Origin of the sequence: Aliidongia dinghuensis (assembly GCF_014643535.1) — a bacterium.
GTDB lineage: Bacteria > Pseudomonadota > Alphaproteobacteria > ATCC43930 > CGMCC-115725 > Aliidongia > Aliidongia dinghuensis.
In genome coordinates this window covers 1-56,189 of sequence record NZ_BMJQ01000019.1, presented here as the reverse complement: position 1 = coordinate 56,189, position 56,189 = coordinate 1, and the positions used below count along the sequence as shown (strand labels likewise).

The window sequence follows — 56,189 nt, the reverse complement described above, 5'->3', positions numbered from 1 at the left end:
AAATGACGCTGACGGCGATGCCCGGAGAAATCGACGCAGCCGCGGCGTCCGCCCATTCGAATGGCAGCCACCGGTCGTCACCGACTTCCCCGGTGACGACCGCTGCCACCTGAACGGCATGGCGTTCCACGACGGCAAGCTGCGCCATGCTACGGCGCTTGGCCAAACCAACGAGCCCGGCGGCTGGCGCCTCACCAATGGTTCGAACAGCTCGTTCAGCCGGCCGGCACGGTCGCCTTCATCGACGGGCGAGCTGAGAAGCCGGCGTACCACGCGGCAAGGCCGGGATGGCTAGCGCGCCAGTCGAGGTCGCCGAAGCGAAAATCGAGATAGCCGAGGGCACAGCCGATGGTGATCGTGCCGATGTCGACGCGGTCGGCGAATTCTCCCGTGCGACTTTCGAGCAGGTCGAGCGAGGAAAGGATCTTGTCGTACTGGCCGGCTTCCCACTCGGCGCATTTGAGCTCGGCCGGACGGGCGAGCGTCTCGTAGCGGATCAGCAGTGCCGCATCGAGAATGCCGTCGCCGATCGACTGGTCGACGAGATTCCGCCACCGATTCTCGCCGCTGCCGAACAGGGTGCCGCCCTGACCGGCATCCAGATATTCGCAAACCACGCGTGAGTCGTAGAGGGCGCCGCCATCGTCCCGCAGCGCGGTCGGAACCTTGCCGAGCGGGTTCTTGGCCACGACCGTCATGTCCCGCTTCGTCGGCCAGACGGCCGAGGGCAGCTTTTCGATACGGTCGGCGATGCCGTGCTCGTGGGCGACGACCATTACCTTGCGCACGAACGGCGATGCCGGGGAGAAGAAGATCTTCATGGGGCTTCCTCGATGACGGATGTCTTGGCCTGATGGGAAAGGCGGTGAAAGTTCTCGCGCAGGAACTCGCCGGCGAACGTCACGTGCTCCCGCATCAACTGCTCCGCCCGCGCCGCCTGACGGTGCTTGAGGGCGGCGAGGATGCGGTGGTGATCGTCGTGCGACCGCAAGATCACCGCGTAGTCGTGCCAGAGGATGATCCGGTCGGAGACGAGCGGGATCGCGTGCGTCCGCTCGACGAAGCGATCGATCCAGGGGTTGCCGGACAGCGCGATGATCGTGTCGTGGAAGGCGACGTTCATGGCCTGATAGGGCTGGAGATCGGCCGGGTCGAGCCGGCCGCTGGCCAGGATCCGGTCGCCCTCGGCGACGCAGGACTCCAACCGGTCGACCGCAGCCGTGTCGATGCCGCGTTCGGCGGCGAGCCGGCAGGCCAACCCCTCGATCGCGGCCCGCACCTCATAGGCGGCGAAAATCTCTTCCGGCGAGAAGCCATGCACCTGGTAGCCGCGCTTCGGCTGGTAGTCGATCAGCCCCTCCTGCGCCAGCAGGGTCAGTGCCGCGCGGACCGGGGTGCGCGACACGCCAAGGGCCGCGGCGAGCGGAATTTCTTCCAGGCGCTCGCCCGGCGGATACGCGCCCGAGAGCAGCTGCTGCCGCAGAAGGTCGGTGATGTCCTGGGATCGTGTTCGCATATCATGGATACATATATCGAAAAATTGGCCCGATAAAGCCTGAATCAGATTGACGATGCGAGATCATGTGTACATGCTCGGCTCAATCAGACGCAGACGGCAAGCGTCAAGGCATGGCTTGGGGAGGGACCGGCTTGAAGCGGGTGGCTTTGGTCACGGGCGGCGGGCGAGGCATCGGCGCGGAGATCGCCCGGGTGTTGGCTGATGCCGGCTGCCGTGTCGCCGTGGCGGATATCGATGTAGCGAATGCCGCTGCCACGGCAGCGGCTCTGCCGGGCGAGGGCCACCTTGGCCTCGGCGTGGACGTCTCCGACGAGCGCGCTGTCGAGGCCGGGTTCGACCGGGTGGAAGCGGAGCTTGGACCGGTCGCGGTCCTCATCTGCGCCGCCGGCAAGCTGTTGCTGCAGGACGGGCGCCGCCCGCTGATCACCGAGACCAACCTCGACAATTGGCAGGAGATGCTGGCGGTCAATACGACCGGCCCGTTTCTCTGTGCCCGAGCCTTCCTGCGCAGGCGGGCGGAAAAGGCCGTGCCGCACGGACGCATCGTCACCTTCTCGTCCTGTGCGGCCCAGCTGGGCGGCTACAACGCATCGGCCGCCTATATCGCAGCCAAGGCGGCAGTGCTGGGCCTGACCAAGGCGATCGCCCGCGAGGCGGCGCCGCTCGGCATCACCGCGAACGCCGTGGCGCCCGGCATCATCAATACCGAGATGCTCCGCCTCGCCGCCGGTGGCGCCGGCCAGACCCCGGCCAGTCCCGCCTCCGTGCCGCTCGGACGCATCGGCACGCCGCGGGAGGTGGCCGACGCGGTCGCCTTCCTCGCGTCGGAGGCGGCGTCCTACGTCACCGGAACCACGATGGATGTGAACGGCGGCTACCGGATGCAGTGATCCGGCCCGCGCAAGCGAACCAAGACGCGCAACAAACCAAGAAACGACGTCAGGGGGAAGCAATGCTGAGAGCGGTTAAGCTGTTGGGATGCCTGGCCGGCACGGCCATGCTCGGCGTGGTGGGCACGGCGGTCGCCGCCGAGCCGGGCCTCACGGACACCACCATCAAGATCGGCCTGTTCGGCCCGATGTCCGGTCCTTCCCAGGCCTACGGCCAGGACGTGATGAACGCGGCCAAGATGTACTACGACAAGATCAATGCCGAAGGTGGCATCAACGGTCGCAAGATCGAGGTCGTGGAGGAAGACGACCGGTGCTCGCCCAATGATCTGGTCGCCGCAGTCAAGAAGCTCGTCGAGCAGGATCAGGTGTTCATCCTCAACGGCGGCTCCTGCTCCGCGCCGGTGGTTGCGGCGAAGGACTATGTCGTGCGCTCGGGCGTGCCTTGGGTGATGCTGAATGCATCCGGTGACGGCGCGCTCTATCCGCCCCAGCCCAACATCTTCGGCGCGCTCTCGATCTCGCAGCGTGCCGTCGGTGGCTCGACCGTCGAGTTTGCGTCCAAGTATCTCGGCGCCAAGAAGCTCGGCTACATCAATCACGACGATGCCTATGGCGCGTGGAACCTCGAGGCCGCCGGCCCGCAGGCCAAGGAGAACGGAGCGACATTTCTTGTCGAATCGGTCGATCCGAAGATCACCGACGTCACGGCGCCCGTGCTGAAGATGAAGGCGGCGAATGTCGACGCCCTCATCCTCACGACCTATGCCGGCCCGGCGCAGCTGATCCTGAAGAAGGCGCAGGAACTGCACTTCGACAAGCCGATCATCGTGGCAGTGAACGCCATCGCGAACTTGAAGCAGATGGTCGACAACGTCGGCTCCAAGGACGCGTTCAAGAACGTCTATATCCAGGAACTGCTGATGGCGAAGCCTGGCTCCGAAAAGCTCGGCTGGGTCTATGACATGTACAAGAAGGCCTATCCGGACCTGGCCGCGCAGCCCGGTCATCCGCAGGTCTACATGCCCTACGGCATCCCGCCGGCGGAGGTCGTGGTGAAGGCGCTGCAGGCCGCCGGGCGCGACGTCACGCGGGCGAAGTTCATCGATGCGGTCGAGCATCTCAACTTCAGCTCGGTCATGGCCGGTCCGATCGTCTTCACCCATACCGAGCATGCGGCCCAGAAGGCGTCGATCTACTTCAAGTATGACGGCGAGAACCTGACCGAAGTGCCGGGTGTCTTCGCCTCGCGCTGGACGTACAAGGCGGACTGAGCATGACGCCCTGCCGTTCGGGCCGACTGTGATGGATCTGGAAGTCGTCTGGCTGTTCGTGCAGCAGGGTGTCGCCTCCGGCCTCGTGAGCGGGGCGGTCTACGCCCTGCTGGCACTCGCCATCGTGATCGTCTACCGCACGACCGACGTCGCCAATTTCGCCCAGGGCGAGATCTATATGGCGGCTTCGTATCTGGCCTTCTTCCTGATCGTGGTGTTCGCGGCCCCGATCTTGCTCGCCATTCCGCTCACCATCCTGATCGTCTGCGGTGGTGCCGCGGTCTTTCAGCGGCTGGTACTGGCGCGGGTGGCCTCGGTCCGCGGCGTGTCGGTCAACCTGGTGATCGCGACGCTGGGCTTGTCCTACTTCCTCAAGGGCATGGTGCGCTTCTCCGGCTTCGGCGACGCGCCGCGGTCGTTCCCGTCGGTCGTGCCCGACGGAGCGCTCACGATCGGCGACGCCTCGCTCTCCTACCTCGACATCGTCATCTTCGTGACCTCGCTCGTCGTCATGGCGCTGTTCTTCTGGATGTTCACCTTTACGAAGACCGGCCGGGCGATGCGGGCGGTGGGCATGAACCGCCGCGCGGCGGCACTCGTCGGCATCAGCCTCACGCGCGTGCAGATGCAGGTCTGGGCCTGCTCCGGCGGGATCTCGGCCATCGCGGCCCTGTTGATCGCGCCCAAACTGCTGCTGACGGTCGAGATGGGGCATGTCGCGACCCTGGCCTTCGCGGCTGCGATCGTCGGCGGCTTCACGTCGCTGCCGGGTGCCGTGGTCGGGGGCTTCATCATCGGCATCGCCGAGAATCTCGTGGGCCTGTTCGTCTCCTCGCGCGCCATCGTCGTCACCCCGTTCGTGGTGATCATGCTGGTGCTGATCCTGAAGCCGCAGGGCCTGTTCGGCGGCGCTGTCCGGGTGAGGAAGGTATGAAGCGCCTGCTCGCGGTTCTCGGCGTCGCTGCCGTCGTGGCCGGCGCGGTCGTGCTGGAGGCCTCGGCGACCGGCTATATCGTCTATCTGGTCAATCTGCTGCTGGTCACCCTGGTACTGTCGCTCGGGCTCCATGTCGTGATCGGCGAAAGCGGCCAGTTCTCCCTCGCGCACTCCGCCTTCTACGGCATCGGCATCTACGCGACGGCGATCGCCACCACCGCGCACTGGCCATTCATCCTTGCGCTCGGCGTCGGCGGCCTCGCCGCCGCCGTCTGCGGGCTGGTGATCGGCCTCCTGGCCTTGCGGATGCGCGACATCTATCTGGCACTCTCGACCTTCGCGTTCGGCGAGGCGATGCAGTGGGTGTTCCTCAATTGGGAAGCGGTCACCGGCGGCCCCAACGGCTACAACATCCCGCCGACGAAGCTGTTCGGTTTCGCGATCATGTCCGACCGGGAGGCGTTCCCCCTGGTCGCGGTTCTCGCGGTGCTGTTCCTCGCCGCGACGCTGGTGCTGCATCATTCGGGCTTCGGCCGGGCGCTCAGGGCCGTGCGCGAGAGCGAGATCGCCGCGGCCGCGGTTGGCGTGAACGTCAAGCTGATGAAGCTCGCCGCCTTCACGCTGTCCGCCCTGCTCGCCGGTGCGGCGGGCGGGATGTTCACCACCTTCTCGACCTTCATCCACCCGGATTCGCTGGGCTTCTCCACCACCGTCCTGGTGCTGACCGTAGTGGTCGTGGGCGGCATCGGCTCGGTCTGGGGCGTGGTGGGCGGTGCCGTCGTGTTCGGCCTGTTGAACGAGCTGCTGCGCCAGCTGCCGTCCTATCAGGAGATGATCTATGGCGCGATCCTGATGGGCTTCATGATGTTCGCGCCGCGCGGCATGTTCGCAGCCCTACGGGGGGCGCGATGAGCGCGCCGATGCTGCGGCTCGACGGCCTGGTCAAGCGCTTCGGCGGGCTGGTCGCGGTGAGCGGCCTGTCGCTCACCGTCGAGGAAGGCACGATCCATGCGCTGATCGGCCCGAACGGCGCCGGCAAGTCGACGGTGTTCAACTGCATCTCGCGCCTCTACCGCCCGTCGGAAGGCCGCATCTTCCTCGCCGGAGAGGACATTACCGAGCTGCCGGCGCATGCGATGGCCGGGCGCGGCGTGGCGCGCAGCTTCCAGAACCTGGAGCTGTTCAACGAGCTGACCGTGCTCGAGAACGTGATGCTGGGCGCGCATGCGGCGCACGACACCTCGTGGCTCGCCCGGCTCTCGCCTTTCTCCCGCCCGGCGCGCGAGCGTGCCGAGGCTCTGATCGAGCAGACCGGGCTCGCCGATCTCAGGCACGCCCGGGCCAATTCCCTCGATTTCGGCCGCCAGAAGATGCTCGAGGTCGCCCGTGCGCTCGCCGGCTCGCCGCGTCTGCTGCTGCTGGACGAACCGGCGGCGGGCTTGCGCGCCCGTGAGATCGCGCGGCTCGACCGCATGCTGACGGACCTGGCGGCGAAAGGGCTGACCATCCTGCTGGTCGAGCATGTGATGCAGCTGGTGATGGCGGTGAGCAACCATATCACCGTGCTCTCCTTCGGCCAGAAGATCGCCGAGGGCACGCCGGCCGAAATCCGCGCCAATCCGAAGGTGATTGAGGCCTATCTCGGTACGCGGGAGCATGCCCATGGCTGAGCTCCTGTCCTTCGCCAATGTCTCGGCCGGCTATGGCCGGATCGAGGCGCTTTCCGAAGTGTCGCTCTCGGTCGCGGCCGGCGGCATCACGGCGCTGCTCGGCGCCAACGGTGCCGGCAAGACGACCGTGCTCAATACGATCTGCGGTCTTGTCGCCGCCCGGAAGGGAGAGATCCGCTTCGACGGCAAACGCATCGATGGCCTGGCGTCGGAGCGCGTCGTTTCGCTCGGCATCTCTCAGGTGCCCGAAGGGCGCGAGGTGTTCCATCAGATGAGTGTGCAGGAGAACCTGCTGCTTGGCGCGCATCAGCGCAACGAGGCGGACGGCATCGCGCGCGACATCGAGGTGATGTGCGGCTATTTCCCGATCCTGAAGCAGCGCTATCGTCAGATGGCGGGCACGCTGTCGGGCGGCGAGCAGCAGATGCTGCTGATCGCCCGCGCGCTGATGGCCCGGCCGCGCCTGCTGCTGCTCGACGAACCCTCGCTCGGCCTGTCGCCGCTCCTGGTGCAGCAGGTGTTCGAGACCATCGTGCGGCTGCATCGCGAGGAAGAGCTGACCCTGCTGATCGTCGAGCAGAACGCGGCGATCGCGCTCGAGGTCGCGCAATACGCCTACATCCTGGAGAACGGCGAGGTGGCTGCGCACGGCACGCCCGACGATCTCTCCGCGAACGACGCCGTCGCGTCGGCCTATCTCGGCATGTGAGGAGACAAGCATGAGCGCCAAGCCCCTCGCTCTCGTCACCGGTGGTGCGTCCGGCATCGGCTGGGCGATCTCGAACCGACTGGCGTCGGACGGTTTCGAGGTTGCCATCGTCGACATCAATGCGGAGCTGGCCGCGAGCCGCGTCGCCGAACTCAAGGCCGCAGGGCATGAGGCGAGCGCCCATGCGGTCGACATCACCGATGAGCAGGCGGTGGCGGCACTGATCGGCTCGCTTCCACCGCTTGCCGCCCTGGTGAACAACGCCGGCATCTTCGCCGACCGGCCGTTTGCCGAGACCACGGTCGAGCAATTCCGGCGCACCTACGAGGTCAATCTCATCGCGCCGTTCCTGATCGCCCGCGCGGCACTCGCGCGCATGGCGGCGGGCGGCAAGATCGTCAACATCGCCTCGCGCGCCTATCTGGGTGCGCGCAACCAGATCGACTATGTCGCGTCCAAGGGCGCGGTCGTCAGCTTCACCCGCGCGCTCGCGATGGAGGTGATCGGCCGCGGCATTCTGGTCAATGCCGTCGCTCCCGGCCTGATCGACACGCCGATCCTGCGGGCTCTGACGCCGGAGCGCATGGCGGCGCAGCTCGCCCTGCAGCCGACGGGCAAGGCGGGGCGGCCGGAGGATATCGCCAACGCGGTCTCGTTCCTGGTCTCGCCGCGCACCGACTTCATCACCGGACAGGTGATCTTCGTCGACGGCGGCAAGTCGCTGGGTGGCACGGCAGCGTGAGGACAGAGCGATGAGTGAACAGAGAACTGCCCTCGTTACCGGTGCCGGTTCCGGCATCGGCCGCGCCATCACGTTGCGCTTCGTCCGCGAGGGCGTCGCGGTGCTGGCCGTCGACCAGAACCAGGCTGGGCTGGACGAGACGGCGGCGCTGGCGGGCGCCGATGCGAAGATCGCCGGCTTCGTCGCCGATGTACGGGGCAAGGAAGCGCCCGATGCCGCCGTCGCCGAGGCGGTGAGGCGCTTCGGCGGGCTCGATTTCCTCATCAACAACGCCGGCATCGGTGCGGCGAAGTCCGCGGCCGATACGACGGATGAGGATTGGGATCGCTACTCGGACATCAACCTGCGCGCGGTCTTCCGATTTTCCCGTGCGGCACTGCCGCATCTCAAGCCCGGCATCGGCGCCATCGTCAACATGGCCTCGGTCTTCGGCCTGTTCGGCCATCCGAACGTCGCACCCTATGCCGCCACCAAGGCCGGCGTCGTCGGGCTCACCATCCAGATGGCGGCCGATTGCGGCCCGAACGGCGTGCGCGTCAACGCCATCGCGCCGGGCGTGATCGAGACGCCGCTTACCCGCGCCCGGATCGACACGGACCAGCGCTTCAACGCGCTCAACATCGATCCCATCCCGTTCCCGCGGCTCGGCCGGCCCGAGGACGTCGCCAATGCCGCGTTCTTCCTCTGCTCCGACCAAGCCTCCTACATCAACGGCCATGTGCTGGCGGTCGACGGCGGCTGGAGCGTCACGAACTATTCCCGGCGGGGTGCGGCACTGTGAGCGAGACCGCCGTCGACGTCCTGGTGGTCGGCTCCGGCGCTGCCGGCATGGCGGCGGCACTGACCGCCTCGATCGAGGGATTGAGCGTGCTGCTGGTCGAGAAGACCGACCGGATCGGCGGCTCGACGGCGATCTCGGGCGGCGGCATCTGGATCCCGAACAACGACAAGACCGACGCAAGCGGCCATCCGGACAGCCTCGCCGAGGCCAAGACCTATCTCGACCGCATCGTCGGCAACTGGTCGTCCGACGAGATGAAGCTCGCCTTCCTGGAACAGGGGCCGGCGGCACTCGCCTATCTTGAGCGCCACACTGAGCTCGAGGTGAGCGGCCGGGTGTATTCGCCCGACTACTACCCTGATGCGGAGGGGGCAAAGCTCGGCGGGCGCGGTGTCGATCCGGTGGAATTCGACGGTCGACTGCTGGGCAAGCATTTTGCCGAGCTGCGCGAGCCGCTGCCCGGTTTCACGGTCTTGGGCGGCATGATGGTCAATCTCTATGACGTCCGGCATCTGCTCGCCATCACCAGGAACCTGGCGTCGTTCAAGCACGGCATGAAGCTTTTGATCCGCTACGCGCTCGACCGGCTGGGCCACAAGCGCGGGACCCGTCTCGTGCTGGGCAATGCGCTGGCCGGCAGGCTGTTCAAGTCGATGCTCGACCGCGGCGTTCCCTACTGGCTCAACGCGCCGGCCAAGCGGCTGATCGTGACGGATGGCAAGGTCGTGGGCGCCGTCGTGGCGCGCGACGGGAGGGAGCAGCAAGTCGCCGTTCGCAAGGGCGTCGTGCTCGCGGCCGGCGGCTTCCCGTCCGATCCCGAGCGTCGGCGAGCCTTTCTGCCGATCGAGGCCGGCATGTGGTCGATGGCGCCGGCGGGCAATAGCGGCGATGGGCTGCGGCTCGGCGAAATGGCGGGCGCCAAGGTGCGCAGTGAGAACGCGTCAAACGTGTTCTACAGCCCGATTTCGATCTTGAAACGGCCCGACGGCACGGAGGTGAAGTTCCCGCATCTGATCTGGGATCGCGCCAAGCCCGGCCTGATGGCCGTGAACGGCGCCGGGCGGCGCTTCGTCAATGAATCCACCTCCTATCACGAGTTCTGCCTGGCAATGATCGAGAGCCACAAGCAAGTGCCCTCGATCCCCTCTTTCCTGATCTGCGATGCGGACTTCCTCGGCAAATGGGGCCTCGGCCTCGTCAAGCCCGGGCGGCGCGGCCTCAGGCAGATGCGGGCGGCTGGATATGTGATCGAGGCCCCCACGATCGAGGGGATGGCCCAGAGGATCGGGGTCGACCCCAGCACCCTCAATGCCTCGGTCGCCGGCTTCAACCAAGCGGCGGCGAAGGGCGTCGATAGCGAATTCGCCAAGGGCAGCACCGCTTACAACCGGTACCTCGGCGACCCGACCTTAACGGACCACAATCCCTGCCTCGGCCCGATCGTCACGGCACCGTTCTATGCGGTGCGTGTCTATCCAGGCGACATCGGCACCGCGGGCGGATTGGTCACCGACGGCAAGGGACGCGTCCTCGATCCGGCCGGCAAGCCGATCCCGGGGCTCTATGCGGCCGGTAACGACATGAACTCGGTCATGGGCGGCACTTATCCAGGGCCCGGGATCACGCTTGGTCCAGCGCTGACGTTCGGTCACGTCGCAGGGATGGAACTGGCGCGGGGATAGATATCCGGCCTACGGCTACCGGCGGGATTTTCTCGGTAGCACGGAGCGGAGAATGGTCTTGAGTGGAAGTCGGCATCGGCCGTTCCGCCTCATGCAACTGCCCTCGGCACTTCCTGCTCGACCGGCCGCAAGAATCGTTGGCTGCGGGGCCCCGTAGCCATATCAAGCCCTTGAAAGAAATCCGCTTTCAGGGGTTTTTCTGTTTTGGCCCCAAAGCGCGCCTCAGAAAAATCAAGCACTTAACCCCGCAGGTGCAAATCACCCCAAGACCATCCGATGGCTGCCCTGCCGCACACCGTCCGGGCGCGGCCTGGGCAGGTCACAATTCCAGCGGCGACGAGGTGTCCATGGCGCGTCGTCCGAACCGGCGCGGGGGGATGTTCGGCGGGCGCCGGCAAGGACGTATGGCTACCGGCCCTCCGAAGGAGCAAAATCACTGCCGGACAAGGGCTTCGACCCTCCATCCCGGAATGCCGAATGACCGCGGGGAGATTGCCGACCGGCTGGGCATTCGGACCGGGCTCCGGCCGCTGGGCCGCGAGGAGGGCGAGGAAGGGACGGAGGCCGGGCATGCGGCGCAGACCCCTTGCAGTGGCAAGTATCGTCATCCTGGTGTGCCTGGTCACATTGGGACGGGTGGGCGACTTCCTGGTCGATTGGATCTGGTTTTCTTCGATCGGCTATCCCGATGTCTTTTGGACGGTCTTCAAAGCCAAGGCTGCCCTCGGCGCCGCGACCTTCCTCGGATCGGGTCTCTCCCTTTGGGCGTCCGGCGTCCTCGCCTTGCGCTTCGCCCGGCGGCCGGCCCCGCTCCCCCCGGCCTTCGGCGTGGGGTCCGCGGCCGTTCCGCTGTTGCCCGGCCTGTTCAGGCGCGCGGACCCTCGCTTTGCCTGGCGGTTTCTCATTGCCGCCGCCGCGGTCATTCCCGGCGCGTTCATCGCCGCCGGCGAGACCGGCAACTGGGACCTGGCCCTGCGGTTCATCGCGCAGGCGCCCTACGGCCAGAGCGATCCCCTCTTCAACACGGACATCGGCTTCTATCTCTTTTCGCTGCCCGCCTATGTGGCGCTCAGGAACTGGATGCTGATAACGCTCTTCGCGAGCACCCTTGTCGCCGGCCTTGTCTATTGGGCCCATGGCGACGTCGTTATTGCCGCGCAAAGCCGCTGGATCTCGCCGGCCGCGATCGCCCACGGTTCCGTGTTGCTGGGCCTGTTCTTCGTGGTGAAGGCCTGGTCGTACGTCCTCGACCGGTTCTTGCTGCTCTACGGCGACAATGGCGTGGTCGTGGGGGCGGGCTACACCGACATCCATGTCGGCCTGCCCGTTCTCTGGGCGCTCGTCGCGGTGGCCTCCGTCGCAGCACTCCTCTCATGGGCGAACTTACGCAGACGCACGTTCAGGCTTCCGCTGACGGCGGTGGTCCTGGTCTTCGGCAGTTCATTCGTGCTGTCGCTCGTCTGCCCCGCGCTGTTCCAACGCATCTACGTGAAGCCGAACGAACTGCAGCTCGAGGCGCCGTATATCGGGCAGAACATCGCCCTCACCCAAGAAGCCTACAATTTACGCCAGATCGCGGTGAAGCCATTCCCGGCGGAACTGGGCCTCTCGTACCAGTCGATCCAGGACAATGGCGCAACGATCGACAATATCCGGCTGTGGGACTGGCAGCCGCTGGTGGATACCTATGCCCAGCTGCAGGAAATCCGGACCTATTACAAATTCCGCGACATGGAGGTCGATCGCTACGAGATCGGCGGCTCGTATCAGCAGGTGATGCTGTCGGCGCGCGAGCTCGAACCGGCGCTCCTGCCGCCCAATGCCCACACCTGGGTCAACCTGCACCTGCTGTTCACCCACGGCATCGGCGTGGTCATGTCGCCGGTCACCCAGAAATCGGCCGAGGGGCTGCCGACCTTATATCTGAAGGACATCCCGCCGGTCGCCTCGCTCGGGCCCGCCATCCGGCAGCCGCGTATCTATTTCGGCCAGGCCAGCGACTCCTACGTGATCGTCAAGGCGAGCACGCCGGAGTTCGACTATCCGAAGGGCGTCGACAACGCCTACACGACCTATGACGGCAGCGACGGGATCACCCTCGCAGGCGCCGCCCGAAGGACTCTGTTCGCGTGGTATTTCGGCGATACCAACATCCTGCTCAGCAACTATGTCACCGACGAGAGCCGGATCCTGTTCCGGCGCAATATCCAGGATAGGGTGCGCGTGATCGCGCCGTTCCTCCGGCTGGACCGCGATCCCTATGTGGTGGTGAGCGGCGGGCGGCTCTTCTGGATCCAGGACACCTACACGACGAGCGACTGGTTCCCCTACGCCCGGCCGGCGCCGGAGGAGACGGCGAACTATATCCGCAACTCGGTCAAGGTCGTCATCGATGCCTATAATGGCAGCGTGGCGTTTTACGTGGCGGATCCCTCGGACCCGATCGTCGCGACGTACCGGCGCATCTTCCCCGGCCTGTTCAAGCCGTTGGAGGCGATGCCGCCGGATCTGCAAAGGCACATCCGCTATCCGGAGGATCTTTTCCTCATGCAGGCTCGGATGTACCGGGCCTACCACATGGATGCCCCGGAGGTTTTCTACAACCGCGAAGACCTCTGGCAATTTCCCCGCGAGCCCAACATCAGCGAGCACGCCACGATGGCGCCCTATTACGCCATCATGCGGCTGCCTGGGGAGGCCCGCGCCCAGTTCTTCCTCATGCTGCCCATGGTGCCGAACCAGCGGCAGAACATGATCGCGTGGCTCGCCGCGCGCTGCGACCCGCCAGACTATGGCAAGCTGATCGTCTACGAGTTTCCGAAGGACAAGCTCGTCTACGGGCCGTTCCAGATCGAGGCGCGCATCAACCAGAACACGGAGATCTCCCAGCAGATCACACTGTGGAATCAATCGGGGTCGAGGGTCATCCGCGGCAATCTTCTCGTCATTCCCATCGCGAACTCGGTCCTCTATGTCACGCCCCTCTATCTGCGCGCGGAGACCGGGCAATTGCCGGAGCTGAAGCGCGTGATTGCGGCCTATGGCGAGCGCGTGGTCATGGAGGAGACGCTGTCGGCGGCCCTCGCGTCCCTGTTCAAGGAATCCGCCATTGGCGAGCTGAGCCCCGTGAGGCCGGGCCCCATGACGCCAGGCCCCATGACGCCAAGCCCCATGACGCGGGGGCCTATAACGCCGGGCTCCATGACACCAGGCAGGCCGTCGCCGGCAGGCCCGGGGGACGATCGTGCCCGCGCAGCGCTCCGCCACTATGACCTTGCCATCGAGCGTCTGAAGGCCGGAGACTGGAGCGGCTTCGGCGCGGAACTGGAGGCGCTGCGCGCGCTCCTCGAGGCGCTGAGCCAGCCCGCGCCGCTCGTGAGCAAGGAACGAACGCAGCCTCCAACGGCGACGGATGACGGCCTGCGGCCGCAGCCCTGACCCTGGCGCCCCCATCGCCCTGCACGAAGGGGTCAACTCGGCCATCGGTACCGCGCTCGATCCGTCCGGCGTATGATTGCGTGGGGTGCGCGTCGGGCCAACATGGGATGAACGCATTGGCCCGGCGGGCAGCAGCAACTGGGTCGAAGACCATGGCCAAGGACGATCGCCAACTGCAGGCGGAACCGAAGCGAACCGAAGTTGACGCATTCCTGCGCCAAATTGCGGCAGCACCCGTGGCGGCTCGGTCAGGAACCATGGGGCACCTCATCTTCGCACTCGACGCGACGGCGAGCCGGCAGCCGACCTGGGACCGGGCCAGCCACATCCAGGCGGAGATGTTTACCGAAACCGCGGCGCTCGGCGGCCTCGCCATTCAAATGTGCTATTTCCGGGGCTTCGCCGAATTCCATGCCGCGCCATGGCTCACCGACGGGCGGGAGCTGGTGCGACGGATGACGGCCGTGACCTGCCTCAGCGGCACGACACAGATCGTGCGCGTCCTGCGTCATGCCGTCGCCGAGGCGGCCAAGACGCGGATCAATGCGTTGGTCTATGTCGGCGACGCCATGGAGGAGAATGCGGAGACGCTGGCGGAACTCGCCGGCCAGCTCGGCCTGCTCGGTGTTCCTGCCTTCGTGTTTCAGGAGGGGGACGAGCCCGTCGCGCGGCGCGCCTTTCAGCAGATCGCGCGGCTCACCAATGGCGCTTATGTGAGTTTCGATTCGGCGAGCGCCAAGGCCTTGCGCGACCTGCTCAAGGCGGTCGCGATCTATGCGGCCGGCGGTCGAGCGGCGCTGGTCGACTATGCGAGGCACGCGGGTGGCGAAGTGCTCCGTCTGACCCAGCAGCTCCGCCAGCAACCCTGATAGCCGAGACGGGCGCGGATGCCGTACCTTGTGATTGCACTCGTGATCGTCGCAGTCTTCGGGTCGGGATGGCTCCTGCTGGTCTTGGATCCCAAGGTCCTCGCGCGGGCGCTTCGCCATGCCTTCGTCGCGGCGCTCGTGCTGCTCGGGCTGTTTCTCGCGGCCAGGGGACTTGCGCTGCTCGACCTGCCGCTGGGTGCCCTGACCCTGATCCTGCTGCGCGGCTGGTCGGCGCGCGGTTTCCCCGGGTTCGACCGCGTGCGCGACTGGCTGAAAGGCGCGCCGCACAATCCGGATATCTCGACCATCGAGATGGCCTGGCTCAGCATGACGCTCGACCGGTCGACCGGTGCGATCGACGGCGAGGTGCATTCGGGCCAGTTTTCGGGGGCGCGGCTCGGCGAGCTTGGCCTCGACCAGTTATGTGCGCTGCTCGCCGAGTGCGAGGTCGCCGATCCTCAGTCGGCGCGCCTGGTCGAGACCTATCTCGACCGCACGCATCCGCGCTGGCGCGATCGGCCCGGCGGGGCTGAGCAAAGTCAGACGGGGCAAAGCGACCGGGCGGGGGGTGCCACCGGTGGCGACATGACCCGCGAGGAGGCGTGGCAGGTGCTCGGGCTCGAGTCCGGTGCTGACGCGGAGCAGATCCACGAGGCGCACCGCCGCCTGATGGCGAAGCTGCACCCCGATCGTGGCGGCACCAACTACCTGGCGAGCAAGATTAACATGGCGCGCGACGTGCTGCTGCGGGATGTGTGAGCCGTCTCGACCTCCCCGCCCTGCTCAAGGCGGGGAAGCCGATGAACCTGGACCCTGGACGAGGAGCGGGCACTGCTCGGTCTCGCCGCCGGAGGACAAGCCTCTTGCGCTGACGCGCGCGTCCTGGCCGACACGGTGCGCGCATGCGACGCCGGCAACGACGCAGGCTGTCCGCTCATTGCCGCGACGACCAGGATGATCGTGTTGCGTGACCGGTCGCGCCCTCTTGACCTTCCCATGACGGAACCCCCTACATAGCCATCATGGTCCGTGTGCTGCGCCATATCCTGCTCGCGCTCGTCGCCTTCGCCCTCGTCGGCGGGACGACGACCGACTTCGCGCGCGCGGCGGCCTACGGGCCGGTCGTGGCGGCCATGGACGTGCCCTGCGACATGGCAATGCCGATGTCGGCGTCGGGCGACGACGCCAAGCCGATGCCGCCCTGCAAGGGGCTGACCGCCGACTGCATCAAGCAGATGGGCTGCGTCACAGCCGTCGGTTTGCCCGTGCCGTTCACGCCCCCTGAGACGACCGTCGAGTACGCTGCGGTCGCCTATTGGGCATCCCTCTCCAGGCTCGTGAGCCTGGACCGCCAACCCGAACCCCAGCCACCCCGAGCGGCCTGATCCGGTCCGCGCACGCCCGAAGTGCGCTTATTCGACAATCAGGTTTGTTCCGCCCGCCCGCGTGCCGCGGCGCCGGTCGGGCTATCAAGGGGTACACTTATGATTCGCAACCGTTTCGTTGCGGGCGCGCTCGCGTTCGCCAGCGGCTTCGCTTTCGCAGCACTTCCGGCGCTCGCCGCCTCGGCTGACTATCGCTTCGAGCTGGTCGGCAAGCCGCAGCTCAGCGGGCAGAAAGACATCGTCCAGGTTCGGCTGATCCATGTCGCCGACGGCAAGCCCATGGCCGACGCTGTGATCTTCGAGAGCAAGGCCGACATGGGGCCGGAGGGCATGGCGACCATGAGCGCACCCGTGAAGGCGCTGGCGCCCAAGGACGGCACCTACAGCTTCGAGGTCGAGCCGGGCATGGCGGGAACCTGGGCGCTGCATCTCGCGGCCAAGGTCCAGGGTGAGTCCGAGACCGTCCGGGGCACCATCACCGCCGCCCTGGTGAAGTGACATGGGCGCCCAGTGGATGCGGCTCGGCGCCAGCGGGATGCTGGTGGCCAGCCTGATCGCGTGGGAGCCAGCCTTCGCTCAAGCTGCCGCCCACCCCGCCACCGACGGTCCGCTGGGCGCCACCGTCGACGGGCTGCGTGCGGCCGGTGAGCAACTGAGCCCCGCCTTGCGTGCGGCGGCGCTCGACACCGCGGCGACGGCGGCCAAGGCGGAAGGTGCCGACGCGCTCGACGACCCGACCATCACGGACAGCTACCAGTACTACAAGGACCCGGGCGTCTTCAGTGCTCACACGATCACGGTCTCCCAGGCGTTCCCGCTCTGGGGCAAGCGCGACCTGCGCAAGACCGCGGCGCTCGCCGATCTCGACGAGGCACGCGGCCAGGAGCGCGCCGCCACCGATGCGCTCGACGAGCAGATCAAGGTCGCCTTCGCGCAATATTTCCTGACCGGGCGCGAGCTGGCGGTGAACCGGGAGATCGGCGAGCTCGACCGGCGCATGCGTGCGGCTGCCACTGCCCGTTACGGCCAGGGCGGCGGCGATCAGACCGCCGTCATCCAGGCACAGGCCGAGGAGACCGCGGTCAAGACCGAGGCCGTACGGCTCCAGGGCGAGATGGACGCAGCCCGGGTGCGGCTGAACGCGCTCGTCGGCCGCAGCGGGGATGCGCCACTGGCCGAGCCGAAGCGATTGCGGCCGCTGCCCGCGGTCGAGCCCGCGCTTGCGGCCCTGGTCGAGCGCGCCAGCGCGAGCAACCCGACCTTGGCCGCGAACGACGCCGCGGTCTCGGCCGCGCGGTCGCGGCGGACGCTCGCTGACAAGGCCTGGTACCCGGACATCACGGTCGGCGCGGGACCGCTGATCCAGACCAACAACCGGCCGGTGGGATTCGCCGCGACGGTCGGCCTCAACATCCCGCTCGCCTGGGGCCGCGAGGCATCGGGCCAGCACGAGGCGGCAGCGCGGCTCGGCGCCGCCCAGCAGAAGTACGAGGCCGCGGCGCGCGAGATCGAGGGAACGCTTGGCGAGGCGCTCGCCAAGCTCCGCGCCGCGCGTGCGACCGAAGCCCTGCTCCATGACGAGGCGATGCCGCAGGCGCACGCCACCTTCGAGACGGTGCTGGCGAACTACAGCCAAGGCAAGGGCGAGCTGGCCGCGGCCATCGCCGCCGAGCACCAGATGCACGATGTCGATCTGCGCCTGCTCCAGACCCAGCTCGACGAGCAGATGGCGCTCGCCGTCATCGAACGGCTGATCGGAGGAGACCTCTGATGCGCGCGCTGCTTTTCGCCAGTGCCGCCCTCGGCCTTGCCCTGTCGAGCGTGGCGCTCGCCGATGAGGCCGCCCGGCAGCCGCTCTATTACCAGGACCCGGACGGCAAGCCGTTCTATTCGGCTGGGCCAAAGAAGACGGCCGACGGCCGAGACTTCAAGCCTGTGCTCGAGGATGGCGCCCCGAGTGCTGCGACCTCGGCGGCTGCGCCACCCGCTGCATCGGCCAAGGCCGACCACCGCATTCTCTACTATCGCAACCCGATGGGCCTGCCGGACACGTCGCCCAAGCCCAAGAAGGATTCGATGGGCATGGACTATCTGCCGGTCTATGCCGACGAGGGGACAACGGGCGATCCGCCTGGCACGGTCAAGATCAGCCCGGGCCGCTTGCAGACGCTCGGCGTCAAGACCGAGGCCGTCGCGACCCGGACGGCCTCGGGCCCAACGATCCGCGCGACCGGCATCCTGCAGTTCGACGAGCGCCGCCTCGCGACGGTCACGACCAAGGTGCCAGGCTGGATCGAGCATCTGGCGGTCGCCGCGACCGGCGATCCGGTCAGGCGCGGCCAGGTGCTGGCCGAGATCTACGCGCCCGATCTCGTCGCGTCGGAGAACGAATATCTGATCGCCGCCCGCATGGGCGGCGCCATCGGTGCCGCGTCCGACGAACGGCTACGCGCGCTCGACGTGCCCGCGGACGAGATCGCCCGGTTGCGCAAGACCGGCAAGGCGGTCCGGCGCATCGCGGTCATGGCTCCCGCGGACGGTGTCGTGATCGACAAACCGATCCAGGAGGGCATGAAGGTCGAGGCGGGCGAGGCACTCTACAAGACCGCGGACCTTTCCTCGCTCTGGCTGATCGCCGAGGTGCAGGAACGGGACCTCGGCATGATCCGGCCGGGCGAGCGGGCGCAGGCCAGCTTCGTGGCGTTCCCCGGCCGCAGCTTCGAGGGCACGGTCGATTTCGTCTATCCGTCGCTCTCGGCCGAGACGCGCACCGCACGCGTGCGGATCGTGCTGCCCAACCCGGACGGCGCCTTGCGCGCCCAGATGTTCGCGACCGTCGACATCGAGGGCGCCGCAAGCGGCGCGCCTATCCTCTCGGTGCCGAACTCGGCCGTGCTCGACAGCGGCACGCGCCAGGTCGTGCTGGTGGCCAAGGACGAGGGCCGCTTCGAGCCGCGGCCGGTCAAGCTCGGCATGCACGGCGACGACTGGGTCCAGGTTCTGGACGGGCTGAAGCCCGGCGAGCGCGTCGTCACCGGCGCCAACTTCCTCATCGATGCCGAGAGCAACCTGCGCGCGGCGCTGCAAGGCTTCGCCGACGCCAGCAACAAGGAAGCCCAGCCATGATCGGCCGCCTCATCGATCTCTGCGCGCGCAACCGGATGCTGGTGCTGCTCGCCACCTTGATCCTGGTCGGGATCGGCGTCTGGTCGGTCGCCAACACGCCGCTCGACGCGCTGCCGGACCTGTCGGATACCCAGGTCATCGTCTACACCGACTACCCGGGCCAGGCGCCCCAGGTCGTCGAGGACCAGGTGACATATCCGCTGACCACGGCGCTCTTGGCCGTGCCCCATGCCAAGGTCGTGCGCGGCTTCTCGGATTTCGGCGCGAGCTTCGTCTATGTCGTGTTCGATGACGGCACCGACCTCTACTGGGCGCGCTCGCGCGTGCTCGAATATCTCAACTTCGCGGCCAAGCGGCTGCCGGACGGCGTGACACCGACGCTCGGGCCGGACGCGAGCGGCGTCGGCTGGGTCTACCAGTATGTCGTGGTCGGCGCCGAGCGCACGCTCGCCGAGCTCAGGAGCATCCAGGACTGGCTCGTGCGCTACAACCTGGTGACGGCGAAGGGCGTTGCCGAGGTCGCGAGCGTCGGCGGCTTCGAGAAGCAGTACCAGGTCGTCGTCGATCCACGGAAGCTGCAGGCCTACGGCATCCCGCTCGACCGGGTCGCCGACGCGATCCGTGCCAGCAACCGCGATGTCGGCGGGCGCACGATCGAGATGAGCGAGACCGAGTACATGATCCGCGGCCGCGGCTATGTCCAGGACATGCAGGACCTGGGCAAGATCGTGCTGAAGGCCGCGCCCGACGGCACGCCGGTCATGATCCGCGACGTGGCGCACATCGAGCTCGGGCCGGACGAGCGGCGCGGCATCGCCGAGATGAACGGGACCGGCGAGGTGGTCGGCGGCATCGCCCTGAAGCGCGACGGCGCCGACGCGCTGACCACGATCGACAACGTCAAAGCCAAGATCGCGGAACTGAAGCCGGGCCTGCCCAAGGGCGTCTCGATCGAGCCGGTCTATGATCGCTCCCAGCTCATCGATGCCGCCATCCATACGCTAAAGCACACGCTGGTCGAGGAGAGCCTGATTGTCGCTCTCGTCTGTATCGTCTTCCTGCTGCACGTCCGCAGCGCACTGGTCGCGATCCTGACCTTGCCGATCGGCGTGCTGATCGCGTTCACGGGCATGCACGCGCTCGGCATCGGCTCGAACATCATGAGCCTGGGCGGCATCGCCATCGCGCTCGGCGCCATGGTCGATGCGGCGATCGTGATGATCGAGAACGCACACAAGCATGTCGAGCGGCTCCAGCCCGGCGAGCCGCGTGGGCCCGCACTGATCGCGGCCGCCAAGGAGGTCGGGCCGTCGCTGTTCTTCAGCCTGTTGGTGATCGTTGCCTCGTTCCTGCCGGTGTTCGCGCTAGAGGACCAGGAGGGTCGGCTGTTCAAGCCGCTCGCCTATACCAAGACCTTCGCCATGGCGGGCGGGGCACTCCTGTCGGTGACCCTGGTGCCGGTGCTGATGCTGTTCTTCGTGCGCGGCCGCATCGTCCCCGAGGGCAGGAACCCGATCAACCGCGCGCTGATCTGGCTCTACCGGCCGGTGATCCGCCTCGTGCTGCGCATGCCGCTGCCGATGGTCCTGCTGGCGGCCCTGGTCTTAGGCGCTACCCTCTGGCCCGTGGCACGGCTCGGCAGCGAGTTCATGCCGAGCCTGAACGAGGGCACCTTGCTGTTCATGCCGGTGACCCTGCCGGGCCTGTCGGTCACCAAGGCGGGCGAGCTGCTGCAGACCCAGGACCGCATCATCACGTCCTTCCCGGAGGTCGCCTCGGTGTTCGGCAAGGCGGGCCGGGCGATGACGGCGACCGACCCGGCGCCGGTCGAGATGAGCGAGACCGTGGTCAACCTCAAGCCCGAAAGCGAGTGGCCCGCGGGCGAGACGGTCGACCAACTCATCGCCAAGATGAATGCCGCCTTGCAGCTGCCCGGCGTCAGCAACGCCTGGACCATGCCGATCAAGGCGCGCATCGACATGCTGTCGACCGGCATCCGCACGCCGGTCGGTGTCAAGGTGTTCGGGCCCGATCTGCACGAGCTCGAGCGGCTCGCGACCGAGGTCGAGCGGGTCGTCCATGACGTGCCCGGCACGACGAGCGCCTTCGCCGAGCGGCTCGAAGGCGGCCACTACGTCGAGATCGTGCCGGACCGCGCGGCCATCGCGCGCTACGGCCTCGTGGTCGACGACGTGCAGAAGGTCGTGGCCGCGGCCTTGGGCGGCGAGACGGTGACGACCACGGTCGAGGGCCGCGAGCGCTATGGCGTCAATGTGCGCTACCCGCGCGACCTGCGCGACGACCCGCAGGCGATCGCCGCCCAGGTCCTGATCCCGACCGCAAGTGGCGCGATGGTGCCGCTGGGCCAGGTCGCCAAGGTGCAGGTGACGCTCGGCCCGCCCAGCATCCGCACCGAGAATGCGCAGCCGGTTGCCTACATCTACGTCGACCTGCAAGGCCGCGACCTCGGCGGTTATGTCGAAGAGGCGGCCAAGAAGGTGGCGGCACAGGTCGCCATGCCGCCCGGCTATCACATCGAGTGGAGCGGCCAGTTCGAATACCTGCAGCGGGCCGCGGCCAAGCTCAGGGTGGTCGTGCCTGCGACGCTCATCGTCATCTTCGTGCTGCTGTTCCTCAACTTCGGGCGCCTGACCGAGACGGTGATCGTCATGCTCTCGGTGCCGTTCGCGCTGGTCGGCGGCATCTGGTTGATGTGGTGGCTGGGCTACAACATGAGCGTCGCCGTGGCGGTGGGATTCATCGCACTGGCCGGGGTGGCGGCCGAGACGGGCGTCGTCATGCTGATCTACCTCGACCATGCGCTCGCCGAGATCCGCGCCGAGCGGGAACGCGAAGGGCGGTCACTCAGTCGGGAGGATCTGCAACGGGCGATCATGACCGGCGCCGTCGAGCGTGTCCGGCCGAAGATGATGACGGTGGTCGCCATCATGGCCGGGCTGCTGCCGATCCTGTGGAGCACGGGGACAGGCTCCGAGGTGATGCGCCGCATCGCCGTGCCGATGGTCGGTGGCATGGTCTCGTCCACCGTGCTCACCCTGCTCGTCATCCCGGCGATCTACGCGATCGTCAAGGGATGGCGGCTTGCCAGCGAAAATTATGCTCCGGCCGCCGTCGGCAAGGGGGTGGCATCACCAGCGGAGTGATCACGGAAACACGGCGCGCCGTCGGCATCGGGCCCTTGCGAATGTCCGCTTGTTCAACTCCATTGCCGACGGCTGCCGTTCCGCTTCGGTCTTTCCGCTATGCGCCCATCCCGGTTGCCGGCGCCAGCGCATGGGCGTGCAACTCGAGTGCGCCGGGTCCGACTCAAGCGGCCTTTACCTCCATGTCGATGAGGGAGTGCTCGACCAACTCGCCGACGTGCGAGCTGCCGTCGACATGTGGTGGTTTGAAATGGCGCTCTGCGACTCCCCGTGGTTATGATGACAGTTGTCGGTCAGTAGCCGTGATCGCCGTCTTGAAGCGAGGCAATCCTGACCCGCGGCGGCGACAATCGAAGTGTCGGCCGGTCGATGCAAAGGCCGGTCTCGAAGAGCACCTCAGATCGCCACGATCCCTCCCGGGAAGGCTCTGCTAGAACACCCCCTGGAGCGCCGGACGATGGCCAGCATATGGGAGGGCGGCACCGCTGCGCGATCGGGCTGATATCGTCGATATCGATGTCGATCCCCTGGCCGAGCGGTCCCGCCGGCGCCGGACCATGCTGCGCATCGGCCTGCCGATCGGCGGCGTCGGCCTGATCATCGGCTTCCTGCTCGGCATCGCCGTCTATGCCGACAGCGCCAACCGTGCCGGCGTGCTCGGCCTGTCGGACACGTTGCTGCACAGCACGCAGGAACGGATCTCGCTGCAGGTCTCCGCCTACCTGGAGCCGGCGGCCCATGCAGCCCTGCTCGCCCACAGCATGCTCGGCCGCGGCGGGGCTTCGAGCCGCGCGGACGAGGCCCGTGCTTTCGCCGCCTCCGTCCTGGGCGAGACGCCGCAGATCGCCAATGTCCTGTTCGCCGACCCGGCCGGCAACTTCATGCTGGTCACCCGCGCGGCGAACGGCCCGCCCGGCGCCCTCGACACCAAGCGCATCCTGATGGCGCCCGCAGGACGCAGCGTCGAATGGACCACAACCGACGCCGCCGGCAAGCTGCTGGCCGAGCGGCAGGACCCGGGCGACGACTATGATGCCCGCACGCGCTCCTGGTTCACCGGCGCGCGCGCCACCGACGACGTGTTCTGGAGCGGCGTCTACATCTTCTATTCCGCGCGTGCGCCCGGCGTCACCGCGGCGGTGCATGGCCCGGACGTCGATCCCGACGTCGTCGGCATCGACATCCGGCTCGATGAGATCTCGCGCTTCCTCGCCACCCTGTCGATCGGGCGCACGGGCCGGGCCTATATCGCGACGAAGACCGGCGAGATGATCGCGGGGCCCGATCCGGCGCGCATCCTGGCGATGAAGGACGGCACGCTGTCACCGGCGCGGATCGACGCGATCGGGGACGACCAGCTGGCGGCGAGCTGGGACCATTTCCGCGCCGAAGGTCCTGGCGACCGCATCATCGAGGCGGGCGGGAGACGGCTCATCTCCATCGTGACGCCGCTCGCCGCCACCAATCAGGGCTGGTTGCTGTTCATTACCGTGCCGCAAGACGAGTTCAGCGGCTTCGTCACCGCCAATTCGCGTCGGGCGGCTCTGCTGTCGCTGGTCGTGGTGGCACTCGCCATCGGCCTCGCAGCGCTGCTGGTGCGCCAGGGGCTGCGCGCCGACCGGGCGGCGCGGGCCGTGGCCGAACGCTCGACCGCGGTCCGGCAGCAGAGCGCCGCGTTCGCGCGTCTCGCGGCTGAGGCCGGCCTGTTCGATGCCGCCGGCCGGCCGCCCGCGGCGCTCACCGAGACCTTGGCCGAGGCGACCGGCGCCCGGCGGACCAGCATCTGGCGCCTGTCGCAAGGCGGCCAGTCCCTCCGGTGCGACGACAGTTTCGAGCCCGCGACCGGCGGCCATGTCGCAGGGCTGGAGCTGTCGCGCCAGGAGGTGCCGGCGCTGATCGGGGCGCTGGCATCCGGCGAGGTGATCGACGCGCCCGATGCGCGGCGCGACCGGCGCACCGCGGCACTCCATGCGTCGCTGATGGCGCCGATCGGCAGCGACGCGTTGTTCGCCGTGCCGGTGCTGCAGCGGGCACGGCCGATTGGCCTGGTGATCCTGGAGGATGCGCGGCGGGACCCTGCCACCACGGACTTCGCCCGAGCCTGCGCCACGCTGGTCGGTCTCGCGACGCCCGTCGGCGCCGAGGAACCGGCGATCGCCCCGCTGACCGCGCCGCCGCCTGCCGCGGTCGAGTCTGTTGCGGACGCGCCCGGTGCAGACGAACGGGGGCTTGATCCCGCCCTCGCCGCGAGCGGGACCGTCGACCAAACGGCACCACGGGCGGTGGTGCTGGTGCTGAACCTGCCCGATGCCGCGGAGACGCTCGCGCACCGGATCGCCTGCGCCGCCGGGGAAATCGCCACCGCCCACGGCGTCCCCTACGTCAAGATGATGGGCACGACGATCGTCGCCGCGACCGGCTACGGCACCGGGTCATGCCCCGGATCAGGCCCCGGGGCAGGTACAGGGGCAGGTACAGGGCTGACCGAGGCCGCGGCTCGCCTGGCCGATGCCGCGATCGCGCTGCGCGAACGCTGCGGCGACTTGTTCGAGGACACCGACGGGCTCGCCCCCTTCGGGCTCGGCCTCGATGTCGGCATCATCTTCGGCGCCACGCTCGGATCGCCGCCAGGCCTGTTCAACCTGTGGGGCGAAGCGGTGCAGGGTGCCACAGCACTCGCGGCTTCCGCCCCGACCGATGCCATTCAGGCGAGCGAGCAGGCCTATATGCTGCTCCGGCAGCGCTTCCTGTTCCGGCCCCGCGGGCTGTTCCACCGCCCGCGCACCGGCGAGGCGCGCAGCTATGTGCTGGCAGGTCGCGCATGAGAGCGCTCGCCGCCATCGGCCGCGCGACCAGGGCCCGCTCGGCCTTCATGCTGCAGCTCGCAGCCTTGCTCTGGGGTGTGCTGCGCGAGGGCGCCTGGCCCTCGACTTGGCGGCGTACGGTGCGGGCCGGGTTCCAGCGGACGCTCAGCCGCGCGATCGGCGGTTCGCTTGGCACCATCGCCGTGACCGCCGTCATCGTCGGCCTCGGCCTGGTGTTCGAAGCGATCTACTGGCTGCGCACGGCGGGCCAGGAGGAACAGGTCGGCCATATCCTGGTGGTCGTGCTGTTCCGCGAGATCGCGCCGCTGCTGGTCGGCATCATCCTGCTCGGCCGCAGCGGCACGGCGAGCGTCGCCGAGCTCGGCATGTTGAAGGCCGAGGGCGAGATCGCCATCCTGCGCGCCGAAGGCATCGACATCTTCCAGTTCCTGGTGCTGCCCCGCGCCGCAGCCTTCGCGCTTGCCACCTTCACGCTCGGCGTGATGTTCGTCGCGATCAGCCTGTTGAGCGGCTTCGTCACCGGTCGGCTCGCCGGCGTGGTGAACACCTCGATCTTCGGCTTTCTCGACAATGTGCTGCGGGCGATGAGCTTCGACGATCTCTGGGTGTTCCCGGCGAAGCTGCTGCTGATCGGGCTGGTCGTGGCGCTCGTGTGCTGTATCACGGGCCTCGCCGCGGAGGAAACCGACACGCCGTCGAGCCTCCTGCCGCGCGGCTTCACCCGCGGGGTCACCGGAATATTGACGGTGACGCTGCTGCTGAGTGCCATCCTATGACCGCCCCGCCCGTGCTCTCGATCGAGGCGGCGCGCGGCACTGGCGAGCACCTGCCCTACGCCCCGCTCGATCTGGTGCTGCACGAGGGCGATTTCGCGCTGATCGAAAGCCTGGGCCCCCGGCGCGGCGCCAGCTTCGCCGATCTCTGCTGCGGGCTCATGACGCCGGCATCTGGGCGCGTGCGCTTCGTCGGCCGCGACTGGCAGACCATGCCGCACGAGCATGCCGGTGCGTTGCGCGGTCGTATCGGCCGGCTGTTCCACCTGCCGCTCCGGCCCGACACGCCCGATGTCGCGTCCCGGATCCTGCTGGCGCGGCTGCATCACACCCGTCTGCCCGAGGCCGAGGTCCGCGCGGAGGCCGCGGCTCTGGCCCTGCGCTTCGGCCTGCCCGGCCTGCCCGCGGGGCCGGCCCGACTGCTGTCGGCGCCTGACCTGCTGCGGGCCGCCTGCGTTCGCGCTTTCCTCGGCCGCCCGCGCCTGGTGATCCTGGAACTGCCGCTGGCGGCCCAGCATGACGATTTGCTTTTGGCCCTGCTGGCCGTCGGTGCCGAGGCGCGGGGCCACGGGGCCGCCGTGATCTGGCTGGCGAACGCGAGCCCGGCGCTCCGCAGCCGGACGATCCGACCGACCCAGCGCTTGCGGCTCGGCGACGCTGGTCTGGTGCCGGTGCGGCTGCCGGCAGCCGTCGCATGAAGATCTTGCGCAATACGGACGAGTGGGTCGGCCTCCTGGTCGTGGCGAGTATCGTGCTGTTCATTGCGGCAGCCCTGCACGCCGGGCTGTTGAGCGACTGGTTCCGCCAGACCGTCGAGCTCAGGATCATCCTGCCGCAGACCGGCAGCCTCGGCCTCTCGGCCGGCGCCGACGTCCAGCTGCTGGGCACGCGCGTCGGCACGGTGCGCCGCGTCGTGGTCGACCCCGACCGCATGTATGCCGAGGCACAACTGGACGCGCAGGCGACGGCCTTCATCAAGCGCGACAGCACGGCGTCGATCCGCAAGCAATTCGGCGTGGCCGGCGCCGCCTTCCTCGACATCTCGCGCGGCAGCGGCGCGCCGCTGGACTGGCGCTTCGCGGTGATCGACGCGGTCGCCGAGCGCGACCCGACGGCGAATATCGGCGCCATGGTGGATGACGTGAAGCAGAAGGTCTTCCCCATCCTCGACGATGTCGGCCGCGCCATGCATGCGCTCGCCGACACGGCCGAGGGCGTCGCCGAGGGCCATGGGAACGTTGGAAGGCTGATGAAGGACGAGGCGCTTGTCGACCAGCTGACCGAGACGGTCGCCAATCTCAAGACCGCGACTGAGCGGCTGGACGCGACGCTCGCCCAGGTCCAGGGCCTGGTGGCCACGACCGCGGCCCCAGCCGGCGTGCCGGCCCTGCTGCATCGCGCCGATGACGCGCTCGCATCGCTGCAGAAGGTGACCCGGGATCTGGCGGGTGCCACGCCGCAGTTGCCCTCGATCAGCCGGAACGTCGCCGGCAGCACGGCCAATCTTCCGGCGCTCTTGACCCAGACCCAGGCGAGCATGGCGGAGCTCGAGAAGACGCTGAACCAGCTGCGCCACACCTGGCCGCTGTCCGGCTCGGCCGGACCTGAGGCGCGACGCCTGCCGCCGGGCGACGTCTCGCCATGAGATGTCTCGCCATGAGAGGGGGGCTCATCGCGCTCACGCTGCTGGCGGCCTGCTCGTCGGCGCCCAAGGGACCGCCGGACGATGCGACCCTGTCCCGTCTCGGCCATGCCGGCGACACCGCTTTCAAGCTGGAGCAGCCGGACCAGGCGGCGGAGCAATATCGCGCGGCGCTCGCCCGGGCGCGCGTCCGGGACGATGCCGCGGCGATCGCCGACGCCGGCTTCAACCTGGCTGCGGCAGAACTGCGCGCCGGACGAGCGGAAGACGCGATGCACACATCTCGGGAACTGCAGGCGGAACTGGCACGGCGCGGCATCGCTGACCCGGATTTCGACCTGGTCACGGCAACGGCGCTGTTCAGGCTGGGGCAGCTCCCAGCCGCCGACCGGATCGCGGCCGGGCTCACCGCCGACAAGGATCCGGCGCTTGCCGACGCCGGCTGGTTCCTGCGCGGCCTCATCGCCGACAAGGTCGGCAACCGGGCCGGGCTGGAACAAGCCGCAGCCGCCCTGTCACCGACGGCCAATGCCGCGGATGTGGCCGAGCTACGGGCGCGGCTGACGGATGACCAAGCGCTGGCGCTCCAAGCCGCCGACCTCAGGCGGGACCAGCTCGATTATCGCGGGATGGCCCGGGCGCTGGCGCTCGCGGCGCAATTCGCCCCCGCGCCGGGGGGCGCGGCGGATCTCTATCTGCGTGCCGCGCGCAGTGCTGCGGGGCAAGGCGATACGGCGCAAGCGCGGCTCTGGCTGAACCGGGCCCGCGAGCTCGCACCCGACGCCGGCCTGCGCACGGAAGCGGACAACGCGCTGCACGAGCTGCCCGCGCCCTGACCGGCCGCCGATTCGACAAGCGGCTCATAGCCCAGCTCTCATGAATTCGTTCTTCGGCCAGAGCCGGCGCGCCTGGAAATGTACAGACCGACTGCACAGATGAACTTTACAGTTATCCTGCATATATGCCATGCTCATGGGCATGGACGATGCAAATGAGTCCCGATCCGTGCGCGCCGCCGCTCTTGCGACCGAGCTCCGGGCCACGGTCGGCAAGCTGAAGCGGCGTCTGCGCGAACAGGCGTCCGTCGGGGATCTGACACCGTCGCAAGTGTCCGTGCTTCTGCGCCTCGAAAAGGGCGGCGCCGCCACGGCGTCGAGCCTCGCGCGGGCGGAGGGCATGCGCCCGCAGTCGATGGCCTCGGTCGTCGCCGTGCTGGAGACTGCCGGTCTTGTGAGCGGTGCACCGGACCCGAATGACGGGCGCCAGACCCTCCTTTCGCTGACGGACGCGTGTCGCAAATGGGCACAGGAGGGCCGTGCGGCGCGACAGGACTGGCTTTCCCGAACCATCGCGGCGCGGCTCACCGCACAGGAGCAGGACGATCTCGCCGCGGCCGTCGAACTGCTCAAGCGGCTCGTCGACGATTGACGAACCCGAAACGCTATCGAGGACATCCATGGCGCTGACCGCACTCGACCCGAACACCGGCCTCCTCGCCAAGCGGAGCGCCTGAATGGTCTGGCCCCATCTCCTGTCCTACTTTTTCGGCGGCGCCTTCCTGGCGAACGCCGTCCCCCACCTCGTCTCCGGCATGATGGGCCGGCCGTTCCAGAGCCCGTTTGCCAAACCGCCGGGACAGGGCCTCTCCTCCTCAACCGTCAATGTCCTCTGGGGCTTCTTCAATCTCGTGGTCGGCTACCTCCTGGTCTGCCGGGTCGGGGATTTCGACCTGAAGCACACGCCCGACGTCGCTGCGCTCGGCCTCGGCACGCTCGTGCTGAGCCTGGTGGGGGCGCGACAGTTCGGGCGCTTCAACGGAGGCAATGCGCCGGAACAGTCGTGAGGGTCCCGGGAGCGGGCAGGTTCCGGTCGCTCCGGAACCACAACGACCGGCTCTGGGCCGCGGGCCCGACCATGGCGCTCCAGTTCGGGCCGCAGCTCCGGCTCCTGCCCTGGACGGGTTCCGCCGCCGACCGCTTCAAGCAGCGCGAATCCCAGACAGGAATCCGTCAACTCTCTGCCGAAGGGTCGCGGCCCGCGCGGCCAGGTCATCTGCCGTTCGACGCACGTCGGTCGAGACCACCCTCGTCCGCTCGGTCTCTTGCGTCACTTCTCCGATCGCTTGCGAGACAGCGCCGGCACCGGCCGCTGCCGACTGGACGTTACGCGCAATATCCTTCGTCGCCGCCCCTTGCTGGTCGACCGCCTCGGCGATGGCCGTGCTCGACTGGTTGATGCGCCCAATGATGTTGCCGATATCCGCGATGATTGCCACCGCCTCGCCGGTGGCATCCCGGATCGTGGTGATCTGCCGGGTAATGTCCTGTGTCGCCCGCCCGGTCTGGCTCGCGAGCGATTTCACCTCGTTCGCGACGACGGCGAAGCCTTTGCCGCTCTCTCCGGCGCGGGCGGCCTCAATCGTCGCATTCAGTGCCAGCAGGTTCGTCTTGGCTGCGATTTCGTCGATAAGCGCCACGATCTCGCCGATCGACCCCGCGGCCGCGGAAAGACCCTCGACGACGCCGCTGCCGCGCGCGGCCTCCCGCACCGCAAGCTGGGAGATCTCGGTCGACACGGCCACCTGACGGCCAATCTCGCCGACTGAGGCGGTGAGCTTCTCCGCCGCCGCTGCGACCGCCTCGACATTGCCGCTCGCCGCACGCGCCGAGGTCGTGACGATGCCGGCTTGCCGGGCGGTCGCTTCCGCCCTTGCCTCGAGGCCGCCGGCCGCCTCGCGGAGGGCATCAGCACTCTCCGACAGATGGTGAAACACACCGGCGATCTCGCCGTCGAACGCCGTGATTTCAGCGTCGACCTGGATCTGACGCTGTTCGCGGCTCGCTCGTTCGGCCGCCTGCGCAGCCTCGAGCTCGTTGCGCTCGACGGCCGCCGCGCGCAGGACCTCGACGGCGCGCGCGATCCGACCGGTCTCGTCGGTGCGGTCAACCTCGGGTACGACGATGGTGAGATCGCCGATGGCCATGCGGTTGAGCGCGTTAGTGAGGGTCCCGATCGGACGAGTGATCGACCGTTGCGTCAGAAACGAGATCGCGCCTGCCAACGCGAGTGCCGCGACGAGCAGCGCCTCTTGCGCCCTGACGAGCCAGCCCAGTCCTGCCGTAATGTCGTCGCCGTCGGCATCGATTTGATGGCCAGCCATGTCCGCAATGCCGCCGGACCGGAACCCATTGCCGTCGGCCCGACCGATCAGCGTATCGAGAATGTGCTCGACGCGCCCTTGAGTGTCTTTGATGCCGTCCGCCAACCGGGAGGTCTCGGCGTTCGGGGCTTCGACGGCGCCGACCAAGCTGTGCTCTGCTTTGTAGATCGCGTCGAATTCGCCCATGAGCGCTTTCCATCGCGGCCGCTCCGCCGGTGCAAGGGCGCCGACGACAGTGTCGAGCGCGGTGCCGGCTTCGACGATCTTGGACCATTGGGCATCCAGCACATGCTTCGAAGCCGGATCTCTCGTCAGGAGGTAGCGATAAAGCGTCGCGAGCGACCCGTTGAACTCCATTGCCATGGCGAGGCTTTGCTGGGCGGCCGGCAAGTCCTGCCGAATGATCGTGCGGGACCTGTGATCGATCGCCTCGAGGCGGAACGTGGAGAAGATGACGGAGACGGCGAGCAAGCCACAGATCGCGCCGAAGCCAACGAAGAGGCGGCTGCGGATGGAGAGACCGGGCATTGAAACCTCTGAACGGAGAAAGCACGGCTGACGGGCCTGAGACGGCACGTCCGGCGACCTGGATCGCGCGTGGCGATCGCCGGACTCTTGTCGAGTTATTAGAACGATCGATTTAAAATGAATTAAGGCCCGGCGGACGCCGCATCAATCGGCCGAACACGGCGCTGTGAGCGGCGCGCCGATCCTGAATCGAGCGCCCGCCCGGAGCACGACATAGGGCGTTCCGCAGGTCATCGTGCCATCGTGCAGGATGACCCGGCCCGCACCGACTACGGACGCTACGCCATGGGCGACGAAGAGCCCGGTTGCCTCGTCGAGGCCGATGCCAAGGATCCCGGGATGGGCGCGGATGATGGGAGCGATATCGTTCTCCCGGTGGTACCGATCGACATGCTGATCGACGGCCGCCTTGGGCAGCAGGGCGAACCCCTGCTCGTGTCCGGGAGCGTCGATGATCCAGTTTCCTTCCGGTGCACCGCGGACGAGAAAGGATGCCAGAATGCTGGCACCTGCCGAGGTGCCGCCGACCACCCCGCCTCGCTCCAAGAGACCGCGCAGCGCCGCCTCGGTCCGTGTGCCGAGATAGGCATCGGCGATGCGCCACTGACGACCGCCGCCGAACCAGACGGCGTCGGCCTGGTCGATCGTCCTCGCGAAATCTGCGCTGTCGGCAATACGCCGGTCACGCGTGTGCAGAATCGTGACGCGGTCGACCCCGAAGGTCGTGCGGAACGCGTGCTCGAGCGCGGCAGGGTCGATCTCCTTGTCCGGCGCCGCTGTCGGAATATAGACAAATCGTCGATCCCGTCCGCCGGCCAGGCGAACGAAGCGGGCGGCGATGCTCGCCGGAAGATCGCCGCCCCCGACCAGCAGAAGCGTCCCCGGCCAGGGCGGCATCGTTCGCCCGGGCGCCGGCCCGGTGGCCAACAGCGCCGCGATCGCGAGCAAGCCCAGTGCGCAACGTTGGGCGGCAGGTCGAGACGCGAAGATCATCGCTTGGATGAAAGAGCGCCGCACCACGGGACCGATCACGCCGGCGGCCGATCGGGGAGGGCGGAAAGGAAGCGATCGACCGCCGACCAGATCTCGGCTGCCCCCGCCGGATTGGCGTCGGTACGCAGGGTCGCACTCCCGTGCACGCCGTGAGCGGGCACGAAATCGACTTTGCCCGCGGCAGGTACCGCATCATAGAGGTCGCGCGCAGCGGCGACTTCCTCGGCCGACGGCGCCGAGGTGACGAAGACCGGGCAATGGACGCCGGCGGCTTGTTTGCGAACCGATTGGCCTCGGAAATACTCGCCCGGAGAAAAGCTGAGGACCCCGATGATCTCGCTCGGATGCTGCGCGGCCAAGAAGAACACCAGCGACGCCGAATAGGAGCTGCCCCACACGATCGCCGGTTTGCCGGGCCATGTCTGGGTCGCATAGGTGAGCGCCCCTTCGAGGTCCCATAGCGCATCGGCGTAGCTTGCGGTGCCGGAATGGGCTGCCGCGGTTTCGTTGGTCTTGCCCCAGAGATTGCCGCCGGCGCGCTGATCGATCGCCAGCACATTGTAGCCGAGAGCCGTGAGCTTCGGTGCAATCGGCGCATATTCCGCCCGATTGGAGCCAGCCTGATGGAAGAGCAGGATCGTCGCCTTGGCCGGTCCCTCGGGGCGGTAGACATCGCCGAAGACCTTGCCGCCATCGGCGGCCGAGAAGGCTGTCGTCTCGGCCGCGGCCGCCCCCTGAGACACGGCGACCACCATCAGCACGGCACCAAGCAGGCGTTTCATGACTTGTTCCCCCTCGTAAGCGCAGGCTTCCAGTCGCTGCAGCAGCTCGCTTCGCTGCTGTGGCCGCGTGACAAGCTGAGGTGCTGCCCTGTCGCAGCTTGCTAGGCGCGGGACCTGCGGCCGAGCTCGAAGATCGCCCAGTCGAGCGATAGGCGGCCGGGGCCCCACGCCATGATGCCCAGGGCCATGGCGGCCCAGGTCAGATGAACCGGCCAGCCATCAGGCACCGTGAGCTCGACAACGCACGTCATGGCCAGCAGCACCAGCCCCGCTACGCGCGTCGCCAGGCCGGAAACCAGAAGGATCGGGGCGACAATCTCGACCGATCCTGAGAGAAACGCCATGACCTCCGGCGCCGGGAAAGAATAGGGTCCACCCGGCAGATGCAGCTTGAACTCATCGCTGAAGAGCAGCACCGCCGTATCGTTCAGCTGCAGGAAGCCCGACCATTTGAGCATGCCGGATCGCCAAAATGGCACGGCCAAAGCGATCCGCAAGACCAGCTGCACAACGGTGGGCCGGGCGATCGCGCGGATGAGGGCCACCACCTCCTCGACCAGAACATGGGGGCTGAACTTGGCGTCGCCTTTGGCGGAATCGGGCTCGATCATCATGTTCATGCGGGATCTCCAACCTTCACCGCCGTGAAGGCGCCGGCCTCGATCATGCCCGCGATGTTGAGTGGCAGATCGAAAGCTGGCGTGTCGTCGATCGCTACCGCAGCCGCTTCGCCGAGGCTGCGGCCCGCCAGCAGTTCCAGGAGAAACGCCGCGCCCCCGGGCGGAAGGCGGCGGATGGCAACCTCCTGGTCTGGCCGGGTCACCAGCGCGTCCTCCGGCGTGACGCTCTCGATGCGCTTTATGGGCCCGTCGGCGCGGTTGGCGGCGAAGATCGACACGGCCGCGAAGGGCGAGCGAATGATGCGTGTTGCCGGGTGCGGGACGAAGACGACATTCGGCAACAGATCCGGCGCGATCGCCGCCAGCGCCCCTGGCAGCAGGGGCGGCAGATCGGCGGCATGGTAGGCGTCGAGCCAGGCGCGCTCGATGCGCGCCGTGTCTGCCAGGTAGGGCATTGCTGCCGCGTATTGGTACTGCGCGATAAAGTCGGGGAAATCGCGGCCATACTCGAACAGCAGCGGCGAGGTCGGCGGCGTCGCCCGGACGTGGAACCGGGCCATTGCGCGGAAGAATTCGATGCCTGTGATCCGCTGCGTCGCCGGAAAGATTGCGGCGAGCGCATCGATGAGACTGACCGTGACATTGTTCCGGTACACGTTGTAGCGCCCGATCGCGCCCTTGCCGCCCGGGCCACACACGCTGCAAGGCGTCTCGCGGTCCGGATCGATGAGTCCAGAAGAGAAGAGCGCCGCATAGGAGGGCGCGCTGCCGATGCTACCGACTGGCACGGACCGCCCTCCCAACCTCGGGTGCAAACCGGTCGAGAATAGCCCGGGCCGCGTCGGCTTCGGCCTGCAGCACGAGCCAGTCTGGGAGGCGGCTATCCCATTCGATCAGGGTCGGCACCGGGCCACATCGAGCGATCACATCTTCGAAGAGCGCCCACACCGGAGGCGCGACCGGTTGATCATGGCTGTCGATCAGGAGCGGGCCGCCTTCGTCGTCGGCTTGCACGGCATGCCCGGCCAGGTGAATCTCCCTAACATGGCCCAAGGGAAAATCATCCAGATAGTGCTCGACCGAGAAAGCGTGGTTCGTTGCCGAGACGAAGGCGTTGTTGATGTCCAGGAGTAGGCTGCAGCCAGTGCGTTGCACGAGGCCGCGCAGAAAATCCACCTCCGACATCGTCGATTCTCTGAATGCGACATAGGTCGACGGATTCTCCAGGAGAATGGGCCGGCCGATGGCGTTCTGGACCTGATCGATATGGTCCGCGACGCGCTCCAATGTCGAGGACGTGTAGGGGAGCGGCAGCAGGTCGTTGAAAAAGGTCGTGCCATGGGTCGACCAGGCGAGATGCTCCGACACCAGGGCCGGCTCGTAGCGCTGGACCAGCGACCGGAAGCGGGCGAGATGGGCGAGGTCAAGCGGCTGCGCGCCACCGATCGACATACAGACGCCATGGAGCGATAGCGGATAATCGGCGCGGATCCGCTCGAGCGCACGATGCGGCGGACCGCCTGCGCCCATGTAATTCTCCGCATGCACCTCGAAGAAGCCTTCGTGCGTCTGCTCGTCGTTGATGGCGTCCAGGTGTTCATGCTTGAAGCTCGTCCCGGCCCGTCCGGCTAGAGGCGAGGCCGGAAAGCGGATCCGTGTCTTCGAGGCTGACGTCTCGATGCTGGTGACGATGTTCACAGGGATTGGCTCCGCTTTCCGGGTGAAGTCGGGGGGGTTAGGACAGCGGCGTCAGAGAGCCGTGCTTGCCGCCGGGCACCGCGATGCTGGTGCAGGTGCCGCCCTGGACGAACTTCCAGGAATTGCCCTGAAAGTCGACGGTCGACGTCCCTTGGCAGGTCGTGCCGGGGCCGGCGGCGCAGTCGTTCTGTCCCTTGAGCGCAACGCCGTAGCACTTGTCCTTGTGCGCGGCGACGGCGGCCTTCTCTTCAGCCTGCGTCAGCGGAGCTGCGAGCGCAGATGTAGCCATCGCAGCGGTAACCGCGCTGAACAGCATTGCGGTGGAAACCTTGGTTCTTGCAGACATATCTCTATACTTCCCGTTGTGATCAGTCCGTGCGCGTCGCGGCGCACGGATGGTTTTCGGGCCGACATCCCGGCGGGTTACAACGGGTGAAAATTTATTGTGCCGGGCTTCGGGTTTCTGGACCGGAGGTCACCACCGGGTGAGGGGCGGCAGCGCCAGTCGGGCAAGCAGCGTCACGGCGCCACAGCCGAGCGAATACCAAACCGCAACGTAGAGCGGGTCGTCGACGGGACAGGCGAACACGAACACGAACGCACCCCAGGCAGCGGCTGCCAAGCCCGCCGCCAGTGCCGTGCCATCCCGATCGGTCGGGGCACCACGATGCATCAGCAGGCCGAGCGTAATGACGGCCGGCACGGACAGTCCGACCATCTTGTAGAGGCATTGCACGCCGTCCTGCCAATCGAGGCGCATCAGCAGCATGGCAGCCCCGTCGCGCGAGGCGTCAAGGATCCACCCGATCGAGAGGCAGGCGGCTATTAGGGCGATGATCCAGCGCAGACCTCTTCGCGGGGAGTTCATCGGGTCGAACGACACGACGGCTACGATGCCGCTGACCAGGGCGATCAATCCGAGGCTGGCAAGCTTCCACCAGAATGACGGCAGGTGCATCGCCATCGGCATGTCCGAACGGCTGAACCCCATCGCGAGGAACAAGCCGAGCTCGATCCCACCCAGCCCTGCAAGAATGCCGGCATCGGTCAGCGTCGTCCGTCGCCGGACCGGCTTCAGGTCATGCGTCAGACGGTCAATCAGCGGGTCAGTCCGCATCGAGCTCACCCCGTAACAGAGATGCCAGGCGCTTCAGGCCGCGATGAATGTTCACTTTGACAAGCGGAGCCGACTGGCCCGTCGCGGCCGATGCCTCGGCGATGCTCAGGCCCTGGAGCTTGACCAGTCGGATTACTTCGGATTGTGCCGGCTTGATCTGCTCCAAGAGACGTTCGAGCGACCATGCGCTTGTGACGGCCTCCTCGTGGTCGGGCACGGCCACGTCGGCATGCAGCGTCTCGGTGTGCCTTGCCTTCATGGTACGCAGCGCATCGATCCACTTGTATCGGGCGATGACCGAGAGCCAGGCCGAGAACGGACGAGCCGGATCGTATGTCTGGCGCTTCTCGTGAATCGCAATGAGCGTTTCCTGGATGACGTCGTCGATCATTGCCGGCGGCAGCCGACCGGCATAGTAGCGCCGCAGCCAGGTCCTCACCTCGGAAAGGAGCCGGCGATAGGCGACGGCATCGCCGCGCTGCGCGGACGCCATCAGCCCGCTCCAGGCATGCTTCTCCTCGTCGGCGTTGCGAACCCTCAGCCGTAGGCCCAAGGCATTCAACTCCTGTGGCTGCATCAGCGCCCACGCCATACACGTTCCGCTCCTTCCGCTTCCCGAATTGCGTTTCGGATAGCGGCGCGGTTTGGTTACGGCGTGGGCCCGATTTTCTGATTGAGCGAAATCGCCGACACGCCGCGGGGGCAGTACCCTTTGGGGCGAGTGCCGGACCAAGTTCGCCTAGCCTGCATCCTTGCTCCGATGGTGACGCGGACCGGTCTCGGCCGGCTCGCCACGACCGGCCTTGCGCACCGCGCTCGCGTTCGCGAGGAGCGTTTTGGTACGCTCGTACTAAAATGTTCGGCCGCAGCAAGGGTGGCAACGACAGTCCGATCACGGCCTATCACCTCGTCGTGATGGGCTCGGGCGCGCAGTCTCAAGCGGGCTCGCCCGCGCGCCGTTTTCTCACATGGATTCCAGTATCGTGGGTTTGCTGCTATTGGTGGCGGAGCACATTTTGCGTTGCCGTGTCCGCGTGAGAGGAAATCAATGCCACGACCGAGAGAGTTCGATGAGTCGACGGTGCTGGAGGCGGCGATGCGCCGCTTCTGGCATCGTGGCTACGAGCAGACCTCCATGCGGGATCTGGCGGACGAGATGGGCATCAACAGCGCCAGCGTGTACAACGCGTTCGGCGACAAGCGCTCGCTCTACCGGCGCGCGCTTGACTATTATCTCGAGCACAGCGTCCGCGATCGGGTCGCGCGTTTCGCACCGCTGCCTCCGCTTTCGGCCATCCGCGCCTTCTTCGATGAGATCGTGGAGCGTTCCATTACCGACAAGCAGCAGCGCGGCTGCATGCTCGTCAATGCCGCGCTCGAGGTTGCGCCCCATGACGCCGCCTTCCAGAAGCTCGTCGCTGACGAAATGATGTTCATCGAGGAATTCTTTCGCCGGTGTATCGCCGAAGGGCAGCAGGACGGCACGATCACGTCCAAGCGGTCGGCCGAGGAACTCGCGACGACCCTGCTGAGCGTCCTGCTCGGCATTCGTGTTCTGGCGCGCACGCGCCCGCAACGGCAGGTGCTGGAACGCGCAGCCGGCGGCGCGTTCGCCCTCCTGAGATCGGACGACTAAGACCTAGAGGGCGACCGGCTCGATCGACCCGGGCGTCGGCGCCGCTCATGGAGCGGCTGCGTGGCATCGCCGAGAGCCTGCTCTATGGCCGGCATGCCGCCTGGCCGGATTCCTATGACATCAGCACGCTGATCGGCTTTATCCGTGGCGAGGCCCAGGTGCGGGGGTTCTCGTACTGGAGAGGCCTGCCGAAGACTTATTGCGAAGCCCTCACCGTCAGTGCGGCGACCTTTCCCAAGCTCAAACTCTGGCGGCGGCCCTGCGGCGAGGTGAGCCAGAGGCGACAAGTAGAAGAGGGGCGTTCAAGGTCGTGTCTAGGACGGCGTTTCACTGCGCTTTCACTACGAAGTGACATTGGCCGATACGAGCGTGATTTGCGCCGGTCGCTCTCAAATCCCAGTTTGCCACGGCATGCGGGTGACGGCGCGGAGGCGTCGCCACAGGGACCGTACCTTTGGCTGCAGCGTTGCGAAAGTTTCGACCGCGGCCCGCAGGGGACCCGCCGCGGCCACCGAGGCCAGATCACATCGGTCACGGTGCGCGAAAGCAGGCACTTCTGGAGGGGAATCATGAAGAAGTTACTGTTGGGGACTTCCGCGCTCGTCGCGGCGGGCCTTTTCTCGAATGGCGCGCTCGCGCAGACCGCGACCACGGATCAGCCGATCCAGCTGAAGTTCGGTGGCCAGTACTACACCGGTGCTGCGGCGTTAGTCTCGCAGGACGATCAGCCGGGCGAGGCCGCCTACAAGCGCCAGCCGGTCGGCTTCCAGGACTATTTCCTGATCCGCTTCCTGGGCTCGACCACGTTCTCGAACGGCATCACCGCCGGTGTCTGGACCCGTCTCAATGCCTTCTCGGCGCCGAATGGCACGGTCAACACGTCGAACGGCTTCCAGAGCTCGAACAACACGACGATCAAGGACAGCTACGTCTACCTGAAGAACGCCTCCTGGGGCGAATTCCGCATCGGTGACGACAGCGACGTCCGCCGCAACGACGCGGTTGGCAACAACGCCGGTGTCACGGGCGACGGCAACATCGGTGCCAACTCGTCTTCGATCTATTTCTCGGGCTCGCCGGCGGGTTATAACTTCACGACCCTCAACCTCGACGGTCGTGGCACCAAGATCGTCTACTACAGCCCGACGATCTACGGCTTCCACTTCGGCGCCAGCTACACGCCGGACCGCCAGGGGGGCCACACCAACGGCCCGGGCAACATCGGCGACAACAACGGCCCGACCGACAACCAGACGACCGGCCTGACGCCGAGCTACCTGAACAGCGCCTCGGCCTATAACTACTGGTCGCTCACGACCGGCTACAACGGCACGATCGGCCCGGTGAAGGCGGCCTGGACGGCCGGCTACTCGACCGCGAGCCGCAAGGGCGCGTGCAGCACGAGAGTGGCGCTCGGCAACGACGCGGCCATTCTCGCTAATGGTACCGTCGACTGCGCCCTGACCTCGACCAACAATGCGGATCCGCACGTCTACAATACCGGCTTCCAGGTCAACTACGGCCCGTGGGAACTGGGATTCGACTACGAGCTGTCGCAGGCCTTCCCGGGCGGCCTCCTCAGCGGCTATAATTCGGCGATCTCCGCGAAGTCGAACGAGCTGATCAACAAGCAGTCCGACCTCAACCTGTCCTACACCGTGGGGGCCATCCGCCTCGGTGCGGAATGGTCGCGTGGCGAGTTCGAAGGCATCACCGGCGATCTCACCAACATCAAGCGCGCCGCGATCAATGACGTGATCCAGGTCGGTGCGACCTATACGGTCGGACCGGGTGTCAACATCGCCGGCCTGATCCAGCAGACGCTGTACGATCCGAGCGGCGCCTATGTGCCGAACGGCTCGAACTTCACGCCGGGCCCCGGCGGTGTGCCGGCCAACAACAACGTCTACGCCAAGAGCTACAACTCGACGGCGCTCATCATGGAGACGTCGTTCCGCTGGTGAGCGGCGTGGCAGCTTCATGAGACCGAGGGGTAGAGCGGTTCGCCGCTCTCCCATTTTCCTTCGCCTGGGACTGAGGCGGGCGCGCCGGCCCTCGGTCTGAACGAGAGCCCCCACCGTCAGAGCGGCTCCTTTTGCCACGCTCAAACCCTGTCGGCGGCCCCACGGCCAGGCCAGTTACCTAAGTCATGGTCTTGGCGGATATTGTCTCCAACCATTGCCGTGTAATGTTCACTGATCGAGGGGCGGTTGGAAAACGTCGATGATGGAAAAAATCATCAGATAGCGCCATGATTTTCTCTCTCTCGAACACTGACTTCGGCCAGTTGCGCGCGTTTGTTGCTGTTGCCGAGGCGCTAAATTATACACGGGCGGCCGAAGGGTTGGGGATCACGAACTCCGCGTTGAGCCGGACGGTCCGCCTCTTGGAAGAGAGCGTTGGCGTTAGGTTGATTAGCCGAACGACTCGCCGTGTCGCGCTGACGACTGCGGGCGATCAGTTGCTTCAGCGTGTCAGGCCCGCAATCGCGGAGCTCGAAAGTGCAATGGGCCAAGCCAGGCGCTATAGCGAGCGTGCAGTCGACGTCGTCAGGATTCACACCGTCGCGGTTGGGGCAGAATTGCTCGTCCGCCCAATCCTCCGCTCGTTTTCGGATACCTATCCCGAGGTCGTCCTGGATGTGACCCTGGGAGATGAACCAATAGACATGGCTGCCGCCGATTACGACCTGTCCATCCGAGCTGCCGAGGGGGGCGAGCGTGAGATGGTAACCATTAGGTTAGGCGGCGAATTCCGACAAATTGCCGTCGCGGCGCCGGACTACATTGCGCGATACGGAACCCCTGGGAGTCCCCACGACCTGCTGGCGCATCGCTGTCTCGCCTGGAGATTGCCTGGCCAAGATCGGCCGGCCAGATGGGAATTCTGCGAGAATGGCCGATGGTTCAATATCGTCGTCGATGGCCCGATGATCGCGAACTCTCGAGAGCTTGCGGTCCAAGCTGCGATCGACGGGCTGGGTATCGCGTATGCAATCGAGAAGAGCGTGTCAGGTCACCTCAATGAGGGTCGACTGGTCCGAATCCTCGAACCATGGTCCACCCCAGCTTCAGGCTTTTATCTGTGTTACCCGGTAGACCGCCCGATGACGCCAACCCTTCGGGTGTTGATCGATGCTATCTGCTCGAGTGGGGCGAGCTCGACCGACGCGAGAATTTAATCATAACGATCGATCTTCCCTCGCCGTCCAAACACAGATGGTGGCACTGTAAGTAAAATGTGAGAAACGGTTCGTCGTTTCTCTAAAGGAATGAAGTGGAAGATGGCGAATGTTCCGCGCGACCTGCATTCGCGGGGGAGAGCCGTCGATCAGGTCGAGAGCGCACGTCCATTTGCAAGCCGACTAATCGACCAGCAACGCCATCCACGCGGCTTCCATCCACCTCCGGCGCCCCCTTCACCATTTCGTGTCACCTACCGCCTCTTGCCACCCTCATGTCGACCATGCATTTTAGAACGATCGTACCAATAGGAATCTCGCAAGGGACGCGGACGGCATCCTTGGCCTCCGCGATCAGCAGTTGGGAAGGAAACCCTGATGGGATTGCAGCAAGAGCTTGACGCCTTCAAAGCCGAGTTCACGCGTACTGCGCCCGCCGGCAGGCCGGCGCTCTATGAGACCAAGATCGCCGAACTGCGCGCCAGCTTCGCCCAACGACAGGCGATCGGGCTCGACGACCAGGCGCCGAACTTCACGCTGGCGAATCATCGGGGCGAGCCCGTGGCCTTGAAGGACCTGCTCGGGTACGGGCCAGTCGTCGTGACGTTCTATCGCGGCGGCTGGTGCCCCTATTGCAACATCCAGCTCCGCGCCTATCAGGCCGCCTTGCCGGAGATGGCCGAGCTCGGTGCGGCGCTGGTCGCGATCTCGCCGCAACTGCCGGATGGCTCGCTCTCGACTGCGGAAGCGAACGAACTCACGTTCAATGTGCTGAGCGACGTCGGCAACGAGGTCGCCCGCAGCTACGGCCTTGTCTGGGCCTTGCCCGAGGAACTGCAGGTGGCGCTCCGCTCGAGCAACAAGGCCTTGCCGCCCATCAATGGCGACGAGAGCTGGGAACTGCCGGTGCCGGCGACCTATGTCGTCGCGCCCGACGGCCGCGTGACGCTCGCCGCCGTAGACGTCGATTACCGCAAGCGTCTCGAACCCGACGAGATCCTCGCCGCCCTCAGGTCCATGCGGTCGGCCTGATCCGAGCCCGGCCTACGCCCTGGTCGACGCCAACCTTGCCAAGCCGAAAGAGAGCCATGATCCGCTTCTATTTCCACCCGACGCCGAACCCCGCCAAGATCGCGCTCTTTCTAGAAGAAACGGGGTTGTCCTACGAAGTCGTCCCCGTCGATACCAGCAAGGGTGAGCAGCACGCGCCCGCTTTCCGTGCCATCAATCCCAACGGCAAGGTACCGGCGATCGTCGATACGGACGGACCGGGTGGCAGAGAGGCGCGCGTCTTCGACTCGACGGCGATCCTGCTCTATCTCGCCCGGAAGACCGGCAAGCTCCTGGGCGAGCCGGAGGACCGGCCGGAGCTGCTGTCCTGGCTGCTGTTCATCGCCTCCGGCCTCGGGCCGTTCTCCGGCCAGTCCGTGCATTTCCAGTTCGCGGCACCGGAAGGCAACGACTATGCCGTGAACCGCTACCGCCGAGAGGCGGAACGCCACTACCAGGTGCTGAACGACCATCTCGAGGGCCGGAACTTCATCGCCGGCGACAGCTACACGATCGCCGACATCTCCGCTTGGGGCTGGCTCGATCGTGCTTCGCGTGTGCGTAAGAGCGTTGACGATCCCCTGGCGCCATTCCCCCATCTGAAGCGGTTGTTCGAGACCGTCGACGCGCGGCCGGCGGTCGCCCGGGCGCGGGCCGTCGCCAAGGACCATTCCTTCAAGAAGGTGAATGACGAGGAGACCAAGCGCGCGCTCTTCCCGTCCAACTATCCACCGGCGGCCTGAGGAGCGGCCTGAAGGACCGTCCGGCGCTCTGACGCGGTGCGAAGCAAGGAAAACGAGGGAAATGATCCAGCTCTATTACTGGCCGACGCCAAACGGCCACAAGATTACGATGTTTCTGGAGGAGGCGGGGCTCGACTACACTATCCATCCCGTCAACATCAGTGCCGGCGACCAGTTCAGGGCGGAATTCCTGGCGTTCTCGCCGAACAATCGAATGCCTGCCATCATCGACCGCGCGCCGGCCGACGGGGGCGAGGCGGTCACGGTGTTCGAATCCGGCGCGATCCTGCTCTATCTCGCCGAGAAGACCGGTCGCTTCCTTCCGACCGACCTGCGCGGGCGCAAGACCGTGACGGAATGGCTGTTCTGGCAGATGGGCGGTCTCGGGCCCATGGCCGGGCAGAACCATCATTTCGGCGTCTACGCGCCGGAGACGATCCCCTACGCCATCAATCGCTACGTCAACGAGACCAACCGGCTCTACGGCGTCATGGATCGCCGGCTGGCTGGCCGGCCGTTCCTTGCGGGCGATGACTACAGCATCGCCGATATGGCGGCCTATCCGTGGGTCGTGCCCTGGAAGCGGCAACAGCAGAACCTTGACGATTTCGCCAACCTGCGCCGCTGGTTCGACAGCATCCGCGAGCGCCCCGCCACGCTGCGCGCCTACGCCAAGGGCGAGCCTTTCTCGGCCCAGCCGGCCGTAACGGATGAGGGCAAGAAGATCCTGTTCGGCCAGACGGCGGCGAGTGTTGCGAGAGCCTGACCGCGGCGCGCCGCTCTTCTGGTCCAGGAGACAGCCGGTGCACCGCCGGCAACAACAATCCGGCCGCTCATAAGGCCGGTGTTCGAATAACGAAGCAGGGAGGCGGAGATGGTCGAAGACGTGGTGACCTATGGGGAGGTCCGGCCGATAGCGCTTGACCACCCAAGTGCCGTGGCCGAGCTCGTGGCGAAGAAGTTGCGCTTCGTCGGCCTCATGACGCTCATCTACATGGTGAGCTATGTCGGCCTGACGGTCCTCGCCGGCTTCGCGCGGGCGCTTCTGTCGGCGCCGGCGATCGGGCCGGTCAATCTGGGCTTCGTGCTGATCGGCGCCAATTACCTGATCGCCTGGGGCCTGGCGCTCATCTATGTGCGTGTCGCCAACCGGCATTTCGATCCCCTGGCCGACCGGATCCTCGGGAGGCAGGCGCCATGAGCCTGACGCTCGCGATCTTCGCGATCATCCTGGCGGTTACGCTCGCCATCACCTACTGGGCCGCCAAGCGGACACGCACGACCAGCGATTTCTATGCGGCCGGCAGCAGCCTGACCGCCGCGCAGAACGGCTTCGCGCTTGCCGGCGACTGGTGCAGCGCCGCCGCCTTCCTGGGCTTCACCGGTCTGACCGCGCTCTATGGCATGGATGGCGCGTTCTACGCGCTCGGGCCGCTCGTCGCCTTCTGCACCGTGCTGTTCATGATCGCCGAGCCGCTGCGCAACGCCGGCAAATACACGCTCGGCGACATCATTCTCTATCGGATGCAGACGCGGCCCTCGCTGCTTGCCGCCATCACCGGCACGATCGTCGTCAACTTCGCCTATCTGACGCCGCAGATGGCGGGCGCAGGCGTGCTGATCAGGCTCTTGACCGGCATCCCCTATGATGTCGCCGTCGTGCTGGTCGGGATCGCCATGATCCTCTATGTCGCCTTCGGCGGCATGCTGGCCACGACCTGGGTGCAGATCGTCAAGGCCGGGCTGATGCTGGCGGCGGCGGTCATCGTTTTGGCGCTGGCGCTCGGTGCCGTCGGTTTCGATCCGACGGCGCTCTTTGGCCGGGCTGAGGCGGCTTACGGGGCGAAGTTCCTGGCGCCCGGCAACTACCTGAAGAATCCGTTCGATGAAGTGTCGCTGGGCCTGGGCTATGTGCTGGGCCTGGCGGGCCTGCCCCATGTGATGACACGCTTCTACACCGTTCCGGACGCCAAGACGGCGCGGCGGTCGGTCATCTGGGTCATGTTCCTGGCCGGCGGCTTCTTCCTGGCGACCACGCTGCTCGGGCTCGCGGCCACCGACCTGGTCGGGCAGGACGCCCTCCGCGCGGCCGACAAGGGCGGCAACCTGACCTTGCCGCTGCTCGCGCAATATCTGGGCGGCGGCGCCGGCTCGTTCGGCGGCGAGCTCATGCTGGGCTTCGTCTCAGCCGTGGCGGTCGCCACCATCCTGGCCGTGGTCTCGGCCCTGACGCTCTCGACCTCCGGTGCCATCTGCCATGATTTCTACGTGAACTGGGTGCGGCGTGGGCAGGTCGACGAGCGCCGGCAGATCCAGATCGCCCGCGTCTCGTCGGTTGCAATCGGCGTTCTGGCGATCGCCCTCGGCATCCTGGCGCAAGGGATCAACGTTGCGGTGCTCGTGATCCTGGCGATCTGCGTCGCCGCCAGCGCCAACTTCCCGGTCCTGGTGCTGTCGCTGTTCTGGCGCCGCTTCAACACCGGTGGCGTCGTGGGCGGCATCCTGTTCGGGCTGGTCTCATCGGTGGTGCTGGCGCTCCTCGGCCCGGCCATGCGTGGCGCGGACGCGATCTGGCCCTTGGTCAATCCGACGGTGGTATCGCTGCCGCTGGGCTTCCTCGGCGCCGTGCTGGGCACGCTCCTCGCCGGGCGCGATCCGGCCAACGAGGCGCGCTTCGACGACGTGCTGCTCCGCGTCCATACCGGGCTCGCGGCCGACTCCTGAGGCAACGAGATCAGAAGGGAAAATCGAGATGACCATCCGCGCGATTGTCTTCGACGCCTACGGCACGCTCTACGACGTTCAGTCGGTCAGGTCGCTTGCGACCGAGCTCTGTGGCGGCAAGGGCGAACTCGTGACCCAGCTCTGGCGGCTGAAGCAGCTCGAGTACAGCTGGCTCAGGAGCTTGATGGGGGATTACGAGGATTTCTGGCCGGTGACCCGCGCTGCGCTCGAATTCTCGCTCCGGAGCGTCGGCGTCGAGCCTGATCCATCGATCTGCGACCCGCTCATGCACAAGTATCTCAGCCTCGATCTCCATGACGAGGCGCGCCAGGCGCTCGATCAGATGAGTGAGCACAAACTCGCCATCCTGTCGAACGGTAGCCCGATGATGCTGGACGCTCTCGTTGTCTCGAGCGGCGTTGCCGACCTCTTCACCGATATTATCAGCGTCGACCGGGCCAAGGCGTTCAAGCCGGATCCTGCGTGCTATGCCCTGGTCGAGGTGGCACTGGGCGTGCGGCCGGAGGAAGTGCTGTTCGTCTCGTCCAACGGCTTCGATGTCGCCGGTGCCAAGCGCTTTGGCTTCCGTGTCGCCTGGATCGAGCGCGCCCAGGGCATGCTGGCGCCCGCGAACTCGGACGTCGGGCCGGCCGAGTTTTACCGATTGATGCGTGGCGGTGAGGAGCAACTTGGCCACCAGGCCGACCACCGCGTTGCCCGGCTAACGGAACTGGCACCGCTGCTCGCCCGGTTGGGCGCTTCCAGTTAGGTGCCGCGGACCTCGGTTGCATCGTAAAATAGTGCGCAGGTGATCACCAATAAGTGAGCCCGCTTGAGAAATGTTGAAGCGGCATTGCGCGTCGCGCCCTGGCACTATCTGGCGCGACAACTAAGCATGCTTCTTGATCGGTCGGCAACTTTGTTTGTCTGGCTGGAAGTGCTTGTCGGCTGCCTGTCGAGAACCGCGCGCGGATCGGGAATACACGTTGAAGCTGCTTTATCGGGATGGCTCCGGCCGTTTACGGGAGGACGAAGTTGATGACCTCGCTCACGCGCTTTGATCTCATCGGCGCCTTTCTGATCGGCGCTGCGATCGCCACCGGGAATCCGGCCCTGCAGGACCTGGGGCTGGTCTCGATTGTGCTGCCGGTTCTCCTTGTGATCATTTTGGCGGCAACCTCTGTCCAAAGCGGCGAAGCCCTACAACGCGGCTTTCGCTGGCTGGGCGCTGCCTATATCGCGTTCATTCTCCTCTGGTACGAGCAGTACAAGCTGTTCGGTCACCCGGGCAGCGTCGATCTCTTCACGACCCTCACCGATTGGCTGGGGTTTCACGGCCATGAGAAATTCATGCGCATCGGCGTCGCAAGCTGCGAGATCATCGCCTCGATCGTCATACTGACGCCGCCGGTCCAGGGCCTCGGCGCGATCGGGGCTCTCATGCTGATGTCCGGAGCCATGTTCTTTCATCTCGTCTCGCCGCTCGGGACCGATCCTTATGGCGACGGCGGCATCCTGTTCAAGGAAGCCTGCTCGGTGTGGACGACGGCCTGGGTCGTGCTGTTCTGGCAGCGTGAGCAGGTAGCCGCGATCGCTCGGCGATTTGGCGTCCCGGTTCCCGCCTGGATCTGAGGGATCGGGGGTACCGCCGGTTGGGGCGGTCGCTTTTTCCGTTCAAACCATTCCGACTTGGCCGGGCCGACGAAGCGTGGTGCCTTGGCGCTCACGACAATATGAGCCGATGCGATTTCCGAGTTTTAGGACGGCCGTTTATTTATGGGATGGCGCCGGTCGGTCGCCATTCCCCAGGTCTCGAAAGGAAGTCTCCGAAAATGTCGAGATTGATAAAAATTGCGGCTACGACGGCCCTGGTCATCATGGTGTGGGCGAACGGCGCCCATGCGGAATCGGTCAATGAAACGAATGGGGTGGCCATCAAGGGCTATGATCCGGTCGCTTACTTCACCGACAACAAGCCGGTGAAGGGCTCGAAGGCACACGCCTTCGTCTATGAAGGTGTCACCTATCAGTTCGCGTCGGAAGCGCACCAGAAGGCCTTCGCCGCGGACCCCTCGAAATATGCGCCGCAATTCGGCGGGTTCTGTGCCTACGGCGTTGCCACCGGCCATAAGGCAGATATCGATCCGACGGCCTTTTCCATCGAAGATGGCAAACTGTACCTAAACTACAACGACAAGGTCCGGGACGTGTGGCGGAAGGACAAGGCCGGCTACATTCCCAAGGCCAAAGAGACTTGGCCTAGCGTGTCGCAGCAAACTGAAGTGTTGCACTGATGCCGTTGGCCGCAGCTTGAGGAGGACTCCAATGCGCTACGGCTATTGGTTGCCGGTGTTTGGAGGCTGGCTGCGCAATGTGGCTGATGAAGGGATGGAGGCGAGCTGGGATTATGCTCGGCGCTTGGCGAAGCGCAGCGAGGAAATCGGCTACGATCTCACGCTGATCGCCGAGCTGACGATGAACGATATCAAGGCGGCGGATGCGCCCACCTTGGATGCCTGGTCGACGGCAGCCGCATTGGCGGCCGTCACCACCCGCCTCGAGCTCATGGTCGCTGTTCGCCCGACCTTCCATCACCCGGCCGCGCTCGCGAAGCAGGCCGCGAATATCGACCAGATCAGCAAGGGCAGGCTGTCGTTGAACGTCGTGTCCGCCTGGTGGGCCGACGAAGCGCGGCGCTACGGTCTCGCGTTCGATACCCACGACGATCGGTATGCGCGCACGCGCGACTGGCTCGCCGTCGTCGATGGTCTCTGGCGTGAGCCGATGTTCACTCACCGCGGTAGTCATTACACGGTCGAAGACGCGATCGTTGCCCCTAAACCGGTGTCGAAGCCGCGTCCCACGCTCTACGCCGGCGGCGAATCAGAGGCGGCGAAAGAGATGATCGCCTCGCTCTGCGACGCCTATGTCATGCACGGCGACCCCGTCGACCGTATCCGGACCCGCATCGAAGACATGCGCGTCCGACGCGATCGGCTGGGCCTGCCGGCGATGCGCTTCGGCATGGCGGCCTATGCCATCGTCCGTGACAGCCGGCGCGAGGCGGAAGCCGAACTCGCCCGCGTCACGGATGTTCATGCCAGCGCCGCCGGATACGAGAATTATCGGCAATGGTTGGGAAATACCCAACAGGATGTGGCACCGTCGCTTGCGGAATATTCCGTCAGCAATCGCGGCCTCAGACCGAACTTCGTCGGCACCCCGGAAGAGGTTCGGGAACGGCTCGAGGAATATGAGGCCGCCGGGCTGGATCTGGTGCTGCTGCAATGCAGCCCGCAAGCCGAGGAAATGGAGCGTTTCGCAGCACAGGTCATCCGCCGCACCTGAGGCTACCCTCGCCCATCCTTGAGCCGTCGCACCGGCCGCAATGGCGAGGTCGGTGCTGCCAGCGATCATCGACGCTCTCCGCTTGAAGATGCTGCCTTCGGCGTTTTGTCGAAACGCCGGCGCGTGCCAGGAACAGCGCACCCGTCGGATCTCCGATGAAATTCCGGCGTTATTTTGTATAGACATATTCCCTGAACCGGCTAAATTGTCCGGACTAGGTCGACGGAAGAGGCCTGCCGGGCTGGTTTCGCGATCGGCCGAGGCCCAGGGAGATGTTCGTTGCAGCCCATCTATCTCGCCTATCTGAACCGGCTCGATATCGAAGAGCTCAAGATCACCGACGACGAAATCCTCGCCGCGATCGAGGCGAGCCTGGCGAGCCAGGGGCGCGGCGAGACGGTAATCGAGCCGCGCGTGCATCTGGAGCCGGGTGTCGCCAACGGGCATTTCAACGTGCTGCGCGGCGCCATCAGGGAGCCGATCGATGCCGCCGGCGTGAAGGTCGTCGGCGACTTCGTCGACAATTACAAGCAGGGCCTGCCGTCGGAGCTGGCGGTCCTACTGCTGTTCGACCCGCGCACCGGTATCCCGAAGGCGATCCTCGATGCGAGCGGCATCACCGACATGCGCACGGGCGCCGTCACCGCGATCGGCGCCAAGTATCTGGCGCGCAAGAACTCCAAGATCCTGGGGCACATCGGCGCGCGCGGCACGGCCTATTGGAACGTCCGCCTGCTCGATCGCCTGTTCGACTTCGACGAGATCCGCGTCCATTCCCGCCGCCCCGAAAGCCGCAATGCCTTCGCCGACCGGCTGGCGCACGACCTCGGCAAGCCGGTCGTCGCGACCGAGGATTGGCAGAGCTGCGTCGAGGGCGCCGACATCGTGGTCGAGGCGTCGCGCCTCAACGAACCGACGCCGCTGCTCAAGACCGACTGGATCAAGCCCGGCGCCTTCGTTGTGCCCTACGGCACGATGAGCGCCGTCGAGCTGTCGCTGACCGACATCATGGCGAAGCTCGTGGTCGACGACTGGGGCCAGTGCAAGGGCGGCAAGTTCGGCAGCCTGCGCGCCCATGTCGAGACCGGCCGGCTCTCCGAGGCGACGCTCCATGCCGAGCTCGGCCAGATCGTCGCCGGCCTGAAGCCGGGGCGCGAGAGCGACGACGAAACCAACCTGTTCTGGCACCGCGGCCTGTCGCTGTCCGACATCGCGCTCGGCCACGCCATGCTGGCCAAGGCCGAGCGTCTCGGCATCGGCCAGCGGCTGCGCTTCGCCTGACCAAGAGAGAACGCCCGCCCCGCCAGCCCCTCGGTATCGTTGCCGAGCGGGCCGGCGCAGGGCCGGGCAATCAGGGACTTCACTTCGCAAGCACCGGGCGTGCCCGGAAGGAGACCAGATCCGTGGGCAGACTCTCTGTTGTTTCGCTGATCGCCGGCGCGCTGCTGGCGCTGGCCGCAGCTCCCGCCGAGGCACAGACCGTCAAGGTCGGCAGCAAGAACTTCACCGAGCAATACGTCCTGGCCGAGATCTATGCGGCCGCGCTCGAGAACGACGGCGTCAAGGTCGAGCGCAAGATCAACCTCGGCGGCACGCTGATCGCGCATCAGGCGCTCGTGACCGGCGAGATCGACCTTTATCCCGAATACACCGGCACCGCGCTCGTCGCGGTGCTCAAGGGCGAGGTGTCCAGCGACCCGCAGAAGGTCTATGGCCAGGTCAAGGACTTCTACGAGAAGCAATTCAAGGTCACCTGGCTGAAGCCGACCGCGATCAACAACGGCTATGTGCTGATCGTGCGCCAGGACACGGCCGACAAGTACAAGCTCAAGACCATGTCGGACCTCGGCAAGGTCGCAGGCGAGCTGACGCTCGGCGCCGGCCCCGAATTCGCCGACCGCAAGGACGGCATCCCCGGCCTCAAGGCGGTCTACGGCGTCGACTTCAAGGAATTCAAGCAGTTCGCGAAGCTTGGCCTGCGCTATGACGCGCTCGCAGGCAAGCAGATCGAGGTGGCGAACGGCTTTGCCACCGACTGGCAGATCGCCCAGCAGAAGCTTGTGACGCTCGAGGACGACAAGCACCTGTTCCCGCCCTATTTCGTGGCGCCGGTGATCCGCCAGGACGTCCTGGCGCAGAACCCTAAGATCGCCGACATCCTGAACAAGGCCAGCGCGCTGCTCGACAACAAGACGATGCAGGTGCTGAACGCCAAGGTCGAGCAGGACCATGAGGAGGCAGCCGACGTCGCGCACGACTTCCTCAAAGAGAAAGGCGTCATCAAGTAGGCGGCGGGCGGGACCGATCATGGGCAGGACCATCAAGCTCGGCACGGAGCACCTTTCGGCCCAGGACGTGGCCGAGATCGCGCGCGGCGATGCCGCCATGGCGCTCGGCGTCGAGGCGCGGGCGGCGATCGCGGCCTCCCATGCGGCGCTTGACCGCCTGGCCGGCAGCGGCATGGCGATCTACGGCGTCAGCACCGGCCTCGGTGCCGCGGCAGACACGCGGGTCAGTCCCGGCGACGCGGTGATCCAGCAGCGCATCCCGCTCGCGCGCTCGGTTGGGGTCGGACGCCACGCGCGCCGGGACGAGGTGCGGGCGATCATGGCGGTCCGCCTCGCCCGTCTCGCCGTCGGCCGCTCCGGCGCCAGCCTCGGCACGGTCGAGGCGCTGGTGCGGATGCTCGAGCACCGCGTCCACCCGGTCGTGCCGATGACCGGCTCGGTCGGCGAGGCCGACCTGGCGCCGCTCGCCCATATCGCCTCCGTGCTGATCGGTTACGGCGAAGCCGAGCTCGATGGTACGCTCCTCTCCGGTGCCGAGGCGCTCCGCCGTGCCGGCCTGACGCCGCCGGCGCTCGGCGCCAAGGATGGGCTGGCGCTCGTGTCGTCCAACGCCGCCTCCGTCGGCGTCGGCGCGCTCGCGGTCGTCGATGCGCGGCGCGCACTCGGCGGGCTGCTCGCCGCCGCCGCCCTGTCGTTCGAGGGCTATCGCGCGAACCTGTCGCCGCTGTGGCCGAACGCGGTCGCGCTGCGGCCGGTCCCGGGCCTGGCCGCGGTGGCCGAGGCAATGCTGGGCGCCTGCGCCGGCGGCGACCTCGCCCGTCCGAACGGTGTGCGGTCGAACGGCGCGCGGCGCCTGCAGGACCCGTTGAGCTTCCGCTGCCTCGGCCAGGTGCATGGTGCTGCGGTCAGCGCGCTTGCCGCCGCGCTCGACGCGATCGAGCTGGAGCTCAATTCGTCCGACGATAATCCGGCGATCCTGGCGGACGACGCGCTGTCGCTGCCGAACGCCAATTTCGACGCCACCCATCTGGCGCTCGCATTCGAAGGCCTGGGCCAGGCGCTCGCCCGCGTGGCCGCGGCGGCGGGCGAGCGCATCATGAAGCTGATGTCGCCGGCCGCGAGCGAGCTGCCGCGCTTCCTCGCCCCGGTCCAGGACGGCCGCAACGGCTTCGCCACCGTGCAGAAGACCGTGTCGGCACTGGTCGCGGAGATTCAGCACAAGGCCCTGCCGATGCCTGTGGCGCTGCTGCCGGTTGCCGACCGTGTCGAGGACTACGGCACCATGGCGCTCGGCATCGTCGAGAAGACGGCGGAGATCGTCGAGCGGGTCCGGCTGCTGGCGGCCATCGAGCTGATGGTGGCCGCCCAAGCCTGCGACCTGCGCGGCGGCGTCACGCTGGGCCAGGGCACGCGCACGGTGCATGCGGCGGTGCGCGCCGTCGTGGCGCCGCTCGGCGATGACCGGCAGCTCTCGCCCGACATCGCGGCGCTCGATGGCCTCGTCGCGTCCGGGGCCTTCGACGTGCCGTTCGCCTTGCCGGCGGGACGGCCGTAATGCGCTGGTTGCCGCGGCATTGGCCGGAGGTCCTGACGGCGCTCGGCCAGCACCTGCTGCTCGTCGTGGTCTCGGTCGCCATCGCCTTCGCGATCGCGCTCGTCCTCGGCATCTGGGGCGCCCGGCGTCCGGCGGTCTATCGGCTCGTCATGATCGCCACCGGTGCCATCTTCGTCGTGCCGAGCCTGGCGCTCTTCGCGCTCCTGATCCCGTTCCTCGGCCTGGGCGCCAAGCCGGCGATCGTCGGGCTCGTGTCCTACTGCCTGCTGACACTGGTCCGCAACGTCGCGACCGGCCTGCGCGCCGTGCCGGCCGACGTGCTGGATGCGGCGGAGGGCCTGGGTTTCGGACCGTGGCAGCGCCTCGTCAAGATCGAGCTGCCGCTGGCGCTGCCGTTCATCGTCTCGGGCATCCGCATCGCGACCATCACCGTGATCGGCATCGCGACCGTCGCCGCCTACATCAACGCCGGCGGCCTCGGCCGGATCATCTTCGACGGCATCGACCAGCGCTTTCCGGAAAAGATCATCATCGGCGGGCTCCTGACGTCGGCGCTTGCCATCGGCGCCGACTTCCTGCTGTCACGCCTCGAGCGGCGCCTGCGCGCCGATCGGGCGGGCTAGGGGCGGCCGATGCTCTTCGATGCCCTCTCCTGGCTTGCCGGCCACGGGCCGGTCGTCCGCACGGCGCTCGGCCAGCACCTGCTGATGAGCTCGGTGTCGCTCGCGCTCGCGCTTGCGATCGGCATCCCGCTCGCGATCGCCATCCTGCCCAGCCGCACCATGGCGGCGGTCGCGATCAACGGCGTGAATGCGCTGCGCACGATCCCCAGCATCGCCATCCTGGCGGCGGCGCTGCCGATCCTCGGCATCGGCCTGATGCCGTCGATCGTGGCGCTCGTCGTGCTGGCGCTGCCACCGATCCTGCTCAACACCTATGTCGGTCTCAAGGAGGTCGATGCCGAGCTGGTCGATGCGGCACTCGGCATGGGCATGACCCGCGGCCAGACCCTGCGGCAGGTGCAGATCCCGCTCGCCGCTCCGGCCATCTTCGCCGGCATCCGCACGGCGACCATCCAGGTGATCTCCGGCGCCACGCTCGCCTCGTTCATCGGGGGCGGCGGGCTCGGCGACTTCGTCACGGCCGGCATCGCCATCATGGACATGCCGCGGCTGATTGCCGGCGCCCTGCCGATCGCGGTACTGGCGCTCGGCCTCGAGACCGGCCTCGGCTTCTTGGAACGCCGCCTATTCGGCAAGGGCAATGAGGGAAACGCGCGATGATCCGGCTCGAGCACATCACGAAGCGCTTCGGTCCCGTGGCGCCGCCCTCGGTCGACGACCTCTGCCTAGACATGCCTGAAGGCACCACGACGGCGCTGATCGGCCCATCCGGCTGCGGCAAGACCACGACCATGCGCATGATCAACCGCATGATCGAGCCGACGTCGGGCCGCATCGTCGTCGCGGGCGAGGACGTCACCCGCATCGACCCGGTCGAGCTGCGCCGCCGCATCGGCTACGTGATCCAGCAGATCGGCCTGTTTCCGCACATGACGATCGCCGCGAACATCGCGACCGTGCCACGGCTCCTGGGCTGGGCTGAGGCGCGCATCGCCGACCGTGCCGATGAGCTGCTGCAGCTGGTCGGCCTCGAGCCCGCCAAGTTTCGCGCGCGATACCCAAGGGAACTGTCCGGCGGCCAGCGCCAGCGCGTCGGCGTCGCCCGCGCGCTCGCGGCCGACCCGCCGGTGATGCTGATGGACGAGCCGTTCGGCGCGATCGACCCGATCGCGCGCGGCCGCTTGCAGGACGAGTTCAAGGAGATCCTGAAGCGCGTGCGCAAGACCGTCGTGATCGTAACCCACGATCTCGACGAAGCGATCAAGATGGGCGACTTCATCGCCCTGCTGCGCGACGGGCGGCTGGTCCAGCACGACACGCCGGACGCGATCCTTGCCCGGCCGGCGAACGAGTTCGTCGAGGCCTTCATCGGCCCCGACCGGGCGCTGCGCCGCCTGGGCCTGCTCACGCTCGGCGATGTCATGGCACCGGCGACGGCGGGCGAGGAGGGGCCACGCGCGCCCTCGACCACCAGCCTGCGCGATGCGCTTTCCCTGCTGCTGGCCGAAGGAACGGCAAGCCTGGTCGTGACCTCCACCGAGGGCCGGCCGGTCGGTCGTGCCAGCCGCGACGACATCCTGAACGCCCATGCCGGCGCCCTCGACGCCGTCCGTCGCGCCGGTGCGGAACAGACCGCGTGACGCTGGTTTGTGTCGGTGATGGTCGCGCGTCAGTCGACGATGTGGCCCCGTAACCTCTGCCCGACGGAAGCGGATTAGCCGCCGCCGCGTCTCCGCGAAGCCATGGGCCGGCCTATCGATCGGCCCGCAGCACGATCAGATACGCCACGGCCTCGGCCCGCGGCACGAAGCGGACGGCACCGGCCGCCGGGCGGTGCAGGATCGCCGCGTCGCCCGCACCCAGCGCTGCCGACGCATCTTCCGCCTCGACCATCGCCTCGCCGTGGACGGCCAGGACGATTACGACGTCGATGCCGTCCTCCCCGGGCAGCGCCTCGGCCCCGGCGAGGCGGGTGAGGCGGTGGCCGTAGCGTCCGCGCCGGCTCATCACGTTGAGGTCGGTGATGGGACCGGCGGCGAGCGTGGCCGCCGTCGGTTTGTCGCCCGGAAAGGAGAGCGGCGGCGCATCGCGCGTCAGCGCAACCGGCGGCCCGCCGTCGATCGTGAGCTCGATGCCCTCGCCCTCGACGACGGCCAGGGTCCGGTCGATCCCGGCGAAATGGGAGAACGGGCCGTTGGAAGCGACCCGCGCCATGCTGACGCGCCAGTCGAACGCGTCGAGCGACGCGCCCGGCGGATCGGCGGCGATCTCGGTGGTCGAGCCGCCGCCGTTCTTCCACGGCATCGTCCGGCATTGGGCGGCGCGGATGACCTCCATCGTCCGATCCCTCAGCCGAGGCTCGGCAACTTCAGCCCGTGCTCCCTGGCGCAGGCGATCGCGATGTCGTAGCCGGCGTCGGCATGGCGCATGACGCCGGTCGCCGGGTCGTTCCACAGCACGCGCCCGATGCGCGCCGCTGCGGCGTCGGTGCCGTCGCACACGATGACCATGCCGGAGTGCTGCGAGAAGCCCATGCCGACGCCGCCGCCGTGGTGCAGCGAGACCCAGGTGGCGCCGGAGGCACAGTTCAAGAGCGCGTTCAGCAGCGGCCAGTCGGAGACCGCATCGGACCCGTCGCGCATCGCCTCGGTCTCGCGGTTGGGCGAGGCGACCGAGCCGGAATCGAGGTGGTCGCGGCCGATGACGATGGGCGCCTTG

The 56,189-nt window shown here is 67.0% G+C and carries 55 protein-coding genes and 2 pseudogenes (1 of these 57 running past the window's edge); 44 read left to right on the top strand and 13 right to left on the bottom strand.

Annotation, left to right across the window (positions count from 1 at the left end):
* A protein-coding gene (locus tag IEY58_RS28430) for a filamentous haemagglutinin family protein (RefSeq protein WP_189051545.1) crosses the window boundary here: on the top strand, positions 1 to 6 show its final stretch. It extends 12,870 nt beyond the left edge of the window; only the last 6 of its 12,876 coding nucleotides appear in the window; its start codon lies beyond the left edge, outside the window; it ends in the stop codon at positions 4 to 6.
* Positions 7 to 70: 64 nt separating this feature from the next.
* A pseudogene (locus tag IEY58_RS34835) lies at positions 71 to 295 on the top strand (DUF4915 domain-containing protein); the annotation flags it as partial.
* Here the strand turns inward: IEY58_RS34835 and IEY58_RS28420 are convergent.
* Both IEY58_RS28420 and IEY58_RS28415 read right to left on the bottom strand, forming a co-directional pair.
* The gene (locus IEY58_RS28420) at positions 216 to 821 is read right to left on the bottom strand and encodes a glutathione S-transferase (RefSeq protein WP_189051544.1); all 606 of its coding nucleotides are present in this window, start codon (positions 819 to 821) and stop codon (positions 216 to 218) included. The pseudogene IEY58_RS34835 and the gene IEY58_RS28420 sit on opposite strands and share 80 nt — an antisense overlap.
* A complete protein-coding gene (locus IEY58_RS28415; RefSeq protein WP_189051543.1) occupies positions 818 to 1,516 on the bottom strand; it encodes a GntR family transcriptional regulator in 699 nt (232 codons plus the stop codon). The genes IEY58_RS28420 and IEY58_RS28415 overlap by 4 nt, the downstream gene beginning before the upstream one ends.
* A 143-nt stretch (positions 1,517 to 1,659) precedes the next feature.
* Here IEY58_RS28415 and IEY58_RS28410 point away from each other — a divergent pair, with 143 nt between their 5' ends.
* From IEY58_RS28410 to IEY58_RS28295, 24 genes are all read left to right on the top strand, one after another.
* Positions 1,660 to 2,409, top strand: coding sequence for an SDR family NAD(P)-dependent oxidoreductase (locus IEY58_RS28410; RefSeq protein ID WP_229744023.1), 750 nt, complete (start codon positions 1,660 to 1,662; stop codon positions 2,407 to 2,409).
* 62 nt (positions 2,410 to 2,471) lie between these two features.
* On the top strand, positions 2,472 to 3,683 hold the full coding sequence (locus tag IEY58_RS28405) for an ABC transporter substrate-binding protein (protein WP_229744013.1): 1,212 nt from the start codon (positions 2,472 to 2,474) through the stop codon (positions 3,681 to 3,683).
* Positions 3,684 to 3,714: 31 nt separating this feature from the next.
* Entirely contained in the window at positions 3,715 to 4,617 is a 903-nt protein-coding gene (locus IEY58_RS28400; protein ID WP_189051541.1) for a branched-chain amino acid ABC transporter permease, read from the top strand.
* Entirely contained in the window at positions 4,614 to 5,531 is a 918-nt protein-coding gene (locus IEY58_RS28395; protein WP_189051540.1) for a branched-chain amino acid ABC transporter permease, read from the top strand. Before IEY58_RS28400 ends, IEY58_RS28395 begins: the two co-directional genes overlap by 4 nt.
* The gene (locus tag IEY58_RS28390; RefSeq protein WP_189051539.1) at positions 5,528 to 6,289 is read left to right on the top strand and encodes an ABC transporter ATP-binding protein; all 762 of its coding nucleotides are present in this window, start codon (positions 5,528 to 5,530) and stop codon (positions 6,287 to 6,289) included. Before IEY58_RS28395 ends, IEY58_RS28390 begins: the two co-directional genes overlap by 4 nt.
* The gene (locus tag IEY58_RS28385; RefSeq protein ID WP_189051538.1) at positions 6,282 to 6,998 is read left to right on the top strand and encodes an ABC transporter ATP-binding protein; all 717 of its coding nucleotides are present in this window, start codon (positions 6,282 to 6,284) and stop codon (positions 6,996 to 6,998) included. The genes IEY58_RS28390 and IEY58_RS28385 overlap by 8 nt, the downstream gene beginning before the upstream one ends.
* A gap of 10 nt (positions 6,999 to 7,008) precedes the next feature.
* Positions 7,009 to 7,740, top strand: a complete 732-nt coding sequence (locus IEY58_RS28380; RefSeq protein WP_189051537.1) for an SDR family NAD(P)-dependent oxidoreductase — start codon at positions 7,009 to 7,011, stop codon at positions 7,738 to 7,740.
* A gap of 10 nt (positions 7,741 to 7,750) precedes the next feature.
* Entirely contained in the window at positions 7,751 to 8,521 is a 771-nt protein-coding gene (locus tag IEY58_RS28375) for an SDR family NAD(P)-dependent oxidoreductase (RefSeq protein ID WP_189051536.1), read from the top strand.
* The gene (locus IEY58_RS28370; protein WP_229744012.1) at positions 8,518 to 10,203 is read left to right on the top strand and encodes an FAD-dependent oxidoreductase; all 1,686 of its coding nucleotides are present in this window, start codon (positions 8,518 to 8,520) and stop codon (positions 10,201 to 10,203) included. The genes IEY58_RS28375 and IEY58_RS28370 overlap by 4 nt, the downstream gene beginning before the upstream one ends.
* Before the next feature lie 570 nt (positions 10,204 to 10,773).
* On the top strand, positions 10,774 to 13,641 hold the full coding sequence (locus tag IEY58_RS28365) for a UPF0182 family membrane protein (protein ID WP_189051535.1): 2,868 nt from the start codon (positions 10,774 to 10,776) through the stop codon (positions 13,639 to 13,641).
* A 257-nt stretch (positions 13,642 to 13,898) separates the two neighbouring features.
* Positions 13,899 to 14,510, top strand: coding sequence for a vWA domain-containing protein (locus IEY58_RS28360; RefSeq protein WP_229744011.1), 612 nt, complete (start codon positions 13,899 to 13,901; stop codon positions 14,508 to 14,510).
* Positions 14,511 to 14,528: 18 nt separating this feature from the next.
* Entirely contained in the window at positions 14,529 to 15,269 is a 741-nt protein-coding gene (locus IEY58_RS28355) for a DnaJ domain-containing protein (protein ID WP_189051533.1), read from the top strand.
* A gap of 263 nt (positions 15,270 to 15,532) precedes the next feature.
* The gene (locus tag IEY58_RS28350) at positions 15,533 to 15,895 is read left to right on the top strand and encodes a hypothetical protein (RefSeq protein ID WP_189051532.1); all 363 of its coding nucleotides are present in this window, start codon (positions 15,533 to 15,535) and stop codon (positions 15,893 to 15,895) included.
* Positions 15,896 to 15,994: 99 nt separating this feature from the next.
* Entirely contained in the window at positions 15,995 to 16,393 is a 399-nt protein-coding gene (locus tag IEY58_RS28345; RefSeq protein ID WP_229744010.1) for a FixH family protein, read from the top strand.
* 1 nt (position 16,394) lies between these two features.
* Entirely contained in the window at positions 16,395 to 17,666 is a 1,272-nt protein-coding gene (locus IEY58_RS28340; protein WP_229744009.1) for a TolC family protein, read from the top strand.
* On the top strand, positions 17,666 to 19,021 hold the full coding sequence (locus IEY58_RS28335; RefSeq protein WP_189051531.1) for an efflux RND transporter periplasmic adaptor subunit: 1,356 nt from the start codon (positions 17,666 to 17,668) through the stop codon (positions 19,019 to 19,021). The genes IEY58_RS28340 and IEY58_RS28335 overlap by 1 nt, the downstream gene beginning before the upstream one ends.
* Complete coding sequence (locus tag IEY58_RS28330) at positions 19,018 to 22,185, top strand: efflux RND transporter permease subunit (protein ID WP_189051530.1); 3,168 nt, start codon at positions 19,018 to 19,020, stop codon at positions 22,183 to 22,185. The genes IEY58_RS28335 and IEY58_RS28330 overlap by 4 nt, the downstream gene beginning before the upstream one ends.
* A gap of 557 nt (positions 22,186 to 22,742) precedes the next feature.
* A complete protein-coding gene (locus IEY58_RS28325; RefSeq protein ID WP_189051529.1) occupies positions 22,743 to 25,010 on the top strand; it encodes a GAF domain-containing protein in 2,268 nt (755 codons plus the stop codon).
* Positions 25,007 to 25,786, top strand: coding sequence for an MlaE family ABC transporter permease (locus tag IEY58_RS28320; protein WP_189051528.1), 780 nt, complete (start codon positions 25,007 to 25,009; stop codon positions 25,784 to 25,786). Before IEY58_RS28325 ends, IEY58_RS28320 begins: the two co-directional genes overlap by 4 nt.
* Complete coding sequence (locus IEY58_RS28315) at positions 25,783 to 26,481, top strand: P-loop NTPase family protein (RefSeq protein ID WP_189051527.1); 699 nt, start codon at positions 25,783 to 25,785, stop codon at positions 26,479 to 26,481. The genes IEY58_RS28320 and IEY58_RS28315 overlap by 4 nt, the downstream gene beginning before the upstream one ends.
* Positions 26,478 to 27,428, top strand: coding sequence for an MlaD family protein (locus tag IEY58_RS28310; protein WP_189051526.1), 951 nt, complete (start codon positions 26,478 to 26,480; stop codon positions 27,426 to 27,428). The genes IEY58_RS28315 and IEY58_RS28310 overlap by 4 nt, the downstream gene beginning before the upstream one ends.
* Positions 27,429 to 27,439: 11 nt before the next feature.
* A complete protein-coding gene (locus IEY58_RS28305) occupies positions 27,440 to 28,261 on the top strand; it encodes a hypothetical protein (protein ID WP_189051525.1) in 822 nt (273 codons plus the stop codon).
* 130 nt (positions 28,262 to 28,391) lie between these two features.
* On the top strand, positions 28,392 to 28,853 hold the full coding sequence (locus IEY58_RS28300) for a MarR family winged helix-turn-helix transcriptional regulator (protein WP_229744008.1): 462 nt from the start codon (positions 28,392 to 28,394) through the stop codon (positions 28,851 to 28,853).
* Positions 28,854 to 28,938: 85 nt separating this feature from the next.
* Complete coding sequence (locus IEY58_RS28295; RefSeq protein ID WP_189051524.1) at positions 28,939 to 29,268, top strand: hypothetical protein; 330 nt, start codon at positions 28,939 to 28,941, stop codon at positions 29,266 to 29,268.
* Between the two features lie 135 nt (positions 29,269 to 29,403).
* Here IEY58_RS28295 and IEY58_RS28290 read toward each other — a convergent pair whose 3' ends face one another.
* The 9 genes from IEY58_RS28290 to IEY58_RS28250 all read right to left on the bottom strand — a co-directional run bounded on the left by IEY58_RS28290 (position 29,404) and on the right by IEY58_RS28250 (position 36,915).
* Positions 29,404 to 30,975: a methyl-accepting chemotaxis protein gene (locus IEY58_RS28290; RefSeq protein ID WP_189051523.1), complete on the bottom strand. Its 1,572-nt coding sequence runs from the start codon at positions 30,973 to 30,975 to the stop codon at positions 29,404 to 29,406.
* 282 nt (positions 30,976 to 31,257) lie between these two features.
* A complete protein-coding gene (locus IEY58_RS28285) occupies positions 31,258 to 32,145 on the bottom strand; it encodes a cyanophycinase (protein WP_189051522.1) in 888 nt (295 codons plus the stop codon).
* Positions 32,142 to 32,888 carry an alpha/beta hydrolase gene (locus tag IEY58_RS28280; RefSeq protein WP_229744007.1) on the bottom strand — a complete coding sequence of 249 codons (747 nt, stop codon included), beginning with the start codon at positions 32,886 to 32,888 and terminating at the stop codon, positions 32,142 to 32,144. The genes IEY58_RS28285 and IEY58_RS28280 overlap by 4 nt, the downstream gene beginning before the upstream one ends.
* Positions 32,889 to 32,989: 101 nt before the next feature.
* The gene (locus tag IEY58_RS28275; protein ID WP_229744006.1) at positions 32,990 to 33,508 is read right to left on the bottom strand and encodes a DoxX family protein; all 519 of its coding nucleotides are present in this window, start codon (positions 33,506 to 33,508) and stop codon (positions 32,990 to 32,992) included.
* A complete protein-coding gene (locus IEY58_RS28270) occupies positions 33,505 to 34,296 on the bottom strand; it encodes an HvfC/BufC N-terminal domain-containing protein (protein ID WP_229744005.1) in 792 nt (263 codons plus the stop codon). The genes IEY58_RS28275 and IEY58_RS28270 overlap by 4 nt, the downstream gene beginning before the upstream one ends.
* Complete coding sequence (gene bufB / locus IEY58_RS28265; protein WP_189051521.1) at positions 34,283 to 35,206, bottom strand: MNIO family bufferin maturase; 924 nt, start codon at positions 35,204 to 35,206, stop codon at positions 34,283 to 34,285. The genes IEY58_RS28270 and bufB overlap by 14 nt, the downstream gene beginning before the upstream one ends.
* Positions 35,207 to 35,243: 37 nt before the next feature.
* Positions 35,244 to 35,495, bottom strand: coding sequence for a BufA1 family periplasmic bufferin-type metallophore (locus IEY58_RS28260; RefSeq protein WP_229744004.1), 252 nt, complete (start codon positions 35,493 to 35,495; stop codon positions 35,244 to 35,246).
* 186 nt (positions 35,496 to 35,681) lie between these two features.
* Positions 35,682 to 36,323, bottom strand: coding sequence for an NrsF family protein (locus IEY58_RS28255; protein WP_189051519.1), 642 nt, complete (start codon positions 36,321 to 36,323; stop codon positions 35,682 to 35,684).
* Entirely contained in the window at positions 36,313 to 36,915 is a 603-nt protein-coding gene (locus IEY58_RS28250; RefSeq protein ID WP_229744003.1) for a sigma-70 family RNA polymerase sigma factor, read from the bottom strand. Before IEY58_RS28250 ends, IEY58_RS28255 begins: the two co-directional genes overlap by 11 nt.
* 456 nt (positions 36,916 to 37,371) lie before the next feature.
* Between IEY58_RS28250 and IEY58_RS28245 the strand changes: the two genes are divergently transcribed.
* The 18 genes from IEY58_RS28245 (at position 37,372) to IEY58_RS28160 (ending at position 55,111) form a co-directional block, all read left to right on the top strand.
* Positions 37,372 to 37,959: a TetR/AcrR family transcriptional regulator gene (locus IEY58_RS28245; RefSeq protein WP_189051518.1), complete on the top strand. Its 588-nt coding sequence runs from the start codon at positions 37,372 to 37,374 to the stop codon at positions 37,957 to 37,959.
* A gap of 569 nt (positions 37,960 to 38,528) precedes the next feature.
* Positions 38,529 to 39,923: a porin gene (locus IEY58_RS28240; RefSeq protein WP_189051517.1), complete on the top strand. Its 1,395-nt coding sequence runs from the start codon at positions 38,529 to 38,531 to the stop codon at positions 39,921 to 39,923.
* A gap of 287 nt (positions 39,924 to 40,210) precedes the next feature.
* A complete protein-coding gene (locus tag IEY58_RS28235) occupies positions 40,211 to 41,140 on the top strand; it encodes a LysR substrate-binding domain-containing protein (RefSeq protein WP_189051516.1) in 930 nt (309 codons plus the stop codon).
* A gap of 378 nt (positions 41,141 to 41,518) precedes the next feature.
* Entirely contained in the window at positions 41,519 to 42,172 is a 654-nt protein-coding gene (locus tag IEY58_RS28230; RefSeq protein WP_189051515.1) for a peroxiredoxin-like family protein, read from the top strand.
* Positions 42,173 to 42,228: 56 nt separating this feature from the next.
* A complete protein-coding gene (locus tag IEY58_RS28225) occupies positions 42,229 to 42,933 on the top strand; it encodes a glutathione S-transferase family protein (RefSeq protein ID WP_189051514.1) in 705 nt (234 codons plus the stop codon).
* A gap of 61 nt (positions 42,934 to 42,994) precedes the next feature.
* Complete coding sequence (locus IEY58_RS28220) at positions 42,995 to 43,699, top strand: glutathione binding-like protein (protein WP_189051513.1); 705 nt, start codon at positions 42,995 to 42,997, stop codon at positions 43,697 to 43,699.
* 108 nt (positions 43,700 to 43,807) lie between these two features.
* Complete coding sequence (locus IEY58_RS28215) at positions 43,808 to 44,134, top strand: DUF485 domain-containing protein (RefSeq protein WP_189051512.1); 327 nt, start codon at positions 43,808 to 43,810, stop codon at positions 44,132 to 44,134.
* Positions 44,131 to 45,657, top strand: coding sequence for a solute symporter family protein (locus IEY58_RS28210; protein WP_189051511.1), 1,527 nt, complete (start codon positions 44,131 to 44,133; stop codon positions 45,655 to 45,657). The genes IEY58_RS28215 and IEY58_RS28210 overlap by 4 nt, the downstream gene beginning before the upstream one ends.
* Positions 45,658 to 45,685: 28 nt before the next feature.
* Positions 45,686 to 46,426 carry a haloacid dehalogenase type II gene (locus tag IEY58_RS28205; protein WP_189051510.1) on the top strand — a complete coding sequence of 247 codons (741 nt, stop codon included), beginning with the start codon at positions 45,686 to 45,688 and terminating at the stop codon, positions 46,424 to 46,426.
* Positions 46,427 to 46,695: 269 nt separating this feature from the next.
* A complete protein-coding gene (locus tag IEY58_RS28200) occupies positions 46,696 to 47,289 on the top strand; it encodes a hypothetical protein (RefSeq protein ID WP_189051509.1) in 594 nt (197 codons plus the stop codon).
* A 200-nt stretch (positions 47,290 to 47,489) separates the two neighbouring features.
* The gene (locus IEY58_RS28195; protein WP_189051508.1) at positions 47,490 to 47,951 is read left to right on the top strand and encodes a YHS domain-containing (seleno)protein; all 462 of its coding nucleotides are present in this window, start codon (positions 47,490 to 47,492) and stop codon (positions 47,949 to 47,951) included.
* 31 nt (positions 47,952 to 47,982) lie between these two features.
* Positions 47,983 to 49,005: an LLM class flavin-dependent oxidoreductase gene (locus tag IEY58_RS28190; protein WP_189051507.1), complete on the top strand. Its 1,023-nt coding sequence runs from the start codon at positions 47,983 to 47,985 to the stop codon at positions 49,003 to 49,005.
* Positions 49,006 to 49,284: 279 nt separating this feature from the next.
* Entirely contained in the window at positions 49,285 to 50,286 is a 1,002-nt protein-coding gene (locus IEY58_RS28185) for an ornithine cyclodeaminase family protein (protein ID WP_189051506.1), read from the top strand.
* Positions 50,287 to 50,408: 122 nt separating this feature from the next.
* A complete protein-coding gene (locus tag IEY58_RS28180; protein WP_189051505.1) occupies positions 50,409 to 51,293 on the top strand; it encodes a glycine betaine ABC transporter substrate-binding protein in 885 nt (294 codons plus the stop codon).
* A gap of 19 nt (positions 51,294 to 51,312) precedes the next feature.
* On the top strand, positions 51,313 to 52,848 hold the full coding sequence (locus IEY58_RS28175) for an HAL/PAL/TAL family ammonia-lyase (RefSeq protein WP_189051504.1): 1,536 nt from the start codon (positions 51,313 to 51,315) through the stop codon (positions 52,846 to 52,848).
* Positions 52,848 to 53,471, top strand: coding sequence for an ABC transporter permease (locus tag IEY58_RS28170; RefSeq protein WP_189051503.1), 624 nt, complete (start codon positions 52,848 to 52,850; stop codon positions 53,469 to 53,471). The genes IEY58_RS28175 and IEY58_RS28170 overlap by 1 nt, the downstream gene beginning before the upstream one ends.
* A gap of 9 nt (positions 53,472 to 53,480) precedes the next feature.
* A complete protein-coding gene (locus IEY58_RS28165; protein ID WP_189051502.1) occupies positions 53,481 to 54,131 on the top strand; it encodes an ABC transporter permease in 651 nt (216 codons plus the stop codon).
* Positions 54,128 to 55,111 (top strand): ABC transporter ATP-binding protein, encoded by a 984-nt coding sequence (locus IEY58_RS28160; protein ID WP_189051501.1) that lies wholly within the window; start codon positions 54,128 to 54,130, stop codon positions 55,109 to 55,111. The genes IEY58_RS28165 and IEY58_RS28160 overlap by 4 nt, the downstream gene beginning before the upstream one ends.
* A 112-nt stretch (positions 55,112 to 55,223) precedes the next feature.
* Here IEY58_RS28160 and IEY58_RS28155 read toward each other — a convergent pair whose 3' ends face one another.
* Both IEY58_RS28155 and IEY58_RS28150 read right to left on the bottom strand, forming a co-directional pair.
* Entirely contained in the window at positions 55,224 to 55,808 is a 585-nt protein-coding gene (locus IEY58_RS28155) for a HutD/Ves family protein (protein WP_189051500.1), read from the bottom strand.
* An 11-nt stretch (positions 55,809 to 55,819) separates the two neighbouring features.
* Positions 55,820 to 56,189, bottom strand: a pseudogene (locus tag IEY58_RS28150) (urocanate hydratase); the annotation flags it as partial.

Bases quoted from the DNA above. Each gene is read 5' to 3' on its own strand.
- IEY58_RS28420 (WP_189051544.1), bottom strand. From the start codon at position 821: ATGAAGATCTTCTTCTCCCCGGCATCGCCGTTCGTGCGCAAGGTAATG.
- IEY58_RS28415 (WP_189051543.1), bottom strand. From the start codon at position 1,516: ATGCGAACACGATCCCAGGACATCACCGACCTTCTGCGGCAGCAGCTG.
- IEY58_RS28405 (WP_229744013.1), top strand. From the start codon at position 2,472: ATGCTGAGAGCGGTTAAGCTGTTGGGATGCCTGGCCGGCACGGCCATG.
- IEY58_RS28400 (WP_189051541.1), top strand. From the start codon at position 3,715: ATGGATCTGGAAGTCGTCTGGCTGTTCGTGCAGCAGGGTGTCGCCTCC.
- IEY58_RS28395 (WP_189051540.1), top strand. From the start codon at position 4,614: ATGAAGCGCCTGCTCGCGGTTCTCGGCGTCGCTGCCGTCGTGGCCGGC.
- IEY58_RS28390 (WP_189051539.1), top strand. From the start codon at position 5,528: ATGAGCGCGCCGATGCTGCGGCTCGACGGCCTGGTCAAGCGCTTCGGC.
- IEY58_RS28385 (WP_189051538.1), top strand. From the start codon at position 6,282: ATGGCTGAGCTCCTGTCCTTCGCCAATGTCTCGGCCGGCTATGGCCGG.
- IEY58_RS28380 (WP_189051537.1), top strand. From the start codon at position 7,009: ATGAGCGCCAAGCCCCTCGCTCTCGTCACCGGTGGTGCGTCCGGCATC.
- IEY58_RS28375 (WP_189051536.1), top strand. From the start codon at position 7,751: ATGAGTGAACAGAGAACTGCCCTCGTTACCGGTGCCGGTTCCGGCATC.
- IEY58_RS28365 (WP_189051535.1), top strand. From the start codon at position 10,774: ATGCGGCGCAGACCCCTTGCAGTGGCAAGTATCGTCATCCTGGTGTGC.
- IEY58_RS28360 (WP_229744011.1), top strand. From the start codon at position 13,899: ATGGGGCACCTCATCTTCGCACTCGACGCGACGGCGAGCCGGCAGCCG.
- IEY58_RS28355 (WP_189051533.1), top strand. From the start codon at position 14,529: ATGCCGTACCTTGTGATTGCACTCGTGATCGTCGCAGTCTTCGGGTCG.
- IEY58_RS28350 (WP_189051532.1), top strand. From the start codon at position 15,533: ATGGTCCGTGTGCTGCGCCATATCCTGCTCGCGCTCGTCGCCTTCGCC.
- IEY58_RS28345 (WP_229744010.1), top strand. From the start codon at position 15,995: ATGATTCGCAACCGTTTCGTTGCGGGCGCGCTCGCGTTCGCCAGCGGC.
- IEY58_RS28340 (WP_229744009.1), top strand. From the start codon at position 16,395: ATGGGCGCCCAGTGGATGCGGCTCGGCGCCAGCGGGATGCTGGTGGCC.
- IEY58_RS28335 (WP_189051531.1), top strand. From the start codon at position 17,666: ATGCGCGCGCTGCTTTTCGCCAGTGCCGCCCTCGGCCTTGCCCTGTCG.
- IEY58_RS28330 (WP_189051530.1), top strand. From the start codon at position 19,018: ATGATCGGCCGCCTCATCGATCTCTGCGCGCGCAACCGGATGCTGGTG.
- IEY58_RS28325 (WP_189051529.1), top strand. From the start codon at position 22,743: ATGCTGCGCATCGGCCTGCCGATCGGCGGCGTCGGCCTGATCATCGGC.
- IEY58_RS28320 (WP_189051528.1), top strand. From the start codon at position 25,007: ATGAGAGCGCTCGCCGCCATCGGCCGCGCGACCAGGGCCCGCTCGGCC.
- IEY58_RS28315 (WP_189051527.1), top strand. From the start codon at position 25,783: ATGACCGCCCCGCCCGTGCTCTCGATCGAGGCGGCGCGCGGCACTGGC.
- IEY58_RS28310 (WP_189051526.1), top strand. From the start codon at position 26,478: ATGAAGATCTTGCGCAATACGGACGAGTGGGTCGGCCTCCTGGTCGTG.
- IEY58_RS28305 (WP_189051525.1), top strand. From the start codon at position 27,440: ATGAGAGGGGGGCTCATCGCGCTCACGCTGCTGGCGGCCTGCTCGTCG.
- IEY58_RS28300 (WP_229744008.1), top strand. From the start codon at position 28,392: ATGCTCATGGGCATGGACGATGCAAATGAGTCCCGATCCGTGCGCGCC.
- IEY58_RS28295 (WP_189051524.1), top strand. From the start codon at position 28,939: ATGGTCTGGCCCCATCTCCTGTCCTACTTTTTCGGCGGCGCCTTCCTG.
- IEY58_RS28280 (WP_229744007.1), bottom strand. From the start codon at position 32,888: ATGAAACGCCTGCTTGGTGCCGTGCTGATGGTGGTCGCCGTGTCTCAG.
- IEY58_RS28275 (WP_229744006.1), bottom strand. From the start codon at position 33,508: ATGAACATGATGATCGAGCCCGATTCCGCCAAAGGCGACGCCAAGTTC.
- IEY58_RS28260 (WP_229744004.1), bottom strand. From the start codon at position 35,495: ATGGCTACATCTGCGCTCGCAGCTCCGCTGACGCAGGCTGAAGAGAAG.
- IEY58_RS28255 (WP_189051519.1), bottom strand. From the start codon at position 36,323: ATGCGGACTGACCCGCTGATTGACCGTCTGACGCATGACCTGAAGCCG.
- IEY58_RS28250 (WP_229744003.1), bottom strand. From the start codon at position 36,915: ATGGCGTGGGCGCTGATGCAGCCACAGGAGTTGAATGCCTTGGGCCTA.
- IEY58_RS28245 (WP_189051518.1), top strand. From the start codon at position 37,372: ATGCCACGACCGAGAGAGTTCGATGAGTCGACGGTGCTGGAGGCGGCG.
- IEY58_RS28240 (WP_189051517.1), top strand. From the start codon at position 38,529: ATGAAGAAGTTACTGTTGGGGACTTCCGCGCTCGTCGCGGCGGGCCTT.
- IEY58_RS28235 (WP_189051516.1), top strand. From the start codon at position 40,211: ATGATTTTCTCTCTCTCGAACACTGACTTCGGCCAGTTGCGCGCGTTT.
- IEY58_RS28230 (WP_189051515.1), top strand. From the start codon at position 41,519: ATGGGATTGCAGCAAGAGCTTGACGCCTTCAAAGCCGAGTTCACGCGT.
- IEY58_RS28225 (WP_189051514.1), top strand. From the start codon at position 42,229: ATGATCCGCTTCTATTTCCACCCGACGCCGAACCCCGCCAAGATCGCG.
- IEY58_RS28220 (WP_189051513.1), top strand. From the start codon at position 42,995: ATGATCCAGCTCTATTACTGGCCGACGCCAAACGGCCACAAGATTACG.
- IEY58_RS28215 (WP_189051512.1), top strand. From the start codon at position 43,808: ATGGTCGAAGACGTGGTGACCTATGGGGAGGTCCGGCCGATAGCGCTT.
- IEY58_RS28210 (WP_189051511.1), top strand. From the start codon at position 44,131: ATGAGCCTGACGCTCGCGATCTTCGCGATCATCCTGGCGGTTACGCTC.
- IEY58_RS28205 (WP_189051510.1), top strand. From the start codon at position 45,686: ATGACCATCCGCGCGATTGTCTTCGACGCCTACGGCACGCTCTACGAC.
- IEY58_RS28200 (WP_189051509.1), top strand. From the start codon at position 46,696: ATGACCTCGCTCACGCGCTTTGATCTCATCGGCGCCTTTCTGATCGGC.
- IEY58_RS28195 (WP_189051508.1), top strand. From the start codon at position 47,490: ATGTCGAGATTGATAAAAATTGCGGCTACGACGGCCCTGGTCATCATG.
- IEY58_RS28190 (WP_189051507.1), top strand. From the start codon at position 47,983: ATGCGCTACGGCTATTGGTTGCCGGTGTTTGGAGGCTGGCTGCGCAAT.
- IEY58_RS28175 (WP_189051504.1), top strand. From the start codon at position 51,313: ATGGGCAGGACCATCAAGCTCGGCACGGAGCACCTTTCGGCCCAGGAC.
- IEY58_RS28170 (WP_189051503.1), top strand. From the start codon at position 52,848: ATGCGCTGGTTGCCGCGGCATTGGCCGGAGGTCCTGACGGCGCTCGGC.
- IEY58_RS28165 (WP_189051502.1), top strand. From the start codon at position 53,481: ATGCTCTTCGATGCCCTCTCCTGGCTTGCCGGCCACGGGCCGGTCGTC.
- IEY58_RS28160 (WP_189051501.1), top strand. From the start codon at position 54,128: ATGATCCGGCTCGAGCACATCACGAAGCGCTTCGGTCCCGTGGCGCCG.
- IEY58_RS28155 (WP_189051500.1), bottom strand. From the start codon at position 55,808: ATGGAGGTCATCCGCGCCGCCCAATGCCGGACGATGCCGTGGAAGAAC.